Source organism: Neotabrizicola sp. VNH66, from assembly GCF_049445895.1.
Classification (GTDB): domain Bacteria; phylum Pseudomonadota; class Alphaproteobacteria; order Rhodobacterales; family Rhodobacteraceae; genus Pseudogemmobacter.
In genome coordinates, this window is record NZ_JBMSDW010000014.1 from 1 (window position 1) to 54,865 (window position 54,865).

Sequence of the window (54,865 nt, forward strand, 5' to 3'; positions counted from 1 at the left end):
AGCTTGGCGACATCGCCGCCCCCTATGGCATCCGCGTCGGATACGAGGCTTTGTGCTGGGGCCGCCATATCAACGATCACCGCGACGCATGGGAGGTGGTGCGGCGAGCGGATCATCCCAACATCGGGCTGATCCTTGACAGCTTTCACACCCTTGGCCGCAAGACCGACCCCGACACGATCCGCAGCATCCCCGGCGACCGGATCTTCTTTGTCCAGCTGGCCGATGCGCCCGCCATCCCGATGGATCTGCTCTACTGGTCGCGCCACTTCCGCAACATGCCGGGCGAGGGCGATCTGGATGTGACCGCCTTCATGCGCGCGGTGGCCGCCACCGGTTATGCCGGGCCACTGAGCCTTGAGATCTTCAACGACCAGTTCCGCGCCAGCCTGCCCCGGCTGGTGGCGGTGGACGGGCACCGCAGCCTCGTGGCGCTGATGGACCGGGTGCGCCGGTCCGAACCGGCGCTGCCGGTCACCCTGCCCGCCTTTGCCCCGCCCGCCGCGGTGGAGCGGGTCGAGTTCGTCGAATTTGCCACCAGTGCCGATGAGGCCGCGCCGCTGGAGGCGGTGCTGTCTGCCGCCGGTTTCGAACGCGCAGGCCAGCACCGCAGCAAGCAGGTCACGCTTTGGCGGCAAGGCGGCGCCAATGTGCTGGTGAATACCGAGGCCGAGGGCTTTGCCCGCAGTGCCTGGGCCTCGCACGGGACGGCGGTGTCCGAAGTGGGGCTGATGGTGCCGGACGCCCGGGCCTGTCTTCAGCGGGCGCTGGCCCTGGGGGCCGAACCGCATTCGGCCCGCCATGATCCGGCAGAGCTGGAGATTCCGGGTATCCGCGGTGTGGGCGGCAGCGTGATCCGCCTTCTGGACCGTAGTTCCGACCTTGGCCGGATCTGGGATGTGGATTTCACCGTCTCGACCCAGGTTCCGACCGGCGCCGGGCTGACGGGCATCGACCATATCGGCCAGACCATGGCCTATGACGAAATGCTCAGCTGGTCGCTGTTCTATACCTCGATCTTCGATGCCGAACGCGCGCCCGTGGTGGATGTGATCGACCCCGATGGTCTGGTCCGGTCGCAGGCGATCCAGAGCGGCGGGCTGCGGGTCACGCTGAACGGGGCAGAGGCGCGGGGCACGCTGGCGGGGCGGTTCATCACCGACACCTTCGGCGCGTCGGTCCAGCACATCGCCTTTGCCAGTGCGGATATTTTCGCCAGCGCCGATGCCATGGCCGCGCGCGGCTTTCCCGCGCTGCAGATCGGGGCGAATTACTACGCCGATGTGCAGGCGCGCTTTGGACTGGATCCTGAACTGACCCGCCGCCTGCGTGACCGCAACATCATGTATGACGAAGATGCCGGTGGACGCTTCCTGCAATTCTACTGTCAGGCCCGGCCCGGCGGGCTGTTTCTGGAGGTGGTACAGCGCATCGGCAATTACCGCGGCTACGGGGCGCCGAACGCGCCTTTCCGCATTGCGGCGCAGAAGCGGGATGCCCGCCCCGCGGGGATGCCCCGGGTCTAACCCGCGGCCTGCAGATCCCGCAGGCTCAACGCGATGCCATCCCGCACCTGCGTGACCGGATGGCGGCCAAGGGCGGCGGGCACCGGATCAGAGGTCAGCTCTGCCGGGATGCGCAAGGGCGATCCTTCGACGGTGATCCCGGTCCAGCCGGTCTGGGCGGCCAGTTCTGCGACAAAGGCGCCGATGTCCTGCGTGTCGCCCGCCATGGTCAGGACATGCGCCCCGGACAAGGGCCGCGTGACGCCGGAGACCAGAAGCCGCGCGACATCATCGACATGGACCAGCCCGACCCGGCCCGAGAAGCGGATCACCGCCGGTTCCTGCCGGACGGCGGCGGCCAGCGCGATGGACGGTCCCGCCGCGATGCCGCTGCTGATGCCGGGGCCATAGACGATATAGGGCCTGAGCCCAAGGCTGCGCAGCCCGTGGTCGGCGGCAAAGACCCGCGCCAGCCCCTCGACCGCCAGCTTGGTCACGCCATAGACCGTCATCGGCTGCGGATGCTGCGCGTCCTCGGGCCCGAAGACCCCGGCGGTGCTGAGATAGGCCACCGGGATCCGCAGCGCGGCGGCGGCCTGAAACACGTTCAGGCTGGCCATCACATTGATCCGCACCGCCCGCGCCGGATCTGCCGCGCAATCCACCGTCATGATGCCGGCCAGATGGATGATCCCGTCGCAGCCTTCCGCCGCCGCGTGCAGGGTTGCGGCATCGGTCGCATCGCCTGCCATGGTCTCCGCCCCCGGCAGCGCGGCAAAGCGGCCGATGGCGGCGGGCAGGTCCAGAATCCGGACCTGTGCCCCCTGTTCCACCAGAAGCATCGCGGCGCGCCGGCCGATGAAACCCGTTCCGCCCACCAGCAGGATGCGCATTTTGACCTCTCCCTCTTTCCAATCCTCTTTCGCACGAATGGAATGACATTCCAATATGAATTGAACTTCCATTCAAATGGGGTTTGTGCAAGTTTGCGCCGCGAAACCCGACGGAAAGGACGCAGCGATGCAGCAGGGATTCGAGACCGAGGTGGATCTTCTGGTGATCGGGGCCGGGGCCGGAGGGATGACCGCCGCCTTGTCGGGCGCAATCCGCAACCTTTCGGTGCTGCTGTGCGAAAAGACCGATCAGGTCGGCGGCACCACCTCAACCTCGGGCGGGACGACCTGGGTGCCGGGCACTGCGCTGTCGGCCAAGGCCGGGGTACCGGACCGGGCCGAGGATGCCGCCGAATTCCTGCGCCATGTGGTGGGCAACCGCGGCGGCGATGCGCAGCGGACGGCCTTCCTCGCCTCGGGCGATGCGGCCATCGCCGATCTGGAAGCACATTCCGAGGTGCGCTTCATAGCCTCTGCCGCGCATCCGGACTATCTGGACGGGCCCGGCGCCGCCTATGGCGGACGGGCGCTGGCGCCTGTGGCCTTTGACGGGCGCAAGCTGGGACAGGATTTCAACCGTATCCGTCCGCCGCGCGCCATTTTCATGGGGCTGGGCGGCATGATGGTGGGGCGCGCGGAACTGGGCGCGCTGCTGAAGCCGTTTGCCAGCCTTGGCAACCTGCGCACCACGCTGGGCATCGTGCTGCCCTATTTCCGCGACCGGCTGACCCATCGGCGCGGCACCCGGCTTCTGATGGGCAACGCGCTGGTGGCGCGGCTGTTCTACAGCCTGCGGCAGCGCAAGGTTCCGGTCTGGTTCAAGAGCCCGCTGTCTGATTTCATCCGCGAGGACGGGCGCATCATCGGCGCCGTGATCGACACGCCCGAAGGCCCGAAGCGCATCCGCGCGCGGCGGGGTGTCGTGCTGGCCACCGGCGGCATCGGCCACAGTTCCGTGCTGCGCGACCGGCTGTTCCCGGCCGAGATCGCCCGCGTCAGTCAGGCAGGTCCTGGCAGCACCGGCGACGGGATCAGCCTGGCCGAGACCCGGCTGGGGGCTGCGGTGGATGATGGCTGCGACAGCCCTGGCCTCTGGATGCCCTGCTCCTTCCTGCCACAGAAGGACGGGCCGCCGGCGATCTGGCCGCATATCCTTCTGGACCGGGCCAAGCCCGGGCTGATCGCCGTCGGTCCGGACGGCCAGCGTTTCGTGAACGAATCCGACAGCTATCACGATTTCTGCATGGGCATGATCCGCGCCGGGCTGAAGGCCGCGTGGCTGGTGGTGGATGATGCCTTCATCCGCCGCTATGGCCTTGGGCTTGTGCTGCCCGGCGGGCGCGGGCTGGGCGGGCTGTTGCGCAAGGGCTATCTGACCCGGGCCGCCACCCTGCCGGAGCTGGCCGCCAAGATCGGCGTCGATCCTGCCGGTCTGGCCGCAAGTGTGGCCGCGAACAACCGGTTTGCGGCCGAAGGGGTGGACCGTGACTTCGGCCGCGGCACCAGCGTGATGAACCGCTTCAACGGCGACCCTGAGGTTGCGGGCAATCCCTGCCTTGGCCCGCTGGAGAAGGCGCCGTTCTATGCCCTGCGGGTGGTGCCCGTCGATCTGGCGGGCAGTGCCGGGTTGCGCACCGATGAGGATGGCGCAGTGCTGGATGGCACCGGGGCCGCGCTGCCCGGGCTTTACGCCTGTGGCAACGATGCGGCCTCGCTGTTCCGCGGCACCTATCCCGGGCCGGGCACGACCATCGGCCCGGCGATGGTCATGGGCTGGCGGATCGCGCAGGCTGCTGCCCGTGCAGCCTGATCTACGCAAAGCGGAGCGGAAGATGACCTTCGGACTTTCTGGCAAAGTGGCCCTTGTCACCGGCGCCGGGCGCGGCATGGGGGCCGAAACGGCCCGCCTTCTGGCGGCACAGGGGGCGCAGGTGGTGGTGGCGAACCGGACGGTCGCCCGGGCCGAAACCGTGGCCGGGAACATCCGGGCGGCGGGTGGTCAGGCCATTGCCTGCGGTTATGAGGGCGAGACACGCAGCGGCAATGCGGCTGCCGTGCAGGCCGCTGTCGCGGCTTTTGGCGGGCTGGACATCGTGATCCAGAATGCCGGTCTGGTGGAAAGCCGCCCGCTGGCCGATCTGACCGAGGCAGAGCTTGAGGCCACGCTGGCGGTCAATCTGGGCGCCTGTTTCTGGCTGGCCCAAGCCGCGCAGCCCCATATGAAGGCGCGGGGCGGCGGGCGGATCGTGATCACTTCCTCGGTGACCGGGCCGCGGGTGGCCATCGGCGGGATGGCGGCCTATGCCGCGTCCAAGGCGGGGGTGAACGGCTTCATCCGGGCCGCCGCGCTGGAGCTTGCACGGGACGGGATCACGGTGAACGGGGTTGAGCCCGGCTTTATCGCCGCGCCGGATCTGGGCCGCACCGGGCAGGACGCCCGGTCGCTGGCGCTGGCGCAATACATTCCGGCGGGTGTGATCGGGCAGCCCGCGGATATCGCCCATGCCATGCTGTTCCTCGCCTCGGACGAGGCGCGCTACATCACGGGCCAGACCATCGTGGTGGACGGAGGGGCCACGCTCCCTGAAAGTCCGCTGCTTATGTAGGCACAACGTGAATGCGCGCGCGGTCGGGCTGGGCTAGCATTGATTCAGGGGAAACATGCGTCATGATTTCCCGTGCCCTGAAGGACGCGCGCGAACATGCGACACCTTGAAAGTGAAACTCTGGCGGTTCTGATCGCCGTGGCCGAGACCCGCAGCTTCACCACCGCGGCCGAGCGGCTGGGAAAAACGCAGGCCGCGGTCAGCATGTGCATCGCCCGGACCGAGGAAAAGCTGCAGAAGCGGCTGTTCGAGCGGACCCGCCACGGCGCCATTCCCACGGCCGTGGGGCAAAGCCTGATCGGCTATGCCCGCAAGATCGTGGCGCTGGAGGCTGAGGCTTTGTCCTTCGTCAGCGACAGCATCTCGGAGGCGCGGGTCCGGCTGGGGATGCCCGACGATTACCTGAGCCTGATCGGCAATCTCCTGCTGCACAAATTCGCCCCGCAGCACCGGGCGATCTATATCGACCTGACCTGTGATTTTTCCACGCGGCTGCACACGATGGTGGACAACGGGCAGGTGGATATCGCCCTTGCCGTCTGCCAGATCGACGCGCGGCCAAAGGGGGAAATCCTGTTCAGCCACCGGCAGCTCTGGTGCACCGGCCCCTCGGGGACGCCGGAAACCGAAGACGTGCTGCGGCTGGCGCTGTTTTCCGAGGAGTGTTCGGCCCGGCCCCGCATCGCCGCCGCGCTGGAGCGGCACGGGCGGCCGTGGCGGATGGTGCATTCCTCATCCCATCTGGCGGGCCTGCTGATGGCGGTCGCCTCCGGCCGGATGCTGACCGTGCTGCCGGAATGCGCGGTGCCATCGGGCTGGCGCATCATCGACCCGGTGGCCGCAAACCTGCCCGTCCTGCCGGAATCCTTCCTGACCATCGTGACGCCGGAAAACCAGAGGCTGGCCGTTCGCAAGATTGCGGCCTTTCTTCAGGCCGAATTCACCGGATACGGCGATCAGAACAGCCTGTCCGGGCTGAGTGAACGCCCGGCCTGACGGGCCGGGCCCGCCCAGACAGATCACTCCGGATTATGCCGGCATAAACCGAAGTTGCCCCGCCCTGGCGTCCCGGCGATTGACGGCGCCTACGGCGCGCCGCTTACTGGCGGCATAAACAAGAGCCTTCCGAGACCGGCGCAGCAGCATTGCTGAACGCAGTCCGGGGCCGACAACATGGGAGTTTTGCATGTCTATCACTCGCCGCAACTTTGTTGCGGGCAGCGCCGCCGTGTCTGCACTGGCCCTGACCGGCCTTCCCGCCCGGGCCGCCACCACCCTGCGCGTCGCGCATTCCTCGCCCGACAGCAGCCTGATCCAGCAGGCCATGCTGAAGTTCAAGGAAGAGGTCGAGGCCACGACCGAGGGCCGGATTTCCGTCACCATCTTCGCCAACGGCCTGCTGGGCGACGAAGGCCCGGTGAACGAAGCCGTGGGTGACGGCTCCATCGACATGGGGCTGGGCGGGGTGGTCGATGCGATCGACCCGCGGCTGAACGTGGTCTCGCTGCCCTTCCTGTTCGAAAGCTTCGACAAGGTGCATGCCGTGCTGGACGGCCCGGTGGGCGAAGAGCTGAAGGCCATGGCGCCGGCCCGCGGCTATGAAATCCTGGGCTTCCTCGATTCCGGGTTCCGGTCCTTCACCAGCAACAAGGCCCCGATCACCACCCCCGCCGACATGGCCGGGCTGAAGATGCGCTGCCCGCCGATCCCCGTCATCATCGAGACGGTGAAGGTTCTGGGCGCGCTGCCGCAATCCATCCCCTATGGCGAGGTCTATACCTCGCTGCAAAGCGGCGTGGTGGACGGGGCCGAGCCCGAGCTGCGCGACTTCTACGATGCCAAATGGTACGAAGTGCAGAAGTATCTGTCGCTGTCGAACTATGTCTGGACCGCGAACTACTGGTACGCGAACAAGGACCGGCTGGATGGTCTGGACCCGGCCGACCGTGCCGCCGTCGTGGCCGCCGCCGCCAACACCCAGACCTGGTATCGCGGCGCGATCAAGCAGGTCTATACCGAGATCATCGACACGCTGAAGACCGCCGGCGTCACAGTGAATGACATGGATGTCGCGCCCTTCAAGGAAATGGTCGGCCCGGTCTATGAAACCTTCTCGGCCGAATACGGCGCCGATCTGGTTTCGGCCATCCGCAAGGCGGCAGCGTGACGATGGAACGGACCGGCAAGCTTGCGGTCTGGCTGCTGACGCTTGGCGGGGTGCTCTCGGTGGTTGCGGTCGTCGCAGCCACCGGCCTTGGCGTCGTGGCCCGCTATTTTCACATCAGCGGCGTGACGTGGTCGTTCGAACTGGTCGGCATCCTGTTCCTCTGGGTCACGGCCTTCGGCACGGTTCTTTCGGAAATCCGGCATGAGAACGTGTCCATCGACGGCGTGGTCGCCACGCCGGGCCGGATCAAGGGCACCTATCATGCCATCGTCCTGCTGATCGTCGCAGTGGTGATGATCTGGAGCGGATGGGCCATGCTGGGCCGCACCGCCTTTACCCCCACCCCCGTCATGCGTGCGCCAAGCTGGATCATGCAGGCCACCATCCCCCTGATGGGCGTGGGTCTGGGGCTGATCGCCCTGCTGCGCCTTTTCCGTCTGACCAGATAGGACGCCAATGACCCTTCTCGTTTTGTTCGGCGTCTTCGGGCTGACGCTTTATACCGGCGTGCCCGTCGCCTGGGCCATCGCCGCCTCGACGCTGGCCGTCATCCTTACGGGCCTTGTCCCGCTGCCCCCCGCTTGGTTCGCGCAGCAGGTCTTTGGCGGTGCGAATTCCATCCACCTTGCCGCGATTCCGCTGTTCCTTGTGGCAGGCGGTATCATGAATTCCGGCGGGCTGACCCGGCGGATCATCGACCTGGCCGATGACCTTCTGGGCTGGGTCCGGGGTGGTCTGGGCATCGTCAACGTCGCCACCTGCATGGTCTATGGCGGCATCACCGGATCGGCCACCGCCGACACCGGGGCCGTAGGGTCGATCATGATCCCGGCGATGGAGAAAAAGGGCTACCCCCGCGATTTCTCGGCCGCTGTCACCGCCGCTGCGGGCACGCTGGGCATCATCCTGCCGCCAAGCGTGGTGATGATCATGTATGGCGTGATCACCGACACCTCGATCGGTGGCCTCTTCGCCGCCGGTGTCATTCCCGGCATCATGCTGGGCGTCACCTTCATGCTGACGGCATGGTGGGTGGGCGTGAAAGAGGGCTTTCCGCGGTCGGACACCCGGCCGACCTTCGGCTCGACCGTCCGGCATATCTGGCGCGCGCTGCCTGCGCTTCTGATGCCTCTGGTGGTGCTGGGTTCGATGCTGGGCGGTTTCGCCACCGCGACCGAGGCCGCCTTCGTCGCCGTCGTCTGGGCGATCCTTGTCGGGGCGCTGGTCTACCGCGAACTGACCTGGGCGTCCTTGTGGGAGACCTGCAACGAAACCGCCCGGATGACCGGCGCCATCATGATCATCATGGCCGTGGCCACGCCGTTCTCGTGGATCCTGACCGTGGAACAGGTGCCGGACTGGGCCGCCTCGCTGCTGCACGATTCCGGCGCCGGGCCGGTGATGATGATCCTTCTGATCATCCTTCTTCTGACCTTCGTCGGCACATGGGCAGACCTTGGCCCCACCATCATCATCCTTGCCCCCATCGTTCACCCCATCGGGCTGGAGGCCGGGCTGCAGCCCTATCAGCTGGGCCTGATCTTCGTGATCTCGGGCGGGATTGGCCTGTTCACCCCGCCGGTCGGCACAAACATCTTTGTGGTCTGCAACATCGCCAAGGTCGGCGTGGGCGCCGTGACCCGGCGGCTGTGGCCCTTCTTCATCACCAGCAACATCTGCCTGCTGATCGTCGCCTTCGTTCCGGCAACGACCGAATGGCTGCCCCGGGTCTTCGGCTTCTAGACCCGAACCCTGCACCGGAGTTCTTCCATGAAACACATGACCGTTCCCCTTGGCATCTCCAGCCAGCCAAGGACGCTTCCAGACGTGGATGGCGAAACCTTCATCGTCGCCTCCAGCAAGGGCGCGCGGCTGACCGATACCGCAGGCCGCAGCTTTGTGGACTATGGCATGGCCATGGGCGCCTGCCTTGTGGGCCACGCCCATCCCGCCGTCGTCACCGCCTGCACCGGGGCGCTGGAAAACGGCCCGATGCCCGGTTTCCGCAACAACCTTGAGGAAGCCGCGGGCGAGGCGCTGGTCGCGCTGATGGGGCCGCGGATCGAGCGGATCACCTTTGTCACCACCGGGACCGAGGCGGTGCATCTGGCCTGCCGGATGGCCCGCGGCACGACCGGGCGGCGCATCATTGCAAAGGCGGCGGGCGGCTATGACGGCTGGTTCGATCCGCTGCGTCTGGGCAATGTCGGCTCTCCCGAGGCGGACCCGGCCAACAACGACCGCCCGCTGAAGGATGAAATCACCCTGTTCCGGGTGAACGACATTCCCGACATCGAGAAGCTGTTTCAGGAGCATGGCGCCGATCTGGCGGCAATTCTGGTGGAGCCGATGCTGGGCAACACCGCCTGCCTGGTGCCCGACCGCGCGTTCTTTGAACGGTTGACGGAACTGGCGCAGGCCAATGGCACGATGATCATTTCGGATGAGGTGATGGTCGGCCTGCGTCTGGGCCGGGGCCTCGTCAGCGAACAGCTGGGGCTGATGCCCGATCTGGTGACCATGGGCAAGGCCATCGGCAGCGGCATTGCCGTCGCCGCGGTGCTGGGCACGGCCGAGGCCTTCAAGGTGACCGAGAGCGGACAGGTCATGCGCTTTGGCACCTATCACGGCAACCCCTTGGCAATGCAAGCGGTTCTATCCACCATGGGGCTTCTGGACCAGCCGTTCTATGATCGGCTGAACGGCTATGGTGCCGCCATGCGCGATGCCATCACTGGCGCCTTTGCCGAAGAGGGGATCGTGGCCCGCACCTCCGGCTTCGACGCGGCCTTTTCGCTGTGGTTCTGCGATGCCGTGCCCAAGACGCTGGCCGAGGCGATGCAGCGCTCGCGCCCGGAAGCCACGCGGATCGTCTATGAAAGCCTGCGCCGGAACGGGGTGGTGGCGCTGCCCTCGCCCTGGGGCCGCTATTTCGTGTCGGGCGAACATGGCGCGGCCGAGCTGGAGATCACCCGCACGGCATTTGCGGCTGCGGCGCGGGCGGTTGCGGCAGCCGACGTTCTGTAACCTGCCGCGGGGGGCATTCCCCGCGGGCCATCACGGCGGAGGTTCCTTGATCAACGGGAGCGGTTCCGCCGGTTGACCGGCCCTCAGATACAGGCCTGCCACATCCGGAACCGGCCTTGCTCCGTCACCTCGCGCACAAGGCCGCCGGCTTCCATCCAGGTCAGATTGCGCTGGACTGCCGCCCGGCTGGCCCCGGTCAGCCGCTCGGCCATGGGGGCGGAGACCAGCGGCCATTCCGTCAGCACGGCACAAAGCGCGGGGGGTGTCCGGCCGGAAAGGCCGGACATCGCCGCCCGGGCGCGGGCCGACCAGGCCTCGATCCCGTCCAGATGGCGCAGCGCGGCAAGGCAGGCGCTGTCCATACCGTCCAGCCAGCGCGCCAGCCGCTCTGCGGGCGCACCGCCTGCGCGCAGCCCCCCTGCCCCACCCAGCACCAAGGGCGCAAAGACCGCCCCGCGCCCTTCGGCTGCGGCGATCCGGGCTGCGGTGACCGCGGCCTCGATCCGGTCACCGCTGCGGGTCAGCCCGGCCAGCGCCCAGAGATGAAATCCCATGCAGGCGCGGGTCACCGGATGCAGGCCGCCGGCCTGCGTCATCAGCCGCAGCCAGCTGTCCGCACGATCTGCAAAGGGTTCCGCCTCTGCCTCAAGCGCACCGGGATCGCGCCGGTCCAGAAAGGCACCCAGATCGGGCTCGGGCCCGGGGCCGCCGGTCAGGCGCCGCGCCGCCCATGCCACCCGTGACAGGGCCGCCGCATCCTCCTGCGCTCCCGAAAGCCTCAGCGCCAGCCAGAGGGCCAGCCGGTCCGGGCCGACACGGTCGCCCGCGAACCAGCTGAGCTCGGCCGCTTCCAGCAAAGCCAGCCGGTGCCGCCACCCCTCAGGTCCACGGGTCAGCCGGTCGTCCAGCGCACCCAGTCGACCGGCAACCCGGGCAAGACGTGCGGCTGCCCCCGCCTCTGCCGCGACCCAATCCCCGATGACGCCGGTTTCCGGCGGTTCCGCCCGCGGACCGGGAGGAAGGATGTCCGGCTCTTCCTCGGCCGGGCCGGGCAGAAACCACAGATCCCCCTCCGGATCGGAGGTGTCGGAATCTTCTGGAAAATCAGCATATGGCGATCTCATATGATCATAATATCCATATTTTGCGTATTACCAAGGCGTTCTTGCCAAATCCACCGCGACGGCCGTTTGCTTCGGGCCAGAGGCCGGATGCACTGGCGCCCCTGATGCCGCTTGTGCAGGGAAAAGCGGAGAGGCGGAGCGTATCGCCCTTCCATGGCCCCATTGCATTGATTTACAATCGGTCGTTTAATGATGACATCTGAAACTGGAAACGGCCTGTTGCGATGCGCCTGATCGGCTATGCCCGCGTCTCGACCGAAGATCAGACGCCCTTGCCCCAGACGCAGGCGCTTGAGGCGGCGGGTTGCGCGGAAATCTATGAAGAACAGGCCTCTGGTGGCGACCGGGCGCGGCCGGTGCTGGCAAAGGTGCTGGAACGGATCGCCCGTGGCGACACGCTGGTCGTGGTGCGGATCGACCGGCTGGCGCGGTCATTGTCGCATCTTCTGGAGGTGATCGAGCGGCTGGAGACGAAAGGCGCCTTCTTCCGCTCTCTGACCGACCCGATCGACACCTCCAGCCCGCAGGGCAAATTCACGCTGCAGGTTCTGGGTGCCGCGGCCGAATTCGAACGTGCGCTGATCCGCGACCGCACCAAGGCCGGTCTGGCCAGCGCCCGCAGCAAGGGGCGGGTTGGTGGCAATCCCGGTTTGCGCGCGCGTGATCCGGCGGCCTTGCGCAAGGTGCGGCTGGCGCGGCACGACGGGTATATGGAACGGCTGAACAAGACGGCGCAGGACTGGGTGCCGCAGGTGCGGCGGCTGCGGCCCGATATGGCCTGGGAGGACGTGCTGCGCATCGTCAACGCCCCCCTGCCAGAGGCGCGGCGCTGGACCCACAGCCGCCTGCTGCGCGCCGTGAACGCCTATGTCCGCAGCGGGTTTCTGCCCGAAACCGTTCTGGCGCGTGCCGGTCGGCGGGAAACCGATGACCGGTTGCCCGCCATCGTCGCCGCCATCAAGGGCGCGGATCCCGACATCACGCTTCAGGCGATCTGCACCCGGCTGGAAGCGATGCGGGAACGCACGCCCCGCGGCCGGTCCAGATGGCAACCGTCATCGGTGAAGATGCTGCTGGACCGGGCCGAGAAGCTGGGACTTCTGCGTGCGGATCAGTCGCGCGTCCAATAGGCGGCGGCGCTGATCTCTCCCTTGTCCAGACCGCGCGCGGCCAGCATTTTGCGGGCGGCCTGTGCCTCGGCCGCCTCGGCGGCAAAGAACACCGCACGGTTGCGGTCGGGGATATGCAGCGCTTCCAGCACGGAAAGCGGGGTTTCCCCCGCTTCGCGCAGGGCCCAGCGGACCGAAACGCCCGGCGGATGGTGCAAGTCCTGCGCATCGGCGGCACAGGGCACCACCAAGACGGCCTCGCCCCGGGCGTCATCCGGCATCATCGCCAGAAGCCGGGCGATCACCGGCACGGCGGTTTCATCGCCGACAAGGCCCTGCCAGCCGCCGCTGTTCGGCCCGCGCCCCCCGCCCGGACCGGAGAGGATGATCTCCTCTCCCGCGGGAAGGCCTGTGCACCAGTCGGTGACCCGGCCGCCCTCGTGCAGGAACACGTCGAAATCCAGATGCGGCAGTCCATCGCGGTCGCCGATCCAGCGGGTGGTATAGACCGGCTTGTGCCATGCGGCCGTCCCTTGCGGCCACAGGGTCACGCCATTGTCGTCGATCCCCGGCCAGCCTGCACCCTGGGGACCGAAGAGCAGCCGGAAATGCAGCCCGCCGGTGGCGAACCGCGCCAGTTCGGCCCCGGCCAGCGTGACCCGCCGGTAGGACGGCGAAATCTGCACCGAGGACACCACCCGCGCCAGCGCGTGATTGTCCGGCCGTCCGGCGGCGCGGCGGCCCTGCCATTCCGGCACCACGCCCGCGGCCGAGAATTCCTCGGTCAGATAATCGCGCAGCATCTGCAGATGGGGCACGTCCTGCGCGGTGACACGGACGCGGGTCATATCCCCCTCGGCCCGCACCCGCATGTCGCCGCCGGACAGGACAACGGTCATCCCGTCGTCATGCGACATGATCCCGAAGCCGATTTCCCGGGCCCGGTGGTTGAAGGCGGGCAGCGCGGTCTCCGGCGGCACGGGCAGCAGCGCCTCGATGAAGGGCAAGGCAGTGGTCATCCGGTTTCCCTTTCGTGGGCTGAGGAAAGCGAGGCGCGGGGCACCATCATCGGGCGGCCGCTGACCGGATCGGCCATCACAAGGCTGTCCAGCCCGAAGATGTCGCGGATATGCGCCTCGGTCAGCACCTCGGCCGGGGTGCCGGTGGCGTGGATGCGACCGGATTTCATCCCGACGATGCGGTCGGCGTGACGGGCGGCCAGGTTCAGTTCGTGCAGCACCATCACCACGGTGGTGCCCCGGCGGCGGTTCAGGTCGGACAGCAGTTCCAGCACTTCGATCTGGTGGCTGACGTCCAGAAAGGTGGTGGGTTCGTCCAGGAGCAGGATCTCGGTCTCCTGCGCCAGTGCCATGGCGATCCAGACCCGCTGCCTTTGCCCGCCGGACAGGGCACCGACCTCGCGCTCGGCCAGCGCGGCCGTTCCTGTCACCTCCAGCGCATGGGCCACGGCGGCATCGTCGGCATCGGTCCAGCGCGCGAACAGCCCGTGGTGCGGATGACGGCCGCGGCTGACCAGATCCAGAACCGTGATCCCGTCCGGTGCCACCGGGCTTTGCGGCAGAAAGCCAAGCCGTCGGGCAAAGCTTCTGGATGCGATGCGGCCGACCGGGGTGTCGTCCAGCGTGACCTCACCCGCGCGCGGGGGCAGAAGCCGGGCCAGACAGCGCAGGAGCGTGGATTTCCCGCAGGCATTGGCGCCCAGAATGGCGGTCACCTGACCCGGGGCGATGTCCAGGGTGACGTCCCGCAGGACAGGCGTGGCACCGTAGCCCGCCACAAGGCCGCGGGTTTGCAGCAAGGGTTGGCTCATGCCCCGGTTCCTTTCCGGTTTTCGCGCAGGATCAGTGCGACAAGATAGGGTGCGCCCAGAATTCCGGTGACGATGCCCACCGGATAGCGGGCGGGCATCAGGAACTGGCCGGCAAAGTCGCAGATCAGCACCAGAAGCGCGCCGACCGCGGCGGCAGGCAGCAGGATCGGGCCGTCCCGCCCGGTCAGCCGCGCCGCAATGGGGCCGGACAGGAAGGCCACGAAGGCGATGGGGCCGGCGCTTGCGGTGGCGGTGGCCACCAGCCCGACACCGGCAAGGATGGTGGTGATCCGCGTGAAACCCAGCCGGACGCCAAGGGCCGCCGCCGCCTCATCCCCCATCCGCATCATTTCCAGATCGTGCGCCCGCAGGAGCAGGAGGCTGCCGCAGACCGCCAGCACCAGCAGAAGCGGCAGCGCCTGATCCAGCTGCGCCCCGTTCACGCTGCCCGACAGCCAGCGCATCGCTTCCTGCAGCGACCATGACGGCGCGCGTGACAGGATATAGGCCGTCAGGCTTTGAAGCATGGCCGAAAGGCCAATGCCCACAAGGATCAGCCGCGCGCCTGACACCTCGCCCCGCCAGGCCAGCAGATAGATCAGCAGCGCGACCCCCAGCCCCGCCACCACCGCATAGGCCGAGACGGCCGGGCCGGTGATGGACAGCACGACGATGCAGAACACGGCCGATGTGCTGGCGCCCGCGCTGATGCCGATGATATCGGGGCTGGCCAGCGGATTGCGCAGCAGGGTCTGGAATGCCGCACCACCAAGGCCGAAGGTGGCCCCGGCCAGCAGGGACAGCAGCGCGCGGGGCAACCGCAGGCTGCGGATCGTGAAACCCGCGCCCGTCGCATCTTCGCCCTGCAGCACCTGCCACAGCGTGGCGGGAGAAAAGGCTTTCTGTCCCAGCATCAGCGTCAGCAGAACCCCAAGCGCCAGAAGCCCGGTCAGACAGGCCAGCACACCGGCCCGGCGCCGGATCCGGGCATGCCGTTGCCCGGCAATGGCGGCAATGGTCCGGGTCATAGTGCCGCCACCCGGCGCTGGCGGACGATCCAGATGAAAACCGGCGCGCCGATGAAGGCGGTGACGATACCGGCATCCACCTCGCCCGGGCGGGCGATCAGGCGGCCCGCCACATCGGCCAGCACCAGAAGCGCCGCGCCGGACAGGGCCGAGGCGGGCAGGATCAGCCGGTAATCCACGCCAAAGACCAGGCGGCAGGCATGCGGCACCACCAGCCCGACGAATCCGATCGGCCCGCACAGTGCCGTGGTGGCCCCCGACAGGACAATGGCCGCCCCAGCCCCCAGTATCCGCGCCAGGGTGACGTTTTCACCCAAGGCCTGCGCGGTGTCCTCTCCCAAAGCCAGAAGGTTCAGCTTGCGGGCCGAGGCCAGCGCGGCCAGCGCCCCTGCGGCGAGAAACGGCAGGACCGGGGTGATCTGGTCCCATCGCGCCCCGCCCACACCGCCGATCATCCAGCTTTGCGCCAGCCCGCCGATATCTCCCCGCGGCAGGATCACCGCTGTGGTGAAGGAGGCCATGGCGGCCGACAGCGCCGCACCGGCCAGCGCCAGTTTCAGGGGCGTTGCCCCGCCGATGCCAAGGCTGGCAATGGCATAGACCCCGGCCGCCGCCAGCCCTGCCCCCAGAATGGCGATCCAGACATACAGCGTGGCGCTTTCCATGCCGAACCACGCCAGCCCGATGACAACGGCCAGCGCGGCCCCGGCATTGGTGCCCAGTATCCCCGGATCGGCCAGCGGATTGCGTGTCAGCCCCTGCATCGCCGCCCCGGCAAGCCCAAGCGCCGCCCCCGCCAGCAGCGCCAGCGCGGTGCGGGGAATGCGGGCGGCCACGGCCGCCTCGGCAATCGTGTCGGGTGCGCGGGTCAGGGCGGCGGCGATATCGGCCCAGGCCACATCTCGCGCGCCGAAGGTCAGCGAGACGAAGACCGCCAGCGCCAGCAACACCAGAAGCGCCGCCCCCCCTGTCAGGGTGCGGCGCCGGGCCTGGGCCAGCGGGCCGGTGGTGCGCGGAGGCGTCATTCCGCCTTGGCAACCGCTGTGGACAGAAGCGCCGCGTAATCCTCCAGCACCCAGGGCAGCGACAGCGGCGTGGGATTGGCGGCGGTGCCCACCGGATCATTGCCCAGCATCACCAGCGCGCCGCGCGCCACCGCGGGCAGACGGGCGGCCAGAATGTCGGTGGACAGCTTTTGCAGCAGATCATTGCCGCCATAGGTGACAAGGATGTCCACATCCGCCAGATCGTCGATCCGTTCGGCGCTGATCTCGCCCGAGAAGGCGCCACCTGCGGCCGCCTCGACCACCATCGGGGGCGAGGTCAGGCCAAGATCGTGGAAGAACTGCACCCGGGTGTCGTTATCGGTGTAAAATCCGATCCGGCTGAGGTCCATCGCCGACAGATGGGTCACGAACATCGCGGTTTTGCCCTGCAACTCCGGGTGGGCGGCGCGGGTGGCGGCGATCTTGCCCTCCAGCTCGGCCACAAGGGCACGGCCCTCTTCCGCCATGCCCATGCCTGCGGAATTCAGCAGGATCGTGTCGCGCCAGCCGGTGGACCACGGCGTTTCGGGATAGGCGATGACCGGGGCAATCTGGCTGAGCATTTCGTAATCCGCGGCACTCAGCCCGGAATAGGCGGCAAGGATCACATCCGGCCGGGTGGCGGCCACCGCCTCGAAGTCGATCCCGTCGCCTTCATCGAACAGCACGGGGATTTCTGCGCCCAGTTCCTCCAGCCGCGCCTCGACCCAGGGCAGCACACCATCGCCGTCGTCATCGCCGAAATTCGCGCGGGCAAAACCCACCGGCACGATGCCAAGGGCCAGCGGCACCTCATGGTTGGACCAGTTCACCGTGGCGATGCGGACGGGTTTTTTCGCGATCACGGTGGTGCCGAACGCATGCTTCACCGACAGCGGATAGTCCTCTGCCATGGCCCCCCCGCCGGCCAGAACCGTGCAGGCAAGGGCAAGGACAAAGCCTTTGATCAGCGTCATGATACGGCCTTTTCTTGCAGTTTCGCGCAGGAATTGCGGTCTGGCGCGCCTGCTGGTCAAGCATCCGGCCGGGATTCCCGCGGTCTGCCCGACGGATTTCGACTATTTCTTACTAAAAAAGTTGATTAATTCAAGAACCCCGGCCGGAGGGTTGTTATAGCCCGCCTATCCTTTTGCCGCTGTGGCCCCGTCCCGGCGAATCGGCCCGTGGTTTGCCCCCGGGCCGGTTGGCCCGCGCAGTCAGGACAGCCGCACGACCCCCGTCTGGAGAAGACCATTGAAACCGAACCCCACCCCCCCTGCCACGGCCCGTCGGCGGATGATCACCACCCTTAGGTCGGGGACGGCCGCGCTGGCCCTGCTGCTGGCCACGCCCGCACTGGCGCAGGATGCCGCCTCTGACAGCGAAGACGGCGTGGTGCGCCTGGGCACCATCTTCCTCAAGGTCTTCGGCCTGTCGGACGATGACGCGAATTCGGTTGTGGCATCCGAGCTTTCCGTGGGCGGCAAGGTCGCGACCAGCATTCTGGACACGCCCGCCTCGGTCTCGGTCATCACCGAGAAGGAGATGAAGCAGCGCGATGCCGGGACCACCGAAGAGGTGCTGCAATATACGGCGGGGGTGCATACCGATTACTACGGCACCGATGACCGCAACGATTACTTCCTGATCCGCGGGTTCCAGGCCACCACCTATCGTGACGGGCTGACCCTCGGCTCGATGCGCGGCGTGCGTGAGGAACCCCTTGCCTATGAGCGGGTCGAAGTGTTCCGCGGCACCAACTCCACCCTGTTCGGCGTGGGCGATCCCGGTGGTTCGGTCAATTTCGTGACCCGGCAACCCCGGTTCGAGCCGACTGCCGAGACGACGCTGAGCTTCGGGTCCTTTGGCCGCAAGGAGGCGAGTTTCGACTTCGGCAACGAGGTTCCGGGCGCATCCAACCTGGCCTTCCGCTTCACCGGCAAGGTGAAGGACAGCGCATTGGACTATGCACATTCGAACGATGACGAAACCTTCCTGATGGCGGGCGTGACCTGGCAGCCCACCGACAACACGCAGCTGAGCTTTATCGTCGACTATCTGGACCGCGACGGGACGCCGAACAGCGGCGGCTATCCGCTGGACCGGGAATATGACCGCGGCGAATTCTTTGGTGAGCCGGACTTCAACTATCACGAGATGGACCGCACCAGCGCCACGCTGCTGCTGACGCATGATTTCGGTGGCGGGCTGAGCCTGCGCGGCAATCTGCGCTACAGCGACCTGACCGACGATTACGGTTACATCTATCTGTATGATTTCGCAGGGCGAACCGGCACCTCGATCTCGCGCTATTACTTCGGCAGCGACAGCAGCGCCGAAGAGCTGATCGGCAATGCGATCCTGCAATATGACACCACCTTCGGCAGCGTCGCCAGCAGCACGCTGGCCGGGGTGGAGTTCCGCGAGGCCACCGCGAAAAGCGCCAGCTTCTATGGGCTGGCCACACCCATCGACCTGTCGAACCCGGTTTACAGCGGGGCGCCGTCGTCGCTGGCCTATTATGCCCGGACGGAGACCGACTACAGCACCCGCTCGCTCTTCGTGACGCAGAACCTGTCGTTCAACGAGCGTCTGATCGCCACCTTCGGCCTGCGCCGCGATTTTCTGGACCTGACCAGCATCAACCTGTTTCCGGCGACCCCGGTGGTCAGCACGGGCGAGTTTGCCGAAACCTCGGGCCGGGCGGCGCTGACCTATAAGGTTACCGACGAAATCTCGGTCTACGCCAGCTATGTGGAATCGGTGGCGCCCCCTGCCATCGGCGTGGAGCCGGAGCGCGGCGAGCAATATGAGATCGGCGCGAAATACGCGCCCGAGGGGATGAACGCCCTGTTCTCGGCCGCGATCTACGACCTGTCGAAGCAGAATGTCACCATCGCCGTGGTGCAGCCGGACGGCACGATCACCCGCGAAACCATCGGGGAATCCCGCGTGCGCGGGTTTGATCTGGAGGCCCGGGTCGAGGTGAACGAGGCGCTGAGCCTGATCGGCTCCTACTCTTACATGGATACCGAGGTGGTGCGCGGCATCGTCCGGGGCGTGGTGATGGATGGCAAATCCTTTGCCACTGCGCCGAACCACATCGCCTCGGTCTGGGCGAATTACACCATGGCCGATGCGCTGCCGGCCGGCGATGTGACGGTGGGGCTTGGGTTGCGTTACGTGGGTGCCTATTACTTCGACGCCGCCAACACCCGCAAAAGCAGCGATGCGCTGCTGGTCGATGCCTCGCTGGCGATGGATCTGGGCAACAGCGCCGCGGTGGAGCTGAGCGTGAGCAACCTGTTCGACGAACAGCATGTCGTGGGATCGGGTACCGCGGATTACTATAATCCGGGGCGCGAGATCGGGCTGACGCTGCGCAAGACCTGGTAAGATAAGGGTTTTCCGGAACCGGGCCCGCCCGCCGAAAGGTGGACGGGCCTTTTCACGTGGCCCCCCTGCCCCCTCAGCGGCTGCGGCTTTCCCGCAGCCAAGCCGCGGGGGTGGTGCCGGTGATCTGCCGGAACACGCGGGTAAAATGCGCCTGATCGGCAAAGCCGAACTGGCCGGAAACATCCGCGATCACTACGTTTTCGGCCAGAAGCGCGCGTTTCACCAGGTCGATCCGCCGTTCCTGCTGCCACTGCAGCGGCGATTTTCCTGTGGTTTTCTTGAAGGCATGCGCGAACCAGCTGGACGAAAAGCCGACCGCATCGGCCAGATCGGCGTTCAGCAGACGTCGTCCGGGGTCGTCATCCACCAGCCGTGCAAGCCGCGTCATCTGCGCAGGCGTCAGCCCGCCTTGTGACGCATCCTGCTGGGGCTGCGCATGCGGCGGGTCCACCAATGCGGCGACCAGAGCGACGGCAAGGCTTTCGGCCACCATGGGATGGCGCGGCGCGGCGCAGACCTCATGCTTCAGCGCCTCGCCGATCGCGGCGATATCGGCCACCTCCTGCAGATGGCGCGGCTGCATCAGGAGGCTGGCCGCCACCGTGGCGCCAAGGGCCGGGGACAGCCGCTCCATCAGCCAGCTTTGCTTCAGATGCAGGTCAAGGTGGGAAAAGCGGTGTTCGGCCCGGAACCGCGTCCACATCGGCGCGCCGGCCGGCACGAAGACCGCCCGCAAAAGCGGCTCCTGCCGCTGATCGTCCACCGCGCCCCTGTCGGACATGCCGATATGCCCCGAGACATCGTTGAAGAACAGCATGACCCGCGGGTCGGGCGAACGGTAATATCCGGTCGCCCCGGCCTTGCCCTCGGCCTCCCAATAGACGCCGCACATGGCATCATAGCCGCGCCATTGCACCGGGGCGGTCCGCTGTATGCCGCTGGTCGTGCAGGTCATTGAATGCTGAAAACCCATGGGGCAAGCTCCATTCCCAAGAACGCCGGAACTGGTTCTTGCCTGTCGCCAGAGGCTGCGGCCGGGGCCGCCTGCCCGGAGGGGATGGGTAGACCGGGGCAGGTGCCTACATCACAAGAGGGCGAAGTGCAAGCTTTGCCCCCTGCCCTGCCCGTTCCGTCCGCGACGTGACCGAAGGCGCATGAAGAGGTTGTGTGCCACCTAGGGCGGGCCACCAAATCTAGAAATTGCTTGCGCGAATCTGGCAGGCGGGGCAATAGTCTCGAAAAATAGCGCGCGGTCAGATAAAAATCGCGCCCACGGATTGGGCAGGATATGAGCGGGACAGACCAGGACCTGGATATTGCCATCGGCACCTTTGCCGAGCTGCTGGCCTCGAACCTGCAGGCGCAGCGTGCCGCTCATTTCCCGCCCGACGCCCGCAAGGTCATGCGCAGCCTCTCCAGCGGCGAGGCGGCCGAACTTCTGGGTGTCGATCACACCTATCTTCGCAAACTGCATCGTGAAGGCAAGATTGCCGAGGTCGAGACGACCGCCGGCAGCCACCGGCGCTATACGCTGGAGGATATCTGGGAGATCCGCCACAGTCTTGAAACCCATGCCAAAAAGCCCGGCACCTATGTGCCCGGACGCCGTGCGGGGGACGAGCTGCAGGTGGTTTCTGTGGTGAACTTCAAGGGCGGGTCGGGGAAAACCACGACATCGGCCCATCTGGCGCAGCGGCTGGCCTTCAAGGGCTATCGGGTGCTGGCCATCGACCTTGATCCGCAGGCCTCGCTCTCGGCGTTGCACGGCATTCAGCCCGAGCTGGACCTGACCGAGGGCGGAACGCTTTACGATGCGGTCCGCTATGATGATCCGGTGCCGGTCACCGAGGTGATCCGCAAGACCTATATCCGGGGGCTCGACCTCATTCCCGGCAATCTGGAATTGATGGAATTCGAGCATGAGACGCCCGCCGCCATCCAGCGGGGGGGCGCACGGGCGTTTTTTGCCCGGGTCCGTGATGCACTGGACAGTGTCGAGCGCGACTATGACGTGGTGGTGATCGACTGCCCGCCGCAACTGGGCTTTCTGACCATGTCGGCCCTTTCGGCCTCGTCCGGGGTGCTGGTCACGGTGCACCCGCAGATGCTGGACCTGATGTCGATGTCGCAGTTCCTGCGGATGACGGCTGATCTGCTGGGCGTGATCCGGGATGCCGGGGCCAATCTGCGCTTTGACTGGCTGCGCTTTCTGCCGACACGCTACAAGGTGGGTGATGCGCCGCAGACCGAGGTGATCGCCTTCATCCGGGGTCTGTTCGGCCGGTCTGTGCTGACCAATCATATGGTGGAATCGACGGCCATCTCGGACGCCGGTTTGACCAAGCAGACGCTGTACGAGGCCGACAAGAAGGATTTCACGCGGCAGACCTTTGACCGGGCCATCGAATCGATGAATGCCGTCAATGACGAGATTGCGGCGATCATTCAGGCTACATGGGGACGACATGGCAAGAAAGCCTAAGCTTGGCCTGCCGTTGCAGACCCTGAGGAACGCCCCCGATGCGCTGGAAGGGCGTCGGCTGCGCGGGGGCGTGTTCGAAATCGACCCTGAGCGGATTCAGACCGAGGGGCGTCTGGATGACCGTCTGCAGCTGGAAATTGCCGGGCTGACCGAGTCGATCCGGCGGAATGGTCAGCGGGTGCCGATCCTTGTGCGGCCGCTGGAAGGAGATCGCTACAGCCTGATCTACGGGCGCAGGCGGCTGGAGGCCTGCCGCGCGCTTGGGCTGAAGGTCCGTGCGATCGTGACCGAGATCGAGGGCGAACAGGCCCTGCGCGATCAGTTGCTGGAGAACCAGGAACGGCGCGATCTGAGTTTCATTGAACGTGCGCTGGTGGCCGCCGCCCTGCTGGACGGGGACCATCTGCCCGAGGCAGAGCGCACCAACCGCGGCGTGGCCGAAGTGCTGAACCTGACTGAGGCCGGGGTGTCGCAGCTTCTGAATGTGGTGCGGACGGTGGGCGAGGATGTGATCCTTGCCATCGGGGCCGCGCCGGGGATCGGCAGGCCCCGCTGGGAAGAGCTGAAGAAGGTGCTGGCCTCGGGCACGGTGCCTGCAGAGGCGCTGGTCCGTGCCGCCGAGCAGGCACAGGGCGATGCGGGCGATCTGCGGTCCGACCATGCGTTTCTGGCGGTGCTGGCGGCGGCGAAACAGGCCACTGCCTTGCCGGCAGAGCTCCGGCAGGGCGCGGCGATCCAGATCGCCGGCGTCGGTGCCGCACGGATCAGCACAGGGCAGCGCGGGCGGCAGTTCCGGCTGGAGCTGAAAGCCGAGGATCGTGACTTTGTCGGTTGGCTGGAGGGGCAGGCCCCGCGGCTGATCGCAGAACTTCACGGGCGCTGGAAGCGTTCGGAAGACTGAGGACGAGCAACACCAACAAGGAGGCACGCTACAGGCAGAAAAGAAAAGGCCCCGAGAAGCCAGCTTCACGAGACCTTTCTTTAGGTTTCGAACGGGACCAGCCCGCTACAAAACTCAGTTTTCGCACCTCTGACAGTAGCGATCTGGCCCCTGCCCCGCAAGCGCAAAGCGATTCGCGGGCCGGGAAAATTTTGCCTTCGTGAACATCATCATGGACTATACGCCGATCTCGCCGTTCATGCGGCCGGTCTCGCGCGCGCATCTGCGCGTGGTGGAACCGCAGGAAGCTGCGCCCTTGGTGCGGCCGGTTAACAAATGGGAAATTCTGCGGGAATTGTCCAAGGCACAGGCCGCTTTTGGCGTGACCGAGCGCGATCTGACCGTGCTCCAGGGGCTGTTGAGCTTCTTTCCCGAGGATTGCCTGCGCCCTGATGCCGGAACGGTCGTCTTTCCGTCGAACAGGGCTTTGTGTGAGAGGCTGAACGGCATGGCCTGTTCGACCATGCGCCGCCATCTGGCGCGGCTGGTCGAGACGGGATTGCTGAGCCGCCGCGACAGTCCCAATGGCAAGCGCTATGCCCGCAAGGATGGCGAAGAACGGATCTCCTTCGGGCTGGATCTGGCGCCGCTATATCAGCGTGCCGAAGAGATCGTCCGGGCGGCCGAGGCTGTCCGGGCCGCCGAAACGCGCCTGCGCCGGCTGCGGGAAGTGGTCAGCCTGATGCGCCGCGATGTGGCCGCGCTGGCGGAGTTCGGGGAAGATTTGCATCCGGGGCTGGGCCTGTGGGACCAGATGCAGGATACGGCCATTCTGACCGCCCGCGCCTTGCGCCGCAAACTTTCCGCGGAAGACTTGTCAGCCCTGCAGCACGATCTGTCGACACTGCTGGACCGTGCGAGAGACCGGATTGATGGCGTTGCCACAGAAGAAATGATCACCAGTGCTGACAGAACTGAGCAGCACTATCATAATTCAAACATAAACCTCATCGTTCTTGAACCTGCCTTAGAACAAGGCAAGGGCGCGGCCGAGGTATCAGAAGACCAACCCGGCGCAAAGGAGAGCCCTGCCGAAAGGGTGGAACCAGAACTGCCAAGGATCCCGTTGCATCTGGTCACGACCAGTTGTCCGACGGTGGGAACCTTCTATCCGCATCCCATCCGCCATTGGCATCAGCTGTACGATGCCGCGACCCACATCCGGCCTGCCATGGGGATCAGTGCTTCGGCTTGGGAGGAGGCGCAGCGGTTCATGGGGCCGGAGCAGGCCTCGGTCGTGCTTGTGGCCATGCTGGAGCGGTTTGCTGACATCCGCTCTCCGGGTGGATATCTCCGTGCGCTGACGGCGAAGGCGGCCGCAGGTCAGTTCAGCTGTGGGCCGATGGTGATGGCCCTGATCGGACGGCGCGGTGCGGCATGACGATATTTGGCGTGGCCCCCGACTTAACAGCTGTTAAATGCGGCGCACGGTCAATGATCGGGTTTCGCCGCCAGAAGCTGCATTCCCGGCAGAGCCGCGGCTTTGCGGTCGAAAGTCAGCGTCGCGCTGCAACCTGCCATCTGCCCGGCCAGCGCGACCATCTGATCGGCAAATCCTGCGCCACCCCGGCGATAGCGGTCTGCGGCCACCGCCACCCGATCCGCTGCGTCGATCCGCAATTCCTGTGCTTCAAGCAGCGCGTCCAGCGCACGGGCAACATCGGCGCGGCCAAGCCCATAAGCGCGCTCCAGCACCCAGACCAGTTCCACCAGCACCTCGCGGCAGACAAAGCCCGGCGCCGCTTCGGTCAGGCTGCTGATGACGGCTGTCGCAGCGGCGGCCTGTTCTGGATCATCCTGCACCAGAAACCGGACCAGTACATTGGTGTCCAGCCCGATTGCGGCACCGCTCTGCTGTTCGGTCATTCTCCGGCTGCGCCTCTGGCGATGGCTGCATCCATCTCGTCCAGCGATACAACCTTGTCTGTCAGGCCCTTCAACAGACCGGCGAGCCCTGCCACGGGAACGCTGCGCACCAGCCGCACCTCGCCGCCGTCCAGGATCATATAGCGCACCCGGTCTCCGGGAGAGAGGCGCAGCGCAGCCCGCACGTCTTTCGGCAAAGTGGTCTGACCTTTGATCGTAACGGTGGATTCCTGCATGGCATGGCCCAATGACATTTTGCTGTCTGCATTACATATGGGACATTCTCCTTGCGGATTCAAGCGATGGATGTGTGGAGGATATAGGCTTGACGCGGCGCGGAATGCAAAGCCCGCCGCCGTCAGGCCTGACGGGGCGGGCAGGGGGCAGAGATCGAGTTTCAGCGGTTAGCGGGCAAGGATCTGGCGCAGCACGCGGGTCAGCTCCGCCTCCGGCCGGTCTGACAGATCGGTCGCGCGCCAGGCGACATGGTGGTCGGGGCGGACGAGCAGGCAGCCGTTGTCGCGGATTTCCGACACCCGGGCCCATTCGCCGCTGTGATCCACATAGGTCTGGCGCGGGCCGATGATCTGCACCGCCAGATCAAGGCCCAGCTCCGCCGCCACCTTTTCCGCAGCCGCAGCCCAGGCCTCTCCGCCCAGACCGGTCAACAGCGTGAACCGGCCATGGCCACAGAGGTCCAGCGTGGACACCTGCGCGCCAGTGTCGTGGCGATAGACCCAGACATGCGGCAGCCGCGCGCCGGGCCATGTGGTCGGCTGATAATGCAGGTCGCTGTCCAGCTGGAACGCCGGTTCGATCTGCCCGTCCGTCACCACCGCGGAGGAGCGGTAGCGCTGGTTCATCTCGACGCCATGGGCGTCGAATTCGTATTTCTTGAACGCAATCGCCTTGCGGATCGCCTCGCGCTGCGCTTCGGCCTGCGGGGTTCCTTCGCTGCGGGCGGACAGGTTCTTCTGCATCTGCTCCGGGCTGACGCCTTCGGCCATGCCAAGCGCGGCAAAGATCGGTCCGGTTTCCCCGATCGACTGGTTGGCGCGGGTCACGATCTGCTTGGCGATCGGCGCACGCTCGGCATCATAGCTGTCCAGCAGCCCCTCACCGGCCTGCCCCTTCAGGACCAAGGCCAGCTTCCATGCCAGATTGAACGCATCCTGAATCGAGGTGTTCGACCCCAGCCCGTTCGACGGCGGGTGGCGGTGAATCGCATCGCCCATGCAGAACACCCGGCCATTCGCGGTGCGGGTGGCGTAATAGTTGTTCACCGTCCAGACATTGGCCGACAGCAGCTCGATCTCCAACTCCGGGTCGCCGATCAGCTGCCGCGCCACGCCGGTGGCGAATTCGGGGGTGACCTCGGGCTCAGGCCCGTTGATGTCATAGCCCCAGACGATCAGCCATTCGTTCCAAGGCCGCACCATCCGCACCAGACCCATGCCGATGCCGCCCACATCGGCGCCGGGCTGCATCACCCAGTAAAGGACGCTGGGGCGATGGGCCACATATTTGGACAGATCGGCCCGGAACAGGATGTTCATCGACCCGCCCACGCCCATCTTGCCTTCGAACGGCAGGCCGGCATGTTCGGCCACCAGCGATTTGCCGCCATCCGCCCCGATCAGATATTTCGACCGGATCACCAGTTCCTTGCCGGTCAGCCGGTCGCGGCAGGTGGTGGTGACGCCGGTCTCGTCCTGCACATGGCTGAGGTATTCGGTCGACATCCGCCCCTGCGTGCCGCGCTGGCAGGCGGTCTTGTACAGCAGCGGCTCCATATAGGTCTGCGGCAGGTCGTTCATCTGCGTGGGCGAGGACATTTCGTGTTCCGCCTTCGACAGCGGATGATTGCCCCAGGCTTTCATCCGGCCGATCTCTTCGCCCGCAAGGCTTTCGCAGAAGATGTTCTCGCCCATCAGATCCTGATGGGTGGCGAACATATAGGCTTCGTCCTCGACCTCACGGCCCAGATCCCGCAGCACCTCCATCGTGCGCTGGTTGGTGATATGCGCGCGCGGCGTGTTGGCCAGCCAGCGGTAGCGGTTCACCGCCACATTGCTGATGCCATAGCTGGACAAAAGCGCCGCCGCAGCCGAACCCGCAGGCCCGGTTCCGATGATCAGCACATCGGTGGTGATGTCGGCCATGTAATCCTCCCAGAAAGATGGCGGCGGGTCTCCCGTCCCGCAGGTTTGTGTCAGACGGCAGGCGCCGCGCCGGACCACGCGGCCTGCAGCAGGCTGCGGATGCCGTCGCGCGTCACCGGGCGCGGGTTCCAGTAGGGGTTGGCGGCGGCCAGATCGGTGGCGCGGTCCAGATCGGATTGGGTCAGCCCAAGGTCGCGCAAAGCCATGGGCGCGCCCGCATCCTTTGCGAAATGCCAGAGGCCAAGCCCCGCATTGCCATGACCGAAGAGATCGGTGACCGGGGCCAGCAGATCCGGCACCGCCACGGCGTTATAGGCGATGGCATGGGGCAGGATGACGGCATGCGTCTCGGCATGGGGCAGGTCGAAACTGCCGCCCAATGTGTGGCAAAGCTTGTGGTGCAGCGCCATGCCCACCTGTCCCAGCACCGTGCCGCAAAGCCACGCACCATAAAGCGTCTCACCCCGTCCCGCGGGATCAGTGGGCGCGGCCATCACCTTCGGCAGGCTGTCACGGAAGGCGCGCAGCCCCTCCACCGCCATCAGCGACGACAGGGGCGAACGGTCGCGGGCATAAAGCCCCTCGGCCGCATGGGCCATGGCGTTCAGCGCAGAGGTTACGGTCATCGCCACGGGCAGGGTGGCCACCAGTTCGGCATCATACAGAATGACCTCTGGCTGTACCTTGGGGCTGGTCAGCGTGGTCTTCACGCCGTTCTCTGTCTGGCCCAGAATGCCTGTCGCCTCGGACCCGGCATAGGTAGTGGGCACCACGATCTGTGGCAGGTCGGTGCGCAGTGCGATGGCCTTGCCAAGGCCGGTGGTCGAACCGCCGCCCACGGCCACGACGACATCGGCCTGCAATTCGCGCGCCAGTGCGGTGGCCTGTTCGGACACATCCACCGGCGTATGCATCGCGGCGCCGGTGAACCGGCCCACGGCCCGCGCGCCCAGATAGCCCGCGAATTCATCCGCCATGGCGGATTGCGGCGGCGTGGTCAGGATCAGCGCGCGCGAAAGGCCAAGCGTCTCCATCTCCTCGGCCACGGCTTTGCGGATCCCTGCGCCAAAGCGCACGCGGACGGCCGCGCTGCGCGCGGTGAATTCCTCACGGAAAAAGGACATCCGGTTTCCTCCCACGGCCCCTTCGATATGAAAAACCTAGCCCGGCGGAACAGAAATATTGATCGGATGATGCGGATCTAATATCGCATTGTGGTATGAAGCTGGACAGCGAACATCTGGAGATTCTGGCGGTCATCGTCGAGAAGGGCGGGCTGACCGAAGGCGCGGATGCGCTTGGCAAGTCGCAGCCCTCGGTCTCGCGCTCCATGGCGCTGTTGGAGGAACGCATCGGCATGCCCTTGTTCGAGCCGGGGCGCCGTCCGCTGCGGCCCACGGAACTGGGTGCCAGCCTTGCCCGGCTGGGCGCAAAAATCCGCAGCGCCAATCAGGAGGCCAGCCTTCTGGTGCAACGGTTCCGGCAGGGTCTGGCCGGGCGGCTGCGCGTCGGCGGATCGCCGATCTTCATGGATGGCGTCGTTGCCACCATGGTGGCGGAGTTCCAGAGCCGGCACAGCGGTGTGCAGATTGACCAGTCCTATGGCTATCTGGACCAGCTGGAAACCGGGCTGCGCAATGGCGGCCTTGATGTGGCGATCCTGCCGCTGCATCCCGCGCAGGTGCCGCTGGATATGGAATTCACCCCGCTTCTGCCCGGCAACAACGTGATCGCCTGCCGGGCGGGCCATCCGCTGACCCGCAGGAAGGCCATCACGCTGGCCGATATCGAACCCTATGCCTGGATCGCGCCGCCCGCGAACAGCCCGCTTTACCGCGATCTGCAACGCGCGCTGAAATCCATCGGGCAAGAGGAGTTCCGGGTGAATTTCTCCGGCGGGACGCTCGCCTCGATGCAATCGGTGCTGGCGGGGTCGGACGCGCTGACGGTCTTGCCCTATTCCGTGGTGTTCCTGTCGCGCCGCACCGTGCCGCTGGAGGTGCTGCCGCTGAAGATCGACCACCCGGACCGGCAACTGGGGTTCCTGACCGTGACGGACCGGCAGGGTCCGCCCGCGGTGAAGCAATTCACCGGATTCCTGACGGCCGAATTCCAGCGGCTTCAGGCGCGGATCGACCATGAACAGCAGGTCACCCGGCGGCGGGGATAGTCACTTCAGCGCGACATAGGTCGCCGCATCCAGTGTGGCGATGCGCACCGCCACATGCAGCCCCGTCACCCCGGCCACCCGGTCGCGCAGCCGCCCGGCCATGGACTCGATCGTGGCGCGGGTCCGGTCCGGCTTTGGCAGCAGGTGCAGTTCGGCATTGATGGCGGGCTGATCGGGCAGACCCAGAACCGGGATCACCGCCAGCTGACAGGCGGCGCGGTCCACGCCGAAGCCTGTGCAAAGCATGTCGCGCAGCTCCGGCAGCAGGGCGGACAGGTCCGCCTGCACTGCCGGATAGCGCGCCTCGTCCACGAAGAACTTGACATTGGGCATGGGGGACTCAGGCCGGGACCAGAACGAAATCGAACGGGGACCGCCACAGCGTATCGCCGCCGCTGACCCGCTCATAAGGCGCGACCAGCGTGTCCTTCACCCCGAACACCGCGTCTGAGGTCAGGTATTCATCGCCGCCCACGAAGGTATGGGTGACCAGCTTCTGCTTGCCGGGCGCTGTGACCAGATAATGCATATGGGCCGGGCGATAGGGATGGCGGCCCAGATGGGCCAGCATCTGCCCCACCGGCCCGTCATCCGGGATCGGATAGCTGACCGGCTTGATGCCCCGGAACGCATAGCGCCCGTCCGGTCCGGTGATAAACCGGCCGCGGTTGTTCCACTTGGGCTGGATGCCCGGCTGCTGCACATCATAGAAGCCGTCGGCATTGTCGGACCAGACATCGACGGTGGCGCCTTCCACCGGGTTGCCCTCCAGATCCAGCACGCGGCCTTCGAACAGGCAGGCCTCTCCCTTGCCATCCAGGCTGATATTGTCGCCCATGGCGCGGATCGGCGCGTCGTCCACATGGAACGGGCCGAAGACGGTGTTTTCGGTCGCGCCCGCGGGGCGGCGGTTGTTGATTGCATCCACCAGCATCGACAGGCCAAGGGTGTCGGACAGCAGAATGAACTCCTGCCGCTCACCCGAGCAGATCTGACCGGTGCGCGTCAGGAAACCGATGCCGTATTCCCATTCCTCCTGCGTCAGCTGGCATTCCTTGGCAAAGGCATGCAGATGCTTGACCAGACAGGTCATCACCTCGGCCAGACGCGGATCGGTGTCCTTGCCCATGCGGCCGTTCACCGTCCCGGTAGAGTTCTCTTCGGTGAAATAGCTCATGATCTTTCCTCCTCGATCATTCCGGCTGTCTGCGGGCCGGCGCCCGGTGCCCAAGGGGCAGGGGGTCAAAGCCGGTCCGCTGGATGAAGGTCCCCCACAGGCCGCGCCGCGCGAACAGCATGATCGCAATGCCGATCAGGCCCAGAAGGATCAGGTAAAGGGTGCCGTAATCGGCCAGCGCGCGTTCCAGCCCGTAGAAGACCAGAACGCCGACAATCGGGCCGGGCAGGGTGCCGATGCCGCCGATCACCACGATGAAGATGACGAAGGCCGTCCAGTCCAGAAGCGAGAAGGCGGCATCGGGCGAGATGCGGCCGATCTGGATGAACAGAAGCCCGCCGCAAAGGCCGGTGACAAAGGCCGTCAGCAGAAAGACCAGCGCCTTCAGCCGGGTCGGGTCCACGCCCACCGAGCGCGCCGCCACCGGATTGTCGCGCACCGCCTGAAGGCCCAGCCCCATGCGCGACCGCAGGAAGACCCAAGCCCCCGCCAGCATCGCCAACACCAGGGCCAGCGCCAGCCAATAGGTCAGCATGTCCACCGCCGCCGCCTTGGACCCGCCGAACAGGTCGCGCAGCAGCTGGATTATCGCCATTTCCTGCACCGCATCCTTGGGCAACGCGGTGCCGGTGCCGCCGCCAAGCGCCTTCCACTGGCTGAAGGACAGCCGGGCGATATCAGCCACCGCCCATGTGCCCACGGCGAAATAGGCCCCGTGCAGCCGGAAGGCGAAGAAGGCCACCGGCACCGACAGCACCATGGCCGCCAGCCCGCCGATCACCACCCCCAACAGCGGGTTCAGCCCCAGCAGGATGACAGAGGCGAACATCGCATAGGCGCCGATGCCGACAAAGGCCTGTTGTCCGACCGAGACGAGGCCTGCAAACCCCGCCAGCAGGTTCCAGTTCAGCGCCAGCACCAGCAGGCACAGCACCATGAACAGATCCTGCACCAAGGCGCGCGAGCCAAGGATCGGCACCATGGCCAGCGCCAGACCCACCGCCGCGAAGATCAGAAGATTGCGCATGCCCGCCCCCTTAATCCGTGGCCCGCGGGAACAGGCCCCGCGGCCGGACCAGCAGCACCGCGACAAAGGCGATATGCCCGGCCAGAATCTGCCATTCCGGGTTCAGCGCCGCCCCCATGGCCTGCGCGACGCCGATGACCAGCCCGCCCGCCAGCGTGCCCCACAGGCTGCCAAGGCCGCCTATGATCACCGCCTCAAAGGCGTAAAGCAGCCGCGCCGGACCGATGGAGGGATCGAAATTCGCCCGCGCGCCCAGATAGAGCGCGGCGATGGTGGCCACGACCAGCGCGATCCCGGTCGCTACCGCGAAAATCCGCTGCGGGCGAATGCCCATCAGCTGCGCCGTCACTGGGTCGTCCGAGGTCGCCCGGAACGCCCGGCCAAGCGCGGTGCGGTAGAACAGCCAGTTCAGCGCAAGGATCACCAGAATGGCCGAGGCAAAGGTCATGAGCGGCATGACCCCGATCGTCACCGGCCCCAGTGGGACCGAGGCCGCCTCGACCGGGCCAAGCGGCAGCTTTCGGCTGTCGGCGCTGAAGGCGGACAACAGCCCGTTCTGGATCACCACCGACAGGCCGAAGGTCACCAGCAGCGGCGGCAGGATATCCTCGCCCAGCACCCGGTTCAGCAGCGCGCCCTGCAGCACCATGCCAAGGCCGAACATCACCGGCAGCGCCACCAGCGCCGCCACGAACGGATGCAGCCCAAGCGCGGTTCCGATCCCAAGGATCAGATAGGCCCCCAGCACGATCAGATCGCCATGCGCCAGATTGACCAGCCGCATGATGCCGAACACCAGGCTCAGCCCCGCGGCGAACAGCGCATAAAGCCCGCCCAGCAACAGGCCCTGCACCAACGTATCAAGCCAGATCATGCCGGCGCCCCCAATTCATCTGTTCAAAAATATCCCGGGGGGTCCGGGGGGCTGGCCCCCCGGCGGCGCGGCGGATCATGAGGCCCAAAAACTCACGCATGGTTCACCCCGAAATAGGCGTCATGGATCGCCGCGCGGCTCAACTCATCGGGGCGGCCGGACAGGCGGATGCGGCCTTCCATCATGCAATGCACGAGGTCGGCCACCTTCAGGGCTTGCCCGATGTCCTGCTCCACCACGATAAGCGCGGTGCCGCTGTCGCGGATCATCGGGAAGGCGGCGTAGATTTCGCGGATCACCACCGGGGCCAGCCCAAGGCTCAGTTCGTCGCACAGCAAAACCCTCGGGTTCGACATCAGCGCGCGGCCGATGGCGACCATCTGCTGCTGCCCGCCGGACAGGGCCGTGCCCGGATGGGCGCGGCGGTCGCGCAGGATGGGGAACAGGGTGAAGATCCGCTCCAGCGTCCAGAACCCGTTGCCGGTCCGGGCATGGGCGCCGATCCGCAGGTTTTCCTCCACCGTCAGGCTGGGGAACAGGCGGCGTCCCTCAGGCACCATCGCAATGCCCGCGCGCAGGATATCGGGCGCCGGGCGCCCGGTGATCGCCGTGCCGTCCAGCGTGATCGTGCCGCCGGTCACCCGCGCGATGCCGGTGATCGCGCGCATCAGCGTGGTCTTGCCCGCGCCATTGGCGCCGATGATGGCCAGCACCTGACCGGCCTCCAGCACCAGATCCACGCCGAACAATGCCTGAAAATCCCCGTAATGGGCGGTCAGCCCTTCGACGCGCAGCAGGCTCATGCCTCGATCCCCAGATAGATTTCGCGCACGGCAGGGGCGGCCATCACCTCATCGGGCGCGCCGATCATCAGCATGCGGCCGAAGTTCAGCACCATCAGCCGCGTCACGACCGAGGTCAGCGCATGCAGCACATGTTCGATCCACAGGATCGCCGTCCCCTCGGCATGAATGCCGCGGATCGTGGCCACCAGCTCCCCGCATTCGCCATCGGTCAGCCCGCCTGCGATTTCATCCAGAAGGATCACCCGCGGCTTCGTGGCCATGGCACGTGCCAGCTCCAGCCGCTTGCGGTTCAGAAGCGGCAGCGCGTCCGCCGGACGGTCGGCCAGCGCGGCCAGCCCGGTGCGTTCCAGAATATCCATGCAATGTCCCGGTGCCTCGGCCGCCGGGAGGGCACCGCCGAACCGCGCGGCAACCAGCAGGTTTTCATAGACCGAGAGATGACCGAAGGGCTGCGGGATCTGGAAAGACCGCCCCACGCCCGAGGCGCAGCGTTGCATCGGGCTTTCCCCCGTCACATCGCGCCCGTCCAGCAGGACGGCCCCCGCGTCGGGGCGCAGATTTCCGGTGATCAGGTTGAACAATGTGGATTTTCCGGCCCCGTTCGGGCCGATGATGCCCAGGGCCTCACCCGGTTGCAGCGCAAAGCTGACGTCATCGGTGACCTTCAGCGCGCCAAAGCTTTTGGACACGCCCTGCAAGGACAGGATCGCCATGAACTTCCCTCCGGGCCACCCTCCCCGGCGCCCCCTTCCCGGTCATCCTAGACGCAGAGCCCGGTTAAGGTGATCGGATGGATGCGAGACAATATCGCAAACTGGTATGAAGTCCCGGCTTCAGCCCGCCGCAATGATCAGATTGGCCGCGCATTCGCCGATCATTACCGCTGGCGCATCGGTGCTGCCCGACACGGTCCGCCGCATGACCGAACAACCCGCGATGCGAAGACTGCTGAGACCATGACCCGCGGCCCGGCATCCATCACCGTCATCGAGGCGGGGTCGGTGCCGCTGATATGGCTGGACCCGGTGCTGACACCGTCGGTCTGCAACAGGCGGCCCGCCGCCCCCGCGCGAATGATCACATTCCAAAGGTCTGACCCCGGCAGGGTCAGCGGAAGACGTCGCGCGGTTCTGTATCCATCAGGGTCAGGCTGGCCTTGCCGTCCGCGGCCTCGCGCAGGCGGTGCCAGCGGCGGTCAAGGTAGATGAGCGATTCCAGTTCCGGCGCGCCGGGCGGGACGACGCTTTCCCCCTCCAGCAATTCGGCCACCACCACCGTGGCGCCTTCGACCGGCAGGGACCCGGTGATGCGGGCGCGGAACCATGTGGCGGGGCCGGTATAGCGCGGCTCGCCCGAGGGGAGGCGGGTCCATGGCGTGGCGTCGCCGAAACGGTCGGCCCCGGGCGTGGCGCCCAGAAGGGCAAGGTCCAGATCGGCAAAGCGCAGCAGGTGGATCACCACGCTGCCCGCCGCCAGCACCGCCGCGGTGGACCCGGACCGCGACGACAGCGAGAAGGCCACCGTCGGCGGCGCCGCGCTGACCGAGATCAGCGAGGAGACGGTCATCGCCACCGGCTGGCCGCCCGGATCGGCGGTGATTACCGCCACCCCGGCCGGATGCAGGCGGAAGGCGTCGCGAAAGGCGTGGGAAAGATCCGTCATCATGGTCTCCGGCATCCGGGGGCGGCGGGGCCACCCCCGGACGCGCGCGGCTTACTTCTTCTCGATCAGGTCATAGAACTGCCAGACCCGGTCCGTCCACTGTCCGCCCAGCTCTCGCCCGGCCGAGGTGACGATGGAGGGCGCGATGGTGAAGTGGTTGGCAGCGACCATCATGTCGCGGAAGGTGCGCTGGATCACGCCCGCCCGCAACCCCGCCCCGCCCGAGGCGCGATAGGCAAAGTTGCAGACATCGACGCCCACCTCATGGATCTGCGACTTGGCCAGATGCACAAGGCTGACCTGACGGGTGGTCATCTGCTGGCCGGCCTCGGCCAGATGCTCGATCTCGCCCCAGACTTCCATGACGAAGGCGCGGGCGGCGCGATAGCTGGCCTCGGCGCGGCCATAGTCATTCCAGAACTTCTCGCTTTCGCCCAGCAGGCCCGCACGGCCCGATTTCGACCGGGCAAAGCCCGCGATCTCATCCAGCATCCGCCGTCCGGCGCCCATGGCCCAGCCGGTATGGCCGATGGCGGCCAGCCCGACGATGCCAAGGCTGAACAGTTCCTTCAGGCGCTGCGGCGGCGCGGTCAGGATCGGGAACACCAGATCCTCGGCCACGAAGACATTCTCGGCGGCATAGTCGATGGACCCGGTGCCCTTCAGGCCCAGCACGTCCCAGTTGCCCAGCTGCTTATGCTCCGGGATCGGCGCATGGGCGCACATGACGATGACATTCCCTGCCTCATCCTTGGCGGGCTTGCCGGTGCCGTCATCGACGAAACAGGCGGAATGCGACCATGTGGCGTGGCTGAAGCCCGAGCCATAAGACCACTTGCCCGACAGCGTATAGCCGCCGTCCACCTTCTTCAGCATGCCAAGCGGTGCACCCTGACCGGAGAAACGGTTCTCGGTCCCCGGCGCGAACAGCCGTTCCACCGCGGAATCGGGCAGGAACGCCGCGGACATGGCGCCGATGCAGCAATGCACCATGGACACCCAGCCCGCCGAGCCGGACCACCATGTGATCGCCTCCAGAAGCTGCAGCACCTCGGTCGGGCGCATCTGCGCGCCGCCCAACTCTTCCGTGGCCAGAAGATGCGACATGCGCAGCGGGCGCAGCAGCTCAAAGCTTTCCTTGGTCAGTTCACCCGCGGCCTCATCGGCGGCGGCGTTGGCTTCCAGCTTGGGGCCGATGGCGGCAATGTCCTGCAGAACCTTGCGGTAATCGACGGTCTTGCCCCAATAGCCATGGTTCATGGGCTTGTTCATCTTGCTCCTCCTCAGGATGCGGGTCAGGCGGCGAGGAAATCGCCGATGGATTTCAGGGTCTCAGGGCGCTCCTGCGCCACCAGATGGCCGGTGGCGGGGACGGACAGGAATTGCGCATTGGGCAGGTTCGCCAGCCAGACCGGCGCCTGGCTTGCGGGCAGCAGCCGGTCTTCGGCGCCCCAGACCAGCAGCGTGGGATTGGTGATCCGCTGCATGAAGCGTTTCAGGTTCGGGTGGCCCATGCCGAAGGGCGCGCACAGCCGCCCGACCAGATCGCCTTCGCGTGCGCGGTCGGCGCCGAACTGTTCGGCAAAGGCGGCATCGGTCCCGTCGGGGAAGTATTTCAGCGCGACCGTCACGTCATGCGTCATGTAGCTGGGGAAATCCTGCGGGGCGATCCCGGCCAAGGGCGTGGCCGGATGCGCCGGATCGTTCAGCCCGGCGGGCGCGATCAGCACGACCTTGTCGAACTTTTCCCGCGCCAGTGCCGCCAGTTCGGTGGCCATCCAGCCGCCCATGGAAAAGCCCATCAGATGCGGCTTTTCGGGCAGGTTCTTGGCGTCCAGCAGGTTCAGGTAATGCAGCAGCAGGTCGGTCAGATCGCCCACATGCGGGGCAGGGCCGGAAAAGCCCATGCCGGGATGGCTGGGCAGCAGCACGCGGAAGCGGTCTGCCAGACCTTCGGCAAAATCAAAGCCTTCCAGCGTGGCAGCGCCGTGCAGGAACAGCACCGGCTTGCCCTGTCCGATGGCCTTGACCACCGTTTTCACGCCGCCGATGTCATAGTCCAGCGTCTCGAATTCTACGGTCATCGCATTTCCTCCTCAGGAAAGTTCGGGCTGGATCAGCACCTTGCACTGCGTGGTGCGGCGGCGCAGGCTTTCGAAGACCTGCGGCACCGGCGACAGGCCGATCCGGTCGGTGATCAGGTTCTGCGGAATGCCGCTGGTCAGCGCATCCAACGCCACGCCGAATTCATTCCGCTGGTGGAAGAAGACGGTGAAGATCAGGTCGATCTCTTTCGACAGCGCCACGAACGGGTCCCAGTCATCGCCGCCGATGCACAGGCCCACGCCGATGACCTTGCCCTGCAGGCGCACCGCCTCGGTCGCGGCCTGCAGAAGGCCACGCTTGCCCACGCATTCGAACAGGATATCCGGCGGTCCGCCGCAGAGGTCCGCCAGATTCTCGGCCAGATGCGGGCCGGACAAGGCGAAATCCGTGGCGCCCAGGGCCAGCGCCCGGTCGCGCTGATGGGTGTGGACATCGGCCATCACCACATGGCTGGCCCCCATCCGCCGCGCCCAGAAGGCGACCAGCAGGCCGATGGGACCGGCACCCAGAATGGCCACGCGGTCCCCCGGCTTCATCCCTGACCGCACGATGCAATGCAGGGCGACCGACAGCGGCTCGGCCAGCGCGCCGTCCGCCAGCGCCACGCCTTCGGGCAGCAGGCGGCATTGCCGCGCCGCGACCGCGACATATTCGGCATAGCCGCCGCCGATCAGCACCATCTGGGCGCAGCGGGCCGGGTCGCCGGCCAGACAGCGGGCACAATGGCCGCAGCCGCGCATCGGCACCACGGCCACCCGGTCTCCGGCGGTCAGATCGGTGACCGCGGCGCCGGTGGCCACCACCTCGCCCGAAATCTCATGCCCCAGCACATAGCCCGCGCCGATGCCGAAGGGCTTCGGGTCTTCGGTGATATGCAGGTCGCTGCCGCAGATGCCGCAACCGGCCACCCGCAGCACCACCTCATCGGCGGCGGGGGTGGGATCGGGCAGATCGGTCACGCGCAGCGGCGTGCCGACCGCATCGAAGAGGGCGGCTTTCATCACTTCTCCTCCGTCTTCAGGATCAGATGGCGACGGATCGGGAACCACGGCGCATCCCAGCGGCGGGAGGCAAGGCCCCAGATCCCGGTCCGGGCATAAAGCGCGACCAGCACGGTCATCACGCCCAGCACCACAAAGTAGCTGGCGCCATATTCGCCGAACCAGCGGTCGGCCACAAAATAGATGGCGGTTCCGATCAGTACCCCCTCGATCGAGGCGATGCCGCCGACCATCACGATGAAGATGGCAAGGTTGGACCACATCGGATCAAAGGCCGAGGCCGGGTTGATCCGCAGCTGCGCCATGAAATAGACCGATCCGGCCAGCCCGCAGCCCACAGCCGCCGCGACATAGATCATGAAGCGCAGGCGTTTCACGTTCACGCCTTGGCTGGCTGCCGCGACCGGGTTGTCGCGCATGGCGATCAGCGCAAGGCCATAGCGGGACCGCAGGAACCAGTAGCTGCCGCCGATGGTCAGCAGGATCATCGCCGCACACAGAAGCGACATGGCGATGTTGCGCTGATCGGCGGAGTAATCCTTCATTACCGTCAGCGACATGCCGGCGCCGGCATTCACCCACGACAGGTTGGTGGCGACCAGCCGGAACACCTCGGCCACGACCCATGTGCCGATGGCGAAATAGGGCCCGTCCAGCCGGTGGAGAAGCAGATAGCACGGCACGGCCAGCACCGCGGGCACCACCAAGGACAGAGCGATGGCAAGGAACGGGTTCACCCCGAAGGTCTGGGCCAGCACGAACAAGGCATAGCCCGCCGCCCCCATGAAGGCCTGCTGCCCGACCGAGACCAGTCCGGCATAGCCCGCCAGCATGTTCCACATCTGGGCTACGGCGATGTAGCAGCACAGTTCAAGGACCATGCGGATGGTGCCGGTCTTGGCCCACCACGGCATGGTGGCCAGCCCGATGAGGACCAGCGCGAACAAGGTCAGCGCGATACGGCCCGACAGGGTCTGACGGCGGACCGTAAAGGCGGGGGCGGGCGGAACGGGAATGGAGGTCATGGTTCAGCCCTTTCCGAACAGGCCCTGCGGCCGGGTTGCCAGCACCACAAGGAAGACAAGATGCCCCGCCAGCACGCCGAAGCCGGGGTCGATGCGGAAGCCGATGGCCTGGCTGATGCCCAGCACCATCGACCCGATGAAGGCCCCCCAGACCGAGCCCATGCCGCCGATGATCACCGCCTCGAAGGCATAGATCAGCTGCGCCCCGCCATCGGCCGGGGCCACGGTGGACCGCAGGGATTGAAACACCGCGGCAAAGCCCAGGATGCCCACGGCAATGGCGGTGGCCGCGGCATAGACCCGGCGCGGGTTGATCCCGGTCATCGCCGCCGCCTCGACATCGGCGGCCGCGGCCCGCAGCGCTCGGCCGAAGCGCGACCGTTTCAGCATCAGGTCCAGCGCGAAGGTCAGACCAATGGCGAAGACCAGCACGATCATCGGCAGAAGGCCGATGTAGATGCCGCCGATTTGCACCGATTTGCTTTCGATGCCACCGCCGGGCAGCGACCGGCTGTTCGCCGACCAGATCTGCAGCATCAGGTTCTGCAACGCCAGCGACAGGCCGAAGGTCGCGATCAGCGAGGGCAGGGGGTCATCCCCCACCACCCGGTTCAGGATGGCCTTCTGCAACAGCCAGCCCAGCCCCACGGCCAAGGGCACCAGCGCCACCATCACCGTGAACGGCCCCAGCCCGAACGAGGCCGAGAGCGAAATCCCCACCAGCGACAACAGGATCACCAGATCGCCATGACTGACGTTCACGATCCGCATGACCCCGAACATCAGCGCCATGCCAAGCGCATATTGCGCATACATCCCGCCCAGCAGGATGCCCTGTACCAGCGCATCAAACCACTGCATGGGAGCCTCCGAAATAGGCCGCGCCGATCTGGTCGCGGGTGACTTCGGCGGAACGTCCGGTCAGCGTCACGCGACCCTCCAGCATGCAATAGAGCCGGTCCGAGGCGGATTGGGCCAGACCCACATCCTGTTCCACCAGCATGACGGCCGTCCCCTGCGCCCGGATCTCGGGCAGGGCGGCATAGATTTCACGGATCACCTTGGGCGCAAGGCCAAGGCTGATCTCGTCACACAGCAGGACCGAGGGCTGGCACAGAAGCGCGCGGCCGATGGCCACCATCTGCTGCTGCCCGCCCGACAGGCTTTGCACCGGGGTGCGGGCCTTTTCCTTCAGGATCGGAAACAGGCTTTGCAGCCGCGGTAGCGACCAACCGCCCTTGCGGTCCAGACGCTCGGCCTGATCCACCGCCACACGCAGGTTGTCCTCGACCGACATGCCGGAAAACAGGCGGCGGCCTTCGGGCACGATGGCCACACCCATCTGCACCATCCGGTCGGTGGCAATTCCGCCGATGGGCTGGCCCTTCAGCCGCACCATATCCGGCGCCACCGGCAAAAGGCCCATGATCGCGCGCAGGAAGGTGGATTTCCCCGCCCCGTTCGCCCCGATCAGCGCCACCGCCTCGCCTTCGGCCAGTTCGGTATCGACGCCGTACAGCGCCTGAAAATCCCCGTAGCGGGCAATCAGCCCATGGGTGGACAGCACCGCCGTCATGCCTCGATCCCCATATAGACGCGCTTCACCTCGGGGTCGGCGATCACCGCTTCGGGGGCGCCTTCGGCGATCTTTTCACCGAAGTTCAGCACCATCAGCCGGTCCGCCACCGCCAGAAGCGCGTGCAGCACATGCTCGATCCAGACGATGGTGACGCCGCGGTCGCGGATGCGCCGCACCAGCGCCACCAGCTGTTTCGATTCCTCATCCGTCAGCCCGCCCGCGATCTCGTCCAGCAGCAAAAGCTTCGGGTCCGAGGCCAGCGCGCGGGCAAGTTCCAGACGCTTGCGGTCCAGAAGCGTCAGCTTGCCCGCCTGCACATTGGCCCGCGACGACAATTCACAATCGGCCAGCACCTGCGCGCAGAAGGCATAGCTGTCCTGTTCGGACTTGCCGCCCCCGAAGGCCGAGGCGACAAGCAGGTTTTCAAAGGTGGTCATCCCGGAATAGGGCCGCGGAATCTGATAGGTGCGGCCGATCCCCATCTGACAGCGCCGGAACGGCGGCTCGGACCCGAGCGCGCGGTCGCCCAGGCGGATTTCTCCGCCCGAGGCCTTCAGATCGCCGCTGATCATGTTGAACAGCGTGGTCTTGCCCGCACCGTTGGGACCAAGGATGCCCAACACCTCGCCGCGGCGCACATCGAAGCTGACCCCGTGCAGAACCCGCACGGCGCCAAAGCTTTTCGAGACGTTGCGGGCCTGAAGAAGGATGTCGTGATCCAATCCCTGTCCCCCGTTCTGAATAACGCTGTCCCGCATGATCACCAGGCGAGCGGAACGATCTTCTGTTCCGGCTCGAACAGCTGGTTCACGCTGTTGTCGACGATCTTCAGGTCATAGGGCCACTTTTCGCCCTTCACCCACTGACCGCCAAAGATCGGCATGGTGCAGATGTTCTTGTGCGGGGTGCCGGCGAATTTCACCGGGCCGCAGACGGTGGTGATGTCGGTCGCCGCCATCGCCTCGCGGTTGGCCTCGCGGTCCAGGGGATCGGTCGAGCGTTTCAGGATGTCGATCGCCACTTCCATCAGCGCGTGCGAATAGCCGAGAGGCTGGGTCCACTGCCGCTTCTGGTCGGTCTCCCACTGGTCGGCCAGCGCGCGGCTGTCCTGTCCGGTCAGGGTCGAGGGGAACGGGAAGGCCGGGGTCCACCAGACTTCGGACGACATGCCGTTGCCCAGTTCGCCCATGGCTTCCACGCCGCCGGGGAACAGCAGCGCCGCCGCCACCGTCACCGCCTTCGGCTTGAACCCCTGCTGGTTGCACTGGGTGACAAAGGTTTTCAGGTCGTCCGGATAGGTGATGCCGCCGATGATTTCGGCGCCCGCTTCCTTGAACGCCGCGATCTGGGCCGAGAAGTCATTGGTCCGTGGCTGGAAATAGCCCGGGATCGTGACGTCATAGCCTGCGGCCTTGGTCGGCACCGGCAGGCCATAGCTGTCATTGCCCCAGGTCTCGCCGTCGATGTTCTGCGGGAACAGCATGCCGACCTTCTTGTTGGTCTCCAGCCCGTTCCAGAGGCCCACGAAGGTGTTCAGCGCCTCGTCCAGACCCCAGAAGAAGTGGTAGGTCCAGTCGAACTCACCACCGCCGCGCGGCATGATAACCGCTTGCCACGGCGCGCCCGAAGAGATGCAGGGCGCCTCATACAGTTCGGATTGCTCCATCACCGGCAGGATCGTGTCGGTGGTCGAGGCGGGCGCCATCAGATGCACCTCCTCGTTCAGGATCAGGTCGCCCGCCAGTTCCGCCGCCTTGTTGGGGTTGGACTGGGTGTCGCGTTCCAGAATCTCGATCGCATAGGTGTTGCCGTTCGAGGACACCAGCTGCCCGCCCAGATGTTCGCGGATCTTCTGCACGGTATAGCCGTCGGTTTCCCCGAACAGCCCCAAGGGGCCGGTTGCGGGCGTCAGATAGCCCAGCTTGATCGTGCCCGCGGTCTGCGCGCGCAGATAGGTGGGCAGCGCCAGCGTGCTGGCGGCCACGCCGGCCCCCATGCCCCGCAGCACCGCGCGGCGGCTGATGCCGGATTTCACCAGCCTGTTGTAATAGGTCATTGGTCGTCCTCCCTCTTGTCGGTTGATCCGGCCCCACCCTCCCCGGCGGGGTCCGGCCGTCAGGTCGTTCAGGTCATGCGGATCAGCGATCCGCCGTCGATCACCACCAGCGAACCGGTGAAATACGCCCCCGCGGGCGAGGCGAGCAGCAGTGCCAGCCCCTTGATATCCTCGACATCGCCGATCCGGCCGATCAGCGACTGGCTTTCAAAGGCGGCGCGGTCTTCCTTGTTGCGCAGGCGGCCCCCGGCGATATTGGTGATGAAGGGGCCGGGCAGGATGGCGTTCACCCGGATGCCATAGGCGCCCAGTTCCATCGCCATATGCCGCACGAAATGGTTCACCGCGGCCTTGGCGGGCATATAGCTGGTGCCGACGATGCTTTCGTTGATCTCTGACGCGATGGAGGAGGTGACGATGATCTCACCCCCGCCGTTCGGCTTCATGTGCCGCACCGCGTTCTTCACCGTGGTATAGACCGAGGTCAGGTTGATCTCGATCCCGCGGTCCCATTGGCTGTCAGGGATATTCTCGATCGCGCCGTCGGGGTTGCGTTCGCCCGTGGGGGTGTTGAAGCCGGGGCCGGGGTCGATGCCCGCATTGGCGAAAACCGTGTCGATGCGGCCGTGCTTTGCTGCCACTGCATCAAAGGCCGCGGCCATGGCGGGGCGGTCGCCCACATCCACCACCTGGCCCCAGGTGTCGCCGCCGATCTCGGCCACGGTGCGGTCCAGCCCCGCCGGGTCGATGTCGAAGATGCAGACCTTTGCGCCGCCTTCGGCCATGATTTCGGCATAGGCGCGGCCGATGCCGCTGGCCCCGCCGGTGACGATCACGGATTTGCCGCGAACGTCGAACATCTTTTCCAGTGCGGCCATGGTCTCCTCCCAGCCTTTGGCCGCAGAAGGCACGGGCCATGGCCGGAAGCGGCGCATGGTCGGGGGATCGGGCAGGCCCGGTCCTGTCGTGCATTTTGCGGCAGATGCGGCCCGTCCCTCCCAGAACGGCCGCGGATGGCCACATAACGCAGGCCAGCAGGCGGCAAGTCAAATGCGGAAAACCGCTATTAATATAGCAAACAAGCATAATTTTAAACCATTGAATATAAAGGAATTTTTATGATCCCGCGGAAGTGGCCCCGGATCCGGCCCGAAGATGATTGCTCAAAAAGTAAAATGTCTTCATCTTTTCATGCATACCATTGATCCGAGCCGCCATGACCCGCATCCGCACCAGCCTTGAATCCTCGGCCCTGATGGACCGCGGCGGCCGCCCCACCCTGCGGGAGCTGTTGGGCGGGCTGGAGTTCGACGCCGCCACCGGGGCGCTGCGCCTGAACGGGGCACGGCTCGCGCTCTATCATTCTGAGGCAGACCGTATCCTGCGGCGTGAGCTGATCGCCCGTCTGGGCGAGGCAGAGGCGCGGATCTTCCTTCTGCGCCGCGGCTTCCGGATGGGCCTGCATGACGCCGCTTTCGTGGCCGCCTCATGGCCCGCGCTGGACCGTGGCGATGCCTTCACCGCGGGCACAAGGCTGCATATGTTCAGCGGTATCGTCCGGGTCGAGACGCAGCACAACGATTTCGACTTTGCCCGCGGCCGGTTCAACGCCGAATTCCTGTGGCACAATTCCATTGAGGCCGAGGCCGCCGGTGATCCGCTGCGCCCGGCCCATGGCCCGGCCTGCTGGCAGCAGCTGGGCTATGCCTCGGGCTATGCCAGCCACTTCTTCGGGGCGCTGGTGGTCTACAAGGAAACCGCCTGCGCCGCGCAGGGGCACAAATGCTGCCGGGTGGTCGGGCGTCTGGCCGAAGGCTGGGGCGAGGAGGATGCCGAGGTGCGGCTGTTCCGCAGCCGGATCGAACCGGCCGCGCATCGCCAGCCGCAGATCGCGCCGCCCCCTCTGGCAGGCCCCTCCGAAGGGTTGGAGGCGCGGCTGCTGGCGCCGGTGCTGCCGCAGCTGGAACAAGCGGCCGGTCTGCCCTTGCCCTGTCTGATCGCCGGGGCGGGCCATGCGGGCCAGACGGCGGCGGCGCTGCATCTGGCGCGGCTGCAGGGGGCCGAGGCACAGCGCCTGCCCGGAGCCGGGCTGGAGGTGGGCGCGCTGTCCGCCGCTTTCGCCGCCCATAGAAAGCCGCGCCGGAAGGAGGTGCCGCAGCTTCTGCTGATCGAGGGGGTTGAGGAGATGCCGCCCGCGGTGCAGGTCCGGCTGGCCGGACTTCTGGCCGAGGCGGAGCCGCAGCTCCGTCCGCGCATGGCGTTGACCTCTGGCCTGACCCTCTCTGCATTGGCGGCGGGCGGGATCGCGCCGCCGCTGTGGATCCGGCTGATGCCCCTGGCGGTGGAACTGCCCGCGCTGTCCGCGCGGGGGGGTGACATGGCTGATCTGGCGGCACGGCTGCTGACCCGGCTTGCGCATGAATTGGGGCTGGCCGATCCGGGGCTTGCGCCGGGTGCGGCCGAGGCGCTGGCTCCCGCGGGGCTGGACGGGCTGGAAGCCGTGCTGACCGCCGCGCTGGTCGAGGGGGGAACGGATGAGCCGCTGACCGCCGCGGCACTGGCCCGGCATCAACTGCGCATCGCCGCGCCGGACACCGCCCCGGATGCCGCCTTTGCCCTGTGGCTGGACCAACGGCTGGCTGCGGGCGGGTTCAGTCTTGATGCGCATGAGGCGCAGATCCGCGCCGCCGCTATGGCGCGGGCCGGGGGCAATCTGTCGGCTGCGGCGCGGCTGCTGGGGATCAGCCGCGCGCAGCTTGCCTATCGGGAAAAGCCCGGCAAGGCGTGACGGCAGGACCGGGAGCAGGCCCTGCCGTCGCAGCGGTCAGGCCAGCGCTTCCATGGTGCCGCCGGTCGGAATCTCCGGCGCGGCACCGTTTTCGACGATGACCAGATCATAGCCGCCGCCGTCTTTCATCCGCCATTGCCCGCCGGTCAGCGGGGTCTTGCAGACGTTCTTGGCCGCGAACTCCGGCACATTGGCGCCATTCCACGCCACATGGCCGACGACCGTGTTCAGATCGGTCGCCGCCACTGCCTCGGCCACAGCATCGCCGTCGGTCGGGTCTTCGGCGCGGCCCATCACATCCGCCGCCACTTCGAACAGCGAATGGACAAAGCCGATGGGTTGCGTCCACGGCCGCCCCGATTGCGCGGTGAAATCCGCCGCCAGATCGGCCGAGCTTTTGCCCGTCAGGCTGGAGGAGAACGGATGCGACGGCGTCCACCACACCTCGGACGACAGGTTGTGGCCGGCCTCGCCCAGCACTTCCACCGATTGCGGGAACAGAAGCGCCTTGGCCACGGTCACGATCTTCGGCTTCACCCCCTGCTGGCGGATCTGGTTCCAGAAGGTGGTGAAATCCGGCGGGATCAGCACGCCCGTCACGATATCGGTGTTCGCCGCCTTGAAGGCATTGATCTGGGCCGAGAAATCGTCGGACAGGTTCTGGAAACTGCCCGGATTGGTCAGCGCATAGCCCTTGGCCTCCAGCCCCGGACGCAGGCCGTTCGCATTGTCGCCCCATGCGTTGCCGTCGGCATCGTTGGGGAACAGCCCGCCCACCGCCTTGTTGGTGGAAAGCTGGTTCCACATGGCGGTATAGACCTCGATCACATCTTCCATGCCCCAGAAATAGTGGAAGGCATAGTCGAACGGCTTCCAGGTGCCGGGATCGCCCGGATTGCCCTGCTGGCCGATGAACCACGGCTGCCACGGCGCCACGGTCGAGATGCAGGGCACGCCCTCGCCCTCGCACACGCCTGCCACGGGATTGGTGGTTTCGGGGGTGGAGGCGACCAGCATCAGGCTGACCTCATCCTGCAGGATCAGTTCCTTGGCCACTTCGGCGGCACGGTTGGGGTTGGACTGGCTGTCCTTCACCACCACCTCGAAATTCGCCCCCGCGGGCGAGGCGAGGAAGGCCGCGATATTATAGGCATCGCTTTCGGCAAACCCGGCCAAGGGCCCGGTCTGGGGCGAGACATAGCCCAGTTTGATCTTCGCGCCCTGCGCGATGGCAGGCGCGGCAAGGCCCGATGCGGCGAAGGTCAGGCCGGTGGCCGCCGTCGTGCGCAGGAATTTCCGTCTGGTCAGCATGGTCATCCTCCCTGTGTGTGAAGTCCTGCGGCTCCTCTCTCCGCAGGCCGGAAATGCAAGCGGCGGCCCCTAGCGCGGGGCCGCCATTCCTGTGGCGCTTCGGGTGCAGAAATCATCCAGCACCCGTTGCAGCATGGTAATTTCGGGGTCCGACACCTCATGCCCGCGGTCGGGGAACAGGTCCGTGCGCAGCTGCGCACGTGCCAGCCCAAGCTCCAGCGCGGCTTCGGCAAAGGCGGTGACCGGGATCCACGGGTCCTTGTCAGATCCTGTCAGGTAGACGGGCAGGAGCGGGGGCAGGGACTGTGGCCGGTCATCGGCAGGCACGCCTACCCGGCAGCCGGTCAGCGCGACCAGCGCCTGCGGGGCGGGGCGGCCCGCGAAGGCATATTCCAGCGACAGGCAGGCCCCTTGCGAAAACCCGGCCAGCACCAGGGGCAGGCCCGGATGCGCCGCCCGCGCCGCCGCCACATCCGCCGCCAGATGGTCCAGCGCCGCCGACAGGGCTGCCCGCGTGTCCGCGGTCAGCCGATCGACCGCCTTGGCCGCATACCACGCCCCGCCGGGCGCGCGGGGTAGCACGAAGGCCACCTCCGGCACGTCCAGCCGGGACAGGATATGCGACTGCATCTCCTCGGGCGATTGGCCGCGGCCGTGGACAAGGACGCAGACCGCCCTTGCCCCGCCGCCCTGCGCCCCCAGACGGAGCGCACCGGACATCACGCGAACTCGGCCTGTTCCAGACCTTCGCGCAGTTCGGCCTCGCGGTCCTTGAACCACGGCGGAAAGACCAGCGTCTTGCCGATCTCGCCCGGCGCCTCGTCGCGGGCCCAGCCTTCCGGCGTGGTCCATGCCAGTTCGAACAGCGCGCCGCCGGGCGACCGGACGTAGCAGGACTTGAAGTAGTTCCGGTCCTTCTGTTCCGAGATATCGGTGAAGCCCAGCCCCTCGATATGGGCGCGCAGCTTCATCTGGTTTTCTTCATCGCCGGTGTTCAGCGCAAGGTGGTGGATCGTGCCGCCCGACAGCGTCCAGGTGCCTTGCGGGCTGGTCTTGTCGTCGATCACCTCGACCCGCTGGATCACGCCATTGGCATCAGGCACGCGGTAGACGGTGCCTTCGTGGTTGTCGGCCTCTTTGGTCAGCGGCAGGGCGATGGTCAGGAAGTCCTCCATCGCGGTGCGGTCAAAACAGGCGACCAGACCGCCATAGATGCCCTTGATCCCGTGGGCCTTACCGATGCCCTGCGCGTCATTGGTGATCGGCTCACGCGTATCGCTGTCGGATTCCACCAGTTCATGCGGGATGCCGCAGGGATGGGCAAAGGCCACCCGGTCGGCCCCGAAGCGGGTGATCTTTTCCGCCGGAATCCCGCGCGCGTTCAGCCGGTCCACCCAGAAATCCGCGGCGCCCTTCGGGATGGCCTGCATGATGGTGCGCGACTGGTTGGTCCCGCGGCGGCCATAGACGCCGGGCTTGCGGAACGGGAAGGTGGTGATGATGGTCGAGGCATCGCCGTTGGGCGATCCGTAATACAGGTGATAGACCGGCAGCACGCCGTCAAACAGCACCGTGCGTTTCACCGAATGCAGGCCAAGGGTCTTGGTGTAGAAGTCGAAATCTTCCTGCGCGCCGTCCGTGGACATCGTCAGGTGGTGGTATCCGCTGATCGTGGACATTGGGTCTCCTCCGTTGGTCGTTCAGCCTTGCCGCTGCGGGCAAAGCACAAGGGTCACGTCAAGCGCGCGGCGCTCCTGTCCTCCGGGCGAAGGCACCGCACGAAAATCTGCCAGAAGTTCGGATTTCACCCCGAAGACGGCATCCCGGCCGATGGCGGGATGCGCCCGGTCGAAGATCTGGGTCGTCAGCCTCTCATGCCCGGGGGCAGAGACGCGGAAATGGATATGGGCCGGCCGCTCAAGGCACAGGCCAAGCGCCGCCATCAGCCGCCCGACCGGCCCGTCCGACGGCAGCGCATAGCCGCCGGGCATGACCGAGGCGAAGGCGAACCGGCCCTGACCGTCCGCGCGGAACCGGCCGCGCAGGTTGTTCTCCGGCTGATGGTCCGGCTCCTGATTTTCGTAGCGGCCCTGACCGCTGGCCTGCCAGACTTCGACCATGGCGGCCGCGACCGGGCTGCCGTCCAGCGCTGTTACCCGGCCGCTGACCTGCAGGGGCACGCCCTTGCCATCCAGCGAGATGGTCGTGCCGTTCGCGCGCTCCGGCGCGTCGGGGCGGTAGAACGGCCCGGCCACCGTGTTGGGCGTGGCGCTGGCGGGCCGGGGCGTGGCCAGATCCTCGACCAGCGCCGACAGGCCAAGCGCATCGGCCAGCAGAACCCATTCCTGCCGCCGGGCATCGGAATAATGGCCAACCTCGGTCAGGTAATCCAATGTGGCGCGGAACTCGGCCGGGCTCAGGCGCAGGTCGCGGATCAGCCCGCTCAGCACCGCCACCAGCGGACCGAGCGTGCCCGTCAGCCGCGAGGCAGGCAGCCGCGCCAGACGCGCGGTGAAATCCGTTTCCACATCTGCCGCTGCCGGGGCCTTGCCCTGCCGCGGCCCCTCCTGCTGGCCGTCCATCCCGCCGGGGCCTCCCTTCCCCTTGGTCAAAGGGATAGACCGGCCGTGGCGATTTTAGGTTGAGTTGTTCGCCCGACAGTATAGCACAGTGGTATGAAGCTGAATGAACGCCATCTGATGCAGCTTGCGGCCGTTCTGGACGCGGGCGGCGTGTCCGAAGGGGCCGCGATGCTGGGCCTGACCCAGCCTGCGGTGTCACGCTCGCTGGCCATGCTGGAGGCGCGGGTGGCCGAGCCCTTGTTCGTCAAGGGTCGCCGTCCGCTTCAGGCCACCCCCCTTGGCGCGCAGCTGGCGGTGCAGGGCCGGGCGATCATCGCCGCCTCGCGCCGGGCGTCGGATGCGGTGCAGGGGTTTGTGCGCGGCACCACCGGCCTTGTGCGGGTGGGCGGGGTGCCCTTTTTCATGGATGCGATGATCAGCCGGATGATCGGGGAATTCCAGCAGCACGAACCGGGCATCACCGTGCAGCAATCCTATATGAACCTGCCCGAGATCGCCGCCGCGCTGGAGGCTGCGCAGATCGACCTTGGCATCGTGCCGATCGGGGTGCTGGACCTTGGTCCGGGGTTCGAGTTCACCGAGATCCTGCCCGGCCGCAACATCGTGTCCTGCCGCCCGGGCCATCCGCTGATGCGCAAGCGCCCGCTGGAGGCGCAGGACCTGACCGCCTATCCTTGGGTGGCGCCGCTGCCCGGATCGCCGCTGATGTCGGACCTGCAGATGATCCTCATGTCCATAGGCATGTCGGATCTGAACATCCGCTATTCCGGCGGCTCGCTCATGAGCGTGGTGAACGTACTGGCCGAAACCGATGCGCTGGCAGTACTGCCCTTCTCGGTCGTCTTTGCCTTGCGCAAGGAAAACCGGATCGCGGTGCTGCCCTATGACATTCCGCAGCCGAACCGGTCCTTGGGCATCCTGCGGCGGGTGAATGTGGCCCGCGCGCCCGCGGCCGAGCGGTTTGCGGGCCATGTGATCAGCGCCTTCGACGATCTGAAACACGTCATCAAACGGCACGAGAATGCGGTGATCTGGGGCAACGCGGGCAGTTGAACCCTGCCTGCGGGTCGCCCGCAGAAACCTACCGGTCAGCGGTTCCGGAAGACAGGTTTGCGCTTTTCGGCGAAGGCATTCATACCCTCGCGCCGGTCTTCCAGCGCGAAGGTCGCGTAAAGCAGGCGGCGTTCGACATAAAGCCCCTCTTGCAGATGGGTCTCATAAGCCTTGTTCACCGCCTCTTTCGCCAGCCGCAACACCGGCCGTGAGGCGGCGGCGATCTTTCCTGCAATCGCCAGCGCTTCCTCCAGATGGGTGCCTGCGGGAACAACACGGCTGACCAGCCCCATGGCCAGCGCCTCTGCGGCCGTCAGCGCGCGCCCGGTCAGGATCATGTCCATGGCCACGGCCTTGCCCGCGATACGGGTCAGCCGCTGTGTGCCGCCCGCGCCGGGAATGATCCCGATCGTGGTTTCCGGCAGCGCAAAGCGGGCGTTGTCCGCGGCGATGATGATGTCTGCCATAAGCGCAAGTTCGCATCCGCCGCCGATGGCATGGCCGGAAACCGCGGCGATCACCGGCTTCCGGACCCGGGCCAGCCCTTCCCATGTGGCGGTGATCAGGTCTTCCTCATAGACCTCGGCAAAGGTCTTGTCCTTGATCTCCTTGATATCCGCACCCGCGGCGAAAGCCCGGTCCGAGCCGGTGACGACAATGGCGCCGATGGTGGGATCATCGTCAAAGGCGGCGGCGGCGGCCGAAAGCTCTGCCGTGATCTGCCGGTTCAGCGCGTTCAGCGCGCCGGGCCGGTTCAGCGTGATCAGGCCGGCCGGGCCACGGGTTTCGGTCAGGATGCAGTCATACATGGGGGCCTCAGGGGATCTGGATCAGGATCTTGCCCAGACGGGCGGGATGGTCGAGACGGGCAAAAGCCGCGGGCACCTCGGGCAGGGGAAAGGCGCTGTCGATCACGGGGGTGAAGGCGCCGGACTGCCAGGCGCGGATCAGGCGGCGGAATTCCTCCATGCTGCCCATGGTCGAGCCGTGGACGGAAATCTGCCGGACAAACAGGCGCTGGATCTCGGCCGAGGGATGTGCGCCGGTCGTTGCGCCGCAGGTGACGAGGTGGCCGCCGCGTGCAAGGCTGCGCAGGCTCACGCCCCATGTTTTCTCGCCCACATTGTCGATGACAAGATCGGCGCCATCGCCTGCGGTCATGTCCAGCACGGCGCGGACCACGTCTTCGGACCGATGGTCGATGGTTTCGACCCCAAGGCCGCGAAAATGCGCAAGCTTCTCGGCGCCGGATGTGGTGACGAGGACACGCGCCCCGGCCATGCGGGCCAGCTGCACCGCGGCGCAGGCCACGCCCCCGCCCGCACCCTGCACCAGCACGGTTTGTCCCGGCCCGGCCGCGGCCTTGCCGAAGACCATGCGCCAGGCGGTCAGATAGGCGACGCCCAGAACCCCCGCCTGCCGCAGATCCGCGTTCTTCGGCAACCGCACCAGCGAGGGGGCGGGGATCACCACCTCTTCGGCAAAGGTGCCATGGCGGTGTTCACCCAAAATCCGGGCCTGCCGGCAAAGCGGCTGATCGCCGGCCAGACAGGCCCGGCAATGGCCGCAGAATTCATAGGGGTAAAGGACGACGGGATCGCCGGGATGCAAGCCCGATTCTTCCGGCGCCTCGATCACCTCTCCGGCACCATCGACGCCCATGATCAGTGGCAGGTCATGGGTGATACCCGCGCCGTTGTCACGCATGTAAAGATCGACGCGGTTGACCGAGGCGGTGCGCATCCGCACCCGTGCCCAGCCGGGCGGACAGTCAGGCGCAGGCATGTCAAGGCAGGCGACGCCGTCGGCGCCGCGCTTGGTCAGCACGATGGCCTTCATGGTGGTTCCTCCCTGAATGAACGTAAACATATTGTCTTATATTATCAAGGATATTTTCAGACTCCACCCTATAATCACTGTTTATGGCCGAAAAACACTTGTTGCGAACGATGATGGCGCCTCCTATATAACAATATATTGCCATAACTACGGGAGGATGTCATGGCCATGGACAGCGAGACACTGACCCAGTTCCTGCAAACGCTGCGGCGTTTTGTGGACGAGCGGCTGATCCCGGCCGAGGCTGAGGTGGCCGAGTCCGACGCCATCCCCGCCGGTCTTGTGGCCGAGATGCGCGAGATGGGCCTTTTCGGCCTGACCGCTCCCGAGGAATTCGGCGGTCTGGGCCTGACCATGGAGGAGGAGGTGCTGGCCGTTTTCGAGCTGGGCCGTGCCGCCCCCGCCTTCCGGTCGATGTTCGCAACCAATGTCGGCATCGGGATGCAGGGCATCGCCATCGACGGCACGCCCGAGCAGAGGGCGAAATATCTGCCCGGCCTCGCCTCGGGCGAGATCATCGGCTCATTCGCGCTGACCGAGCCGGACGTGGGTTCGGATGCGGGTTCGGTGAAGACGACAGCCCGCAAGGAGGGTGAATTCTATGTGCTGAACGGAACCAAGCGGTTTATCACCAACGCCCCTCATGCCGGGGTGTTCACCGTGATGGCGCGCACCGACGCCACCCAGAAGGGCGCAGCCGGGGTTTCGGCCTTTGCGGTAGAGCGCGGTACCCCGGGCCTGTCGCTGGGCAGGCCGGAAAAGAAGATGGGCCAGCAGGGCGCCCATGTCTGCGACGTGATTTTCGAAGACTGTCGCGTGCCTGCCAGTGCATTGATCGGTGGGCAAGAGGGGCAGGGCTTCAAGACGGCGATGAAGGTGCTGGACAAGGGTCGCCTGCATATTGCCGCCGCCTGTGTGGGCCTGTCAGAGCGGATCATCGGCGACATGCTGGATTATGCGGTGGGCCGCCGCCAGTTCGGCAAGCCGCTGGCCGAGTTTCAGCTGGTGCAGGCCATGGTCGCCGACAGTCAGGCCGAGGCCTATGCCGCGCGCTGCATGGTGCTGGATGCGGCGCGCAGACGCGATGCCGGACAGAATGTCAGTGTCGAGGCGTCTTGCGCAAAGATGTTCGCGTCTGAATCGGTGGGCCGGATCGCGGATCGCAACGTGCAGGTCCATGGCGGCAACGGCTATATCCGCGAATACCGGGCCGAGCAGCTGTTCCGCGATGCAAGGCTGTTCCGCATCTACGAGGGCACCACGCAGATCCAGCAGATCGTGATCGCCAAGGCGCTGGTGGCCGGGGCCAGGGCGCGCGCGGGCCTTTAGCGGCTATTCGGCGGCCTTCCGCCCCTCGCCGGCTTCGGGGTCGATATCCCGGAGCTTGCGCAGCATCTTGTCGAGGTAATGGATCATGTGGATCTTGTCCTCGGTCGAGAAGCCGGACAGCGCCGCATCGTAGAAATCGGCAATGACGGGGCGCATATTCTCGTCCCAAAGGGCCTGGCCCTTGGGGGTCAGCCGGATCAGGCGGGAGCGGTTGTCGTTCTCGGCCACCGCCCGTTCGATGAAGCCAAGCGCCTCCAGCCGGGACAGAACGCCGGCAAGGTTCTGGCGCGAGACCAGCAGGAAGGCCGCAAGATCGCCGACGGGCGCGCCCTTTTCAAAGGCCGGGCGCGTCAGGGCGCCCAGAACCGCCCATTGCTGGGTGGTGATGCCGTAATCGTCCAGCGCGCGGGTGCCGGTTTTGTGCAGCATGTTGGCGCATTGGTAGAGACGGAAGAAGAGCCGGTTGCTCAGCCCCAGTGAAAGATCCCTGAACTTGTCGCCGTCTCGTGCCATGGCGCCAATGTGAACGGCGCCGGGTCCAAGGTCAAGCTGCGCCATGATGCGCAAATAACGTAAATATATTGACATATATTTACGGACCGCTATTTGTAATGTCAGGGAGGCTGATCCAGAGATTCGCATTAAGTATGACAGAATATCGCAAGATATTATTGTGCTTCTGTGGAATCTTGTGGCCTGTGAACATTGAGGGAGGATGCCGTGCGTGGGCTGAAAGGTAAAGTTGTTGTCGTAACGGGCGGGGGTGGGGGCATCGGTTCCGCCACTTGCCTGCGCTTTGCCGAAGCAGGCGCGCGCGTTGTCGTGGCCGATATCAGCGCCGAGGCCGCCGCGCGGGTGACCGCTGAGATCCGCGCGCAGGGCGGCGAGGCGGTCGAGATGGTCGTGAACCTTGTGGATTATGACGCGACACAGGCCGCCCTGGCAAAGATCGAGGCGGGGTTCGGCCCCGTCGATGTGCTGGTGAACAATGCCGGATGGGACCTGTTCATCCCTTTCGTCAAATCCGAACCAGACTACTGGTCGAAGATCATCGACATCAACCTGCGCACCGCGCTGAACATCACGAAGCCCGTGCTCCTGTCCATGATGGCGCGCGGCGTGCCGGGGCGTATCGTATCGATCGGGTCGGATGCGGGCCGTGGCGGGTCGTCGGGGGAAAGCGTCTATTCGGCCTGCAAGGCCGGGATCATCGCACTGATGAAGACGCTGGCGCGCGAGCATGCAAGGAACGGCATCACCTGCAACACGGTCTGCCCCGGCGTGACCGAAACCGCCATGCTTGAGGCCTTCATGGAAGG

At 66.3% G+C, this 54,865-nt stretch carries 53 protein-coding genes (1 of these 53 cut by a window edge); 18 read left to right on the forward strand and 35 right to left on the reverse strand.

What is annotated here, in order from left to right:
- A partial coding sequence (locus ACO2Q5_RS17375) for a bifunctional sugar phosphate isomerase/epimerase/4-hydroxyphenylpyruvate dioxygenase family protein (RefSeq protein WP_423293385.1) occupies positions 1-1,526 on the forward strand: 1,526 nt, incomplete at its 5' end.
- Here ACO2Q5_RS17375 and ACO2Q5_RS17380 read toward each other — a convergent pair.
- Positions 1,523-2,398, reverse strand: coding sequence for an NAD-dependent epimerase/dehydratase family protein (locus tag ACO2Q5_RS17380; RefSeq protein WP_423293387.1), 876 nt, complete (start codon positions 2,396-2,398; stop codon positions 1,523-1,525). The genes ACO2Q5_RS17375 and ACO2Q5_RS17380 overlap by 4 nt on opposite strands.
- A 127-nt stretch (positions 2,399-2,525) precedes the next feature.
- Between ACO2Q5_RS17380 and ACO2Q5_RS17385 the strand changes: the two genes are divergently transcribed.
- The 7 genes from ACO2Q5_RS17385 to ACO2Q5_RS17415 all read left to right on the forward strand — a co-directional run bounded on the left by ACO2Q5_RS17385 (position 2,526) and on the right by ACO2Q5_RS17415 (position 10,198).
- Positions 2,526-4,208 carry an FAD-dependent oxidoreductase gene (locus ACO2Q5_RS17385; RefSeq protein WP_423293389.1) on the forward strand — a complete coding sequence of 561 codons (1,683 nt, stop codon included), beginning with the start codon at positions 2,526-2,528 and terminating at the stop codon, positions 4,206-4,208.
- Between the two features lie 22 nt (positions 4,209-4,230).
- The gene (locus tag ACO2Q5_RS17390; protein ID WP_423293391.1) at positions 4,231-5,004 is read left to right on the forward strand and encodes an SDR family oxidoreductase; all 774 of its coding nucleotides are present in this window, start codon (positions 4,231-4,233) and stop codon (positions 5,002-5,004) included.
- Between the two features lie 96 nt (positions 5,005-5,100).
- A complete protein-coding gene (locus ACO2Q5_RS17395) occupies positions 5,101-6,000 on the forward strand; it encodes a LysR family transcriptional regulator (RefSeq protein ID WP_423293393.1) in 900 nt (299 codons plus the stop codon).
- Between the two features lie 190 nt (positions 6,001-6,190).
- A complete protein-coding gene (locus tag ACO2Q5_RS17400; protein ID WP_423293395.1) occupies positions 6,191-7,171 on the forward strand; it encodes a DctP family TRAP transporter solute-binding subunit in 981 nt (326 codons plus the stop codon).
- Positions 7,172-7,173: 2 nt separating this feature from the next.
- Positions 7,174-7,620: a TRAP transporter small permease gene (locus ACO2Q5_RS17405; protein ID WP_423293595.1), complete on the forward strand. Its 447-nt coding sequence runs from the start codon at positions 7,174-7,176 to the stop codon at positions 7,618-7,620.
- 7 nt (positions 7,621-7,627) lie between these two features.
- A complete protein-coding gene (locus ACO2Q5_RS17410) occupies positions 7,628-8,914 on the forward strand; it encodes a TRAP transporter large permease (RefSeq protein WP_423293397.1) in 1,287 nt (428 codons plus the stop codon).
- Positions 8,915-8,941: 27 nt separating this feature from the next.
- Positions 8,942-10,198 (forward strand): aspartate aminotransferase family protein, encoded by a 1,257-nt coding sequence (locus tag ACO2Q5_RS17415; protein ID WP_423293399.1) that lies wholly within the window; start codon positions 8,942-8,944, stop codon positions 10,196-10,198.
- Positions 10,199-10,281: 83 nt separating this feature from the next.
- On the opposite strand, the gene ACO2Q5_RS17420 is transcribed toward ACO2Q5_RS17415, so the two are convergent.
- Complete coding sequence (locus ACO2Q5_RS17420; RefSeq protein WP_423293401.1) at positions 10,282-11,322, reverse strand: hypothetical protein; 1,041 nt, start codon at positions 11,320-11,322, stop codon at positions 10,282-10,284.
- Positions 11,323-11,546: 224 nt separating this feature from the next.
- Here ACO2Q5_RS17420 and ACO2Q5_RS17425 point away from each other — a divergent pair, with 224 nt between their 5' ends.
- Positions 11,547-12,452, forward strand: a complete 906-nt coding sequence (locus tag ACO2Q5_RS17425) for a recombinase family protein (RefSeq protein ID WP_423293403.1) — start codon at positions 11,547-11,549, stop codon at positions 12,450-12,452.
- Here the strand turns inward: ACO2Q5_RS17425 and ACO2Q5_RS17430 are convergent.
- The 5 genes from ACO2Q5_RS17430 to ACO2Q5_RS17450 are packed head-to-tail and all read right to left on the reverse strand — an operon-like array spanning position 12,434 to position 17,292.
- Positions 12,434-13,450 carry a siderophore-interacting protein gene (locus tag ACO2Q5_RS17430; protein WP_423293405.1) on the reverse strand — a complete coding sequence of 339 codons (1,017 nt, stop codon included), beginning with the start codon at positions 13,448-13,450 and terminating at the stop codon, positions 12,434-12,436. The genes ACO2Q5_RS17425 and ACO2Q5_RS17430 overlap by 19 nt on opposite strands.
- On the reverse strand, positions 13,447-14,262 hold the full coding sequence (locus ACO2Q5_RS17435; protein ID WP_423293407.1) for an ABC transporter ATP-binding protein: 816 nt from the start codon (positions 14,260-14,262) through the stop codon (positions 13,447-13,449). Before ACO2Q5_RS17435 ends, ACO2Q5_RS17430 begins: the two co-directional genes overlap by 4 nt.
- Complete coding sequence (locus ACO2Q5_RS17440) at positions 14,259-15,290, reverse strand: FecCD family ABC transporter permease (protein WP_423293409.1); 1,032 nt, start codon at positions 15,288-15,290, stop codon at positions 14,259-14,261. Before ACO2Q5_RS17440 ends, ACO2Q5_RS17435 begins: the two co-directional genes overlap by 4 nt.
- Positions 15,287-16,315 (reverse strand): FecCD family ABC transporter permease, encoded by a 1,029-nt coding sequence (locus ACO2Q5_RS17445; protein WP_423293411.1) that lies wholly within the window; start codon positions 16,313-16,315, stop codon positions 15,287-15,289. The genes ACO2Q5_RS17440 and ACO2Q5_RS17445 overlap by 4 nt, the downstream gene beginning before the upstream one ends.
- Positions 16,312-17,292, reverse strand: a complete 981-nt coding sequence (locus tag ACO2Q5_RS17450) for an iron-siderophore ABC transporter substrate-binding protein (protein WP_423293413.1) — start codon at positions 17,290-17,292, stop codon at positions 16,312-16,314. Before ACO2Q5_RS17450 ends, ACO2Q5_RS17445 begins: the two co-directional genes overlap by 4 nt.
- 319 nt (positions 17,293-17,611) lie before the next feature.
- Between ACO2Q5_RS17450 and ACO2Q5_RS17455 the strand changes: the two genes are divergently transcribed.
- A complete protein-coding gene (locus ACO2Q5_RS17455) occupies positions 17,612-19,711 on the forward strand; it encodes a TonB-dependent siderophore receptor (protein WP_423293597.1) in 2,100 nt (699 codons plus the stop codon).
- Positions 19,712-19,784: 73 nt separating this feature from the next.
- On the opposite strand, the gene ACO2Q5_RS17460 is transcribed toward ACO2Q5_RS17455, so the two are convergent.
- A complete protein-coding gene (locus tag ACO2Q5_RS17460) occupies positions 19,785-20,684 on the reverse strand; it encodes a helix-turn-helix domain-containing protein (RefSeq protein WP_423293415.1) in 900 nt (299 codons plus the stop codon).
- 315 nt (positions 20,685-20,999) lie between these two features.
- On the opposite strand from ACO2Q5_RS17460, the gene repA reads away from it, so the two are divergent.
- The 3 genes from repA to repC all read left to right on the forward strand — a co-directional run bounded on the left by repA (position 21,000) and on the right by repC (position 24,514).
- Positions 21,000-22,193 (forward strand): plasmid partitioning protein RepA, encoded by a 1,194-nt coding sequence (gene repA / locus ACO2Q5_RS17465; RefSeq protein ID WP_423293417.1) that lies wholly within the window; start codon positions 21,000-21,002, stop codon positions 22,191-22,193.
- Positions 22,177-23,094: a ParB/RepB/Spo0J family partition protein gene (locus ACO2Q5_RS17470; protein WP_423293419.1), complete on the forward strand. Its 918-nt coding sequence runs from the start codon at positions 22,177-22,179 to the stop codon at positions 23,092-23,094. The genes repA and ACO2Q5_RS17470 overlap by 17 nt, the downstream gene beginning before the upstream one ends.
- Positions 23,095-23,305: 211 nt before the next feature.
- A complete protein-coding gene (repC, locus tag ACO2Q5_RS17475; protein WP_423293599.1) occupies positions 23,306-24,514 on the forward strand; it encodes a plasmid replication protein RepC in 1,209 nt (402 codons plus the stop codon).
- 50 nt (positions 24,515-24,564) lie between these two features.
- On the opposite strand, the gene ACO2Q5_RS17480 is transcribed toward repC, so the two are convergent.
- The 4 genes from ACO2Q5_RS17480 to ACO2Q5_RS17495 form a co-directional block, all read right to left on the reverse strand.
- Positions 24,565-24,999, reverse strand: a complete 435-nt coding sequence (locus tag ACO2Q5_RS17480) for a PIN domain-containing protein (RefSeq protein WP_423293421.1) — start codon at positions 24,997-24,999, stop codon at positions 24,565-24,567.
- Positions 24,996-25,253: a type II toxin-antitoxin system PrlF family antitoxin gene (locus tag ACO2Q5_RS17485; protein WP_423293423.1), complete on the reverse strand. Its 258-nt coding sequence runs from the start codon at positions 25,251-25,253 to the stop codon at positions 24,996-24,998. The genes ACO2Q5_RS17480 and ACO2Q5_RS17485 overlap by 4 nt, the downstream gene beginning before the upstream one ends.
- 150 nt (positions 25,254-25,403) lie before the next feature.
- Positions 25,404-27,161, reverse strand: coding sequence for an FAD-dependent oxidoreductase (locus tag ACO2Q5_RS17490; RefSeq protein WP_423293425.1), 1,758 nt, complete (start codon positions 27,159-27,161; stop codon positions 25,404-25,406).
- A gap of 50 nt (positions 27,162-27,211) precedes the next feature.
- Positions 27,212-28,285 carry a maleylacetate reductase gene (locus tag ACO2Q5_RS17495; protein WP_423293427.1) on the reverse strand — a complete coding sequence of 358 codons (1,074 nt, stop codon included), beginning with the start codon at positions 28,283-28,285 and terminating at the stop codon, positions 27,212-27,214.
- A gap of 95 nt (positions 28,286-28,380) precedes the next feature.
- Between ACO2Q5_RS17495 and ACO2Q5_RS17500 the strand changes: the two genes are divergently transcribed.
- Positions 28,381-29,331 carry a LysR family transcriptional regulator gene (locus ACO2Q5_RS17500; RefSeq protein ID WP_423293429.1) on the forward strand — a complete coding sequence of 317 codons (951 nt, stop codon included), beginning with the start codon at positions 28,381-28,383 and terminating at the stop codon, positions 29,329-29,331.
- Here the strand turns inward: ACO2Q5_RS17500 and ACO2Q5_RS17505 are convergent, their stop codons facing one another.
- The 16 genes from ACO2Q5_RS17505 to ACO2Q5_RS17580 form a co-directional block, all read right to left on the reverse strand.
- The gene (locus ACO2Q5_RS17505) at positions 29,332-29,664 is read right to left on the reverse strand and encodes a hypothetical protein (protein WP_423293431.1); all 333 of its coding nucleotides are present in this window, start codon (positions 29,662-29,664) and stop codon (positions 29,332-29,334) included.
- A gap of 7 nt (positions 29,665-29,671) precedes the next feature.
- Entirely contained in the window at positions 29,672-30,508 is an 837-nt protein-coding gene (locus ACO2Q5_RS17510) for an intradiol ring-cleavage dioxygenase (RefSeq protein WP_423293433.1), read from the reverse strand.
- 16 nt (positions 30,509-30,524) lie between these two features.
- On the reverse strand, positions 30,525-31,535 hold the full coding sequence (locus ACO2Q5_RS17515) for a branched-chain amino acid ABC transporter permease (protein ID WP_423293435.1): 1,011 nt from the start codon (positions 31,533-31,535) through the stop codon (positions 30,525-30,527).
- Between the two features lie 10 nt (positions 31,536-31,545).
- Positions 31,546-32,409: a branched-chain amino acid ABC transporter permease gene (locus ACO2Q5_RS17520; RefSeq protein ID WP_423293437.1), complete on the reverse strand. Its 864-nt coding sequence runs from the start codon at positions 32,407-32,409 to the stop codon at positions 31,546-31,548.
- A gap of 92 nt (positions 32,410-32,501) precedes the next feature.
- Positions 32,502-33,212 (reverse strand): ABC transporter ATP-binding protein, encoded by a 711-nt coding sequence (locus tag ACO2Q5_RS17525; RefSeq protein WP_423293439.1) that lies wholly within the window; start codon positions 33,210-33,212, stop codon positions 32,502-32,504.
- On the reverse strand, positions 33,209-33,928 hold the full coding sequence (locus ACO2Q5_RS17530; RefSeq protein ID WP_423293441.1) for an ABC transporter ATP-binding protein: 720 nt from the start codon (positions 33,926-33,928) through the stop codon (positions 33,209-33,211). The genes ACO2Q5_RS17525 and ACO2Q5_RS17530 overlap by 4 nt, the downstream gene beginning before the upstream one ends.
- A 394-nt stretch (positions 33,929-34,322) precedes the next feature.
- Positions 34,323-34,877: a flavin reductase family protein gene (locus ACO2Q5_RS17535; protein ID WP_423293443.1), complete on the reverse strand. Its 555-nt coding sequence runs from the start codon at positions 34,875-34,877 to the stop codon at positions 34,323-34,325.
- Between the two features lie 51 nt (positions 34,878-34,928).
- The gene (locus ACO2Q5_RS17540) at positions 34,929-36,149 is read right to left on the reverse strand and encodes an acyl-CoA dehydrogenase family protein (protein ID WP_423293444.1); all 1,221 of its coding nucleotides are present in this window, start codon (positions 36,147-36,149) and stop codon (positions 34,929-34,931) included.
- A 23-nt stretch (positions 36,150-36,172) separates the two neighbouring features.
- A complete protein-coding gene (locus ACO2Q5_RS17545; protein ID WP_423293445.1) occupies positions 36,173-36,961 on the reverse strand; it encodes an alpha/beta fold hydrolase in 789 nt (262 codons plus the stop codon).
- Positions 36,962-36,973: 12 nt separating this feature from the next.
- Positions 36,974-37,984, reverse strand: coding sequence for a zinc-dependent alcohol dehydrogenase (locus ACO2Q5_RS17550; protein WP_423293447.1), 1,011 nt, complete (start codon positions 37,982-37,984; stop codon positions 36,974-36,976).
- A complete protein-coding gene (locus ACO2Q5_RS17555) occupies positions 37,984-39,009 on the reverse strand; it encodes a branched-chain amino acid ABC transporter permease (protein WP_423293449.1) in 1,026 nt (341 codons plus the stop codon). The genes ACO2Q5_RS17550 and ACO2Q5_RS17555 overlap by 1 nt, the downstream gene beginning before the upstream one ends.
- 3 nt (positions 39,010-39,012) lie before the next feature.
- Positions 39,013-39,870, reverse strand: a complete 858-nt coding sequence (locus ACO2Q5_RS17560; protein ID WP_423293451.1) for a branched-chain amino acid ABC transporter permease — start codon at positions 39,868-39,870, stop codon at positions 39,013-39,015.
- A complete protein-coding gene (locus ACO2Q5_RS17565) occupies positions 39,857-40,585 on the reverse strand; it encodes an ABC transporter ATP-binding protein (protein ID WP_423293453.1) in 729 nt (242 codons plus the stop codon). The genes ACO2Q5_RS17560 and ACO2Q5_RS17565 overlap by 14 nt, the downstream gene beginning before the upstream one ends.
- Positions 40,582-41,310 carry an ABC transporter ATP-binding protein gene (locus tag ACO2Q5_RS17570; protein WP_423293455.1) on the reverse strand — a complete coding sequence of 243 codons (729 nt, stop codon included), beginning with the start codon at positions 41,308-41,310 and terminating at the stop codon, positions 40,582-40,584. The genes ACO2Q5_RS17565 and ACO2Q5_RS17570 overlap by 4 nt, the downstream gene beginning before the upstream one ends.
- Before the next feature lie 38 nt (positions 41,311-41,348).
- Complete coding sequence (locus tag ACO2Q5_RS17575) at positions 41,349-42,644, reverse strand: ABC transporter substrate-binding protein (RefSeq protein ID WP_423293457.1); 1,296 nt, start codon at positions 42,642-42,644, stop codon at positions 41,349-41,351.
- Positions 42,645-42,712: 68 nt separating this feature from the next.
- Positions 42,713-43,522: an SDR family NAD(P)-dependent oxidoreductase gene (locus ACO2Q5_RS17580; protein WP_423293459.1), complete on the reverse strand. Its 810-nt coding sequence runs from the start codon at positions 43,520-43,522 to the stop codon at positions 42,713-42,715.
- A 338-nt stretch (positions 43,523-43,860) separates the two neighbouring features.
- Between ACO2Q5_RS17580 and ACO2Q5_RS17585 the strand changes: the two genes are divergently transcribed.
- Positions 43,861-45,432: a XylR N-terminal domain-containing protein gene (locus tag ACO2Q5_RS17585; protein ID WP_423293461.1), complete on the forward strand. Its 1,572-nt coding sequence runs from the start codon at positions 43,861-43,863 to the stop codon at positions 45,430-45,432.
- 36 nt (positions 45,433-45,468) lie between these two features.
- On the opposite strand, the gene ACO2Q5_RS17590 is transcribed toward ACO2Q5_RS17585, so the two are convergent.
- The 4 genes from ACO2Q5_RS17590 to ACO2Q5_RS17605 form a co-directional block, all read right to left on the reverse strand.
- Positions 45,469-46,743: an ABC transporter substrate-binding protein gene (locus ACO2Q5_RS17590; protein ID WP_423293463.1), complete on the reverse strand. Its 1,275-nt coding sequence runs from the start codon at positions 46,741-46,743 to the stop codon at positions 45,469-45,471.
- Between the two features lie 69 nt (positions 46,744-46,812).
- The gene (locus ACO2Q5_RS17595) at positions 46,813-47,463 is read right to left on the reverse strand and encodes an alpha/beta hydrolase (protein WP_423293465.1); all 651 of its coding nucleotides are present in this window, start codon (positions 47,461-47,463) and stop codon (positions 46,813-46,815) included.
- Positions 47,463-48,422, reverse strand: a complete 960-nt coding sequence (locus ACO2Q5_RS17600) for a VOC family protein (protein ID WP_423293467.1) — start codon at positions 48,420-48,422, stop codon at positions 47,463-47,465. Before ACO2Q5_RS17600 ends, ACO2Q5_RS17595 begins: the two co-directional genes overlap by 1 nt.
- 21 nt (positions 48,423-48,443) lie before the next feature.
- On the reverse strand, positions 48,444-49,325 hold the full coding sequence (locus ACO2Q5_RS17605) for a dioxygenase (RefSeq protein ID WP_423293469.1): 882 nt from the start codon (positions 49,323-49,325) through the stop codon (positions 48,444-48,446).
- Positions 49,326-49,418: 93 nt separating this feature from the next.
- Between ACO2Q5_RS17605 and ACO2Q5_RS17610 the strand changes: the two genes are divergently transcribed.
- Entirely contained in the window at positions 49,419-50,378 is a 960-nt protein-coding gene (locus tag ACO2Q5_RS17610) for a LysR family transcriptional regulator (RefSeq protein ID WP_423293471.1), read from the forward strand.
- Between the two features lie 35 nt (positions 50,379-50,413).
- On the opposite strand, the gene ACO2Q5_RS17615 is transcribed toward ACO2Q5_RS17610, so the two are convergent.
- The gene (locus ACO2Q5_RS17615) at positions 50,414-51,187 is read right to left on the reverse strand and encodes an enoyl-CoA hydratase-related protein (protein ID WP_423293473.1); all 774 of its coding nucleotides are present in this window, start codon (positions 51,185-51,187) and stop codon (positions 50,414-50,416) included.
- Between the two features lie 7 nt (positions 51,188-51,194).
- The gene (locus tag ACO2Q5_RS17620) at positions 51,195-52,217 is read right to left on the reverse strand and encodes a zinc-binding dehydrogenase (RefSeq protein ID WP_423293475.1); all 1,023 of its coding nucleotides are present in this window, start codon (positions 52,215-52,217) and stop codon (positions 51,195-51,197) included.
- A gap of 162 nt (positions 52,218-52,379) precedes the next feature.
- Here ACO2Q5_RS17620 and ACO2Q5_RS17625 point away from each other — a divergent pair, with 162 nt between their 5' ends.
- Positions 52,380-53,546, forward strand: coding sequence for an acyl-CoA dehydrogenase family protein (locus tag ACO2Q5_RS17625; RefSeq protein WP_423293477.1), 1,167 nt, complete (start codon positions 52,380-52,382; stop codon positions 53,544-53,546).
- 3 nt (positions 53,547-53,549) lie between these two features.
- Here the strand turns inward: ACO2Q5_RS17625 and ACO2Q5_RS17630 are convergent, their stop codons facing one another.
- Complete coding sequence (locus ACO2Q5_RS17630) at positions 53,550-54,104, reverse strand: MarR family winged helix-turn-helix transcriptional regulator (protein ID WP_423293479.1); 555 nt, start codon at positions 54,102-54,104, stop codon at positions 53,550-53,552.
- Positions 54,105-54,266: 162 nt separating this feature from the next.
- On the opposite strand from ACO2Q5_RS17630, the gene ACO2Q5_RS17635 reads away from it, so the two are divergent.
- Positions 54,267-54,865 carry the 5' portion of an SDR family NAD(P)-dependent oxidoreductase gene (locus ACO2Q5_RS17635; RefSeq protein WP_423293481.1) on the forward strand. 172 nt of this gene lie beyond the right edge of the window, so 599 of the gene's 771 nt are visible here — the first part of the coding sequence; the start codon lies at positions 54,267-54,269; the stop codon falls past the right edge of the window.

What these genes read in the sequence shown, in the direction of transcription:
- ACO2Q5_RS17565 (WP_423293453.1), bottom strand. Translation starts at nt 40,585, where the DNA reads ATGACGGCGGTGCTGTCCACCCATGGGCTGATTGCCCGCTACGGGGAT.
- ACO2Q5_RS17605 (WP_423293469.1), bottom strand. Translation starts at nt 49,325, where the DNA reads ATGGACGGCCAGCAGGAGGGGCCGCGGCAGGGCAAGGCCCCGGCAGCG.
- ACO2Q5_RS17500 (WP_423293429.1), top strand. Translation starts at nt 28,381, where the DNA reads ATGAAGCTGGACAGCGAACATCTGGAGATTCTGGCGGTCATCGTCGAG.
- ACO2Q5_RS17555 (WP_423293449.1), bottom strand. Translation starts at nt 39,009, where the DNA reads ATGACCTCCATTCCCGTTCCGCCCGCCCCCGCCTTTACGGTCCGCCGT.
- ACO2Q5_RS17630 (WP_423293479.1), bottom strand. Translation starts at nt 54,104, where the DNA reads ATGGCGCAGCTTGACCTTGGACCCGGCGCCGTTCACATTGGCGCCATG.
- ACO2Q5_RS17415 (WP_423293399.1), top strand. Translation starts at nt 8,942, where the DNA reads ATGAAACACATGACCGTTCCCCTTGGCATCTCCAGCCAGCCAAGGACG.
- ACO2Q5_RS17505 (WP_423293431.1), bottom strand. Translation starts at nt 29,664, where the DNA reads ATGCCCAATGTCAAGTTCTTCGTGGACGAGGCGCGCTATCCGGCAGTG.
- ACO2Q5_RS17430 (WP_423293405.1), bottom strand. Translation starts at nt 13,450, where the DNA reads ATGACCACTGCCTTGCCCTTCATCGAGGCGCTGCTGCCCGTGCCGCCG.
- ACO2Q5_RS17600 (WP_423293467.1), bottom strand. Translation starts at nt 48,422, where the DNA reads ATGTCCACGATCAGCGGATACCACCACCTGACGATGTCCACGGACGGC.
- ACO2Q5_RS17515 (WP_423293435.1), bottom strand. Translation starts at nt 31,535, where the DNA reads ATGCGCAATCTTCTGATCTTCGCGGCGGTGGGTCTGGCGCTGGCCATG.
- ACO2Q5_RS17460 (WP_423293415.1), bottom strand. Translation starts at nt 20,684, where the DNA reads ATGGGTTTTCAGCATTCAATGACCTGCACGACCAGCGGCATACAGCGG.
- ACO2Q5_RS17590 (WP_423293463.1), bottom strand. Translation starts at nt 46,743, where the DNA reads ATGCTGACCAGACGGAAATTCCTGCGCACGACGGCGGCCACCGGCCTG.
- ACO2Q5_RS17575 (WP_423293457.1), bottom strand. Translation starts at nt 42,644, where the DNA reads ATGACCTATTACAACAGGCTGGTGAAATCCGGCATCAGCCGCCGCGCG.
- ACO2Q5_RS17450 (WP_423293413.1), bottom strand. Translation starts at nt 17,292, where the DNA reads ATGACGCTGATCAAAGGCTTTGTCCTTGCCCTTGCCTGCACGGTTCTG.
- ACO2Q5_RS17395 (WP_423293393.1), top strand. Translation starts at nt 5,101, where the DNA reads ATGCGACACCTTGAAAGTGAAACTCTGGCGGTTCTGATCGCCGTGGCC.
- ACO2Q5_RS17480 (WP_423293421.1), bottom strand. Translation starts at nt 24,999, where the DNA reads ATGACCGAACAGCAGAGCGGTGCCGCAATCGGGCTGGACACCAATGTA.
- ACO2Q5_RS17390 (WP_423293391.1), top strand. Translation starts at nt 4,231, where the DNA reads ATGACCTTCGGACTTTCTGGCAAAGTGGCCCTTGTCACCGGCGCCGGG.
- ACO2Q5_RS17545 (WP_423293445.1), bottom strand. Translation starts at nt 36,961, where the DNA reads ATGACCGTAGAATTCGAGACGCTGGACTATGACATCGGCGGCGTGAAA.
- ACO2Q5_RS17625 (WP_423293477.1), top strand. Translation starts at nt 52,380, where the DNA reads ATGGCCATGGACAGCGAGACACTGACCCAGTTCCTGCAAACGCTGCGG.
- ACO2Q5_RS17560 (WP_423293451.1), bottom strand. Translation starts at nt 39,870, where the DNA reads ATGCAGTGGTTTGATGCGCTGGTACAGGGCATCCTGCTGGGCGGGATG.
- ACO2Q5_RS17400 (WP_423293395.1), top strand. Translation starts at nt 6,191, where the DNA reads ATGTCTATCACTCGCCGCAACTTTGTTGCGGGCAGCGCCGCCGTGTCT.
- ACO2Q5_RS17610 (WP_423293471.1), top strand. Translation starts at nt 49,419, where the DNA reads ATGAAGCTGAATGAACGCCATCTGATGCAGCTTGCGGCCGTTCTGGAC.
- ACO2Q5_RS17520 (WP_423293437.1), bottom strand. Translation starts at nt 32,409, where the DNA reads ATGATCTGGCTTGATACGTTGGTGCAGGGCCTGTTGCTGGGCGGGCTT.
- ACO2Q5_RS17490 (WP_423293425.1), bottom strand. Translation starts at nt 27,161, where the DNA reads ATGGCCGACATCACCACCGATGTGCTGATCATCGGAACCGGGCCTGCG.
- ACO2Q5_RS17435 (WP_423293407.1), bottom strand. Translation starts at nt 14,262, where the DNA reads ATGAGCCAACCCTTGCTGCAAACCCGCGGCCTTGTGGCGGGCTACGGT.
- ACO2Q5_RS17455 (WP_423293597.1), top strand. Translation starts at nt 17,612, where the DNA reads ATGATCACCACCCTTAGGTCGGGGACGGCCGCGCTGGCCCTGCTGCTG.
- ACO2Q5_RS17495 (WP_423293427.1), bottom strand. Translation starts at nt 28,285, where the DNA reads ATGTCCTTTTTCCGTGAGGAATTCACCGCGCGCAGCGCGGCCGTCCGC.
- ACO2Q5_RS17550 (WP_423293447.1), bottom strand. Translation starts at nt 37,984, where the DNA reads ATGAAAGCCGCCCTCTTCGATGCGGTCGGCACGCCGCTGCGCGTGACC.
- ACO2Q5_RS17420 (WP_423293401.1), bottom strand. Translation starts at nt 11,322, where the DNA reads ATGAGATCGCCATATGCTGATTTTCCAGAAGATTCCGACACCTCCGAT.
- ACO2Q5_RS17470 (WP_423293419.1), top strand. Translation starts at nt 22,177, where the DNA reads ATGGCAAGAAAGCCTAAGCTTGGCCTGCCGTTGCAGACCCTGAGGAAC.
- ACO2Q5_RS17425 (WP_423293403.1), top strand. Translation starts at nt 11,547, where the DNA reads ATGCGCCTGATCGGCTATGCCCGCGTCTCGACCGAAGATCAGACGCCC.
- ACO2Q5_RS17405 (WP_423293595.1), top strand. Translation starts at nt 7,174, where the DNA reads ATGGAACGGACCGGCAAGCTTGCGGTCTGGCTGCTGACGCTTGGCGGG.
- repA (WP_423293417.1), top strand. Translation starts at nt 21,000, where the DNA reads ATGAGCGGGACAGACCAGGACCTGGATATTGCCATCGGCACCTTTGCC.
- ACO2Q5_RS17445 (WP_423293411.1), bottom strand. Translation starts at nt 16,315, where the DNA reads ATGACGCCTCCGCGCACCACCGGCCCGCTGGCCCAGGCCCGGCGCCGC.
- ACO2Q5_RS17440 (WP_423293409.1), bottom strand. Translation starts at nt 15,290, where the DNA reads ATGACCCGGACCATTGCCGCCATTGCCGGGCAACGGCATGCCCGGATC.
- ACO2Q5_RS17585 (WP_423293461.1), top strand. Translation starts at nt 43,861, where the DNA reads ATGACCCGCATCCGCACCAGCCTTGAATCCTCGGCCCTGATGGACCGC.
- ACO2Q5_RS17540 (WP_423293444.1), bottom strand. Translation starts at nt 36,149, where the DNA reads ATGAACAAGCCCATGAACCATGGCTATTGGGGCAAGACCGTCGATTAC.
- ACO2Q5_RS17580 (WP_423293459.1), bottom strand. Translation starts at nt 43,522, where the DNA reads ATGGCCGCACTGGAAAAGATGTTCGACGTTCGCGGCAAATCCGTGATC.
- ACO2Q5_RS17385 (WP_423293389.1), top strand. Translation starts at nt 2,526, where the DNA reads ATGCAGCAGGGATTCGAGACCGAGGTGGATCTTCTGGTGATCGGGGCC.
- ACO2Q5_RS17485 (WP_423293423.1), bottom strand. Translation starts at nt 25,253, where the DNA reads ATGTCATTGGGCCATGCCATGCAGGAATCCACCGTTACGATCAAAGGT.
- ACO2Q5_RS17525 (WP_423293439.1), bottom strand. Translation starts at nt 33,212, where the DNA reads ATGAGCCTGCTGCGCGTCGAAGGGCTGACCGCCCATTACGGGGATTTT.
- ACO2Q5_RS17535 (WP_423293443.1), bottom strand. Translation starts at nt 34,877, where the DNA reads ATGACGGATCTTTCCCACGCCTTTCGCGACGCCTTCCGCCTGCATCCG.
- ACO2Q5_RS17615 (WP_423293473.1), bottom strand. Translation starts at nt 51,187, where the DNA reads ATGTATGACTGCATCCTGACCGAAACCCGTGGCCCGGCCGGCCTGATC.
- ACO2Q5_RS17595 (WP_423293465.1), bottom strand. Translation starts at nt 47,463, where the DNA reads ATGTCCGGTGCGCTCCGTCTGGGGGCGCAGGGCGGCGGGGCAAGGGCG.
- ACO2Q5_RS17620 (WP_423293475.1), bottom strand. Translation starts at nt 52,217, where the DNA reads ATGAAGGCCATCGTGCTGACCAAGCGCGGCGCCGACGGCGTCGCCTGC.
- ACO2Q5_RS17380 (WP_423293387.1), bottom strand. Translation starts at nt 2,398, where the DNA reads ATGCGCATCCTGCTGGTGGGCGGAACGGGTTTCATCGGCCGGCGCGCC.
- ACO2Q5_RS17410 (WP_423293397.1), top strand. Translation starts at nt 7,628, where the DNA reads ATGACCCTTCTCGTTTTGTTCGGCGTCTTCGGGCTGACGCTTTATACC.
- repC (WP_423293599.1), top strand. Translation starts at nt 23,306, where the DNA reads ATGGACTATACGCCGATCTCGCCGTTCATGCGGCCGGTCTCGCGCGCG.
- ACO2Q5_RS17510 (WP_423293433.1), bottom strand. Translation starts at nt 30,508, where the DNA reads ATGAGCTATTTCACCGAAGAGAACTCTACCGGGACGGTGAACGGCCGC.
- ACO2Q5_RS17530 (WP_423293441.1), bottom strand. Translation starts at nt 33,928, where the DNA reads ATGGCGATCCTGTCCTTGCAGGGCGTGTCCAAAAGCTTTGGCGCGCTG.